Below are 41372 nucleotides of genomic sequence, written 5' to 3'. Positions count from 1 at the left end.
AAGTTTTTATTTTGCGAGACCGATTCACGTTCTCGGTGAATGCGTGTCCGCATCCACCTCAAACGATCAGGCACTAAGGCTCGTAGCCCTCGAAAATGGGGGCGTCGGCGTAGCGGGCGGCGCGGTGGCGCTGCGCTTCGGTGCGGACGGTCCAGGTGAGGAGCGGCCATCTCCGAATCTTGTGTGCGAAGCGCGTGGCGAGCGTCGGGAGCGCATCTACCTCGTAGGCGATGAAGTCCGGTGCGGCGGCGCCCAAGTCCATCAGGTTGGCGAGCTTCCAGCTTCGATAGGCGCCGAGCGCCGGCCACCAGGGGGTGCCGTCCGCATCCCGGTAGCGGCCCGAGACGATGCCGCGCGGTATACGAGGCGCCAGCTCCTTCAGCACCGCCATGACATTCGGGTCGAACGACATGAGCGCGATGGGGCCGGGATGGTTCGCCGCGAGGTGTGCGATCTCGGAGAGGAAGGCGCGGTCGGGCGCGGACCAGTCGCTCTTCACCTCGACGACGAGGGGCACGCGCGCGCTGCAAAGCTCGAGAAATTCGGTGAAGGTCAGGATGCCGGGGGCATCGCAATCGCGGTAGCGGATCTGCTTGAGTTCATCCGGCCTGAGTGTGGCGATGGGGCCGGAGTGGAGCGTCAGCCGCTCCAAGGTGGCGTCGTGGAAGACGACCGGCAGACCGCCGGCCGCCGCTTCGACGTCGCACTCGATGGCATAGCCTTTGGCGATGGCGGCCTCGAACGCCCGAGGCGTGTTCTCGACCACGCCGTTCGCTGCGTCGTGGAGGCCGCGGTGGGCGATCGGACGCAGGAAGGCGGGATCGAGCATCGAGGCTACTCTGCGATGGCGATGATGGCGTCGACCTCGACGGCAGAGTTCAGCGGCAGGCAGGCGACGCCGACGGCAGCGCGCGTGTGGCGGCCCTTATCGCCCAGAACCTCGACCATCAGATCGGAGGCGCCGTTGATGATCGTCGGATGATCCGTGAAGGTGGGTGCGGAGTTGACGAAGCCGGTGAGGCGCAGAACCTGTGCAACGCGGTCGAGGCTGCCGAGCGCGGCGTTGGCCTGAGCCAGAATGTTGAGGGCGCACAGGCGGGCGGCTTCCCGGCCGGCCTCGACGTCGATGTCCTGGCCGAGGGTCCCGGCCACCAGCTTGCCGTCTGCACCCTTGGAGATCTGCCCAGAGATGAACAGAAGATTACCAGAAATGGCATAGGGAACGTAGTTGGCAACCGCAGTCGGCGCTGCGGGGAGGGTGATGCCGAGCGCGTTGAGACGAGCCTCGATGGTGCCGGTCATGCTGGGTGGTTCTCCTCAAGGTTGATGGTGTGGATTTGGATGAAGGGTGTCCCGCGGCCGCAGAAAGGCCGGGGTTCCTTGATAACCGCTCGATCGGGCTTTGCAATGGGCAGCCTCTCCCTTAGATTCGGGGGCGGGACATGTTAAGCCGTGGCGAGACCGCCCGACCGTGCCCGCCTTTGCGAGAGGATCGAGCCGCGTGAAATGTGCTCCAGGTTTTTGGTCAAGAGGCTCTTTCTCGCTCTCGATGCGGGCCGTCCGATCCGTGCTTTCCTTTAGCAAGGCGGCTCACATCGCAGACGATCAGCCCTTAGAGTCGCTCGGTAGCAGGATGACGGGAATGCGCAGGCGAACCTATGGACCGATGAGTGTGGTGGTCGCAGCGGCGGCGCTGGGCCTGCTGGTGCCGTCGGTTTTGTCTTGGCCCGAAGGGCCCGCCCGCGCGACGCCGGCGCTCAAGGATGTCGTCTTCGTGCCGCATCGGGCCGTCTACGATCTCTCGCTCGATAATGCGCAGTCGGGGTCGGGCGTGGCCAGCGTCAATGGGCGCATCGTCTATGAGCTGAGCGGCAATGCCTGCGAAGGCTATGCACAAAGCATGCGGTTCGTCACGCAGACCCTCAACCAGGAGGGCGACATGCAGACGACCGATCTCAGAACGTCCAGCTGGGAGGAGGTGCCGGCACGGCGGCTGCGGTTCAGCACCAGCACCTACCAGAACGAGCAGCAGGCGGAGCAGACCCAGGGCGTCGCTAAGCGCGCACAGGGGAAGGGTGCGATCACCGTCGATCTCGCGCGGCCGGACAAGCGGGAGGTGAAGCTTTCCGGCGACATCTATTTCCCCATTCAGCACTCGATGGCCATCATCCAGGCGGCGCGGGCCGGGCGTACGATCTTTGCGGCGGACCTCTACGACGGTTCCGAGACCGGCGACAAAATCTATGCCACGTCGACGGCTATCGGGCGGCAGATGAAACCCGGAACCGGGGCAGTGGTCTCACTCGCCAAAGGCAAGGCCGATCTCGATCGCGTGCCGTCGTGGCCGATCTCGGTCAGCTATTTTCCGGTGGACCAGCAACGCGGCGATACCGTGCCGCTCTACGAGATGTCGTACCGCTTCCACGACAATGGCGTCACGAGCAGCCTGCGCATCAATCACGGAGACTTTGCCATCGTGGGCGAGCTTAAGGAGCTGACCTACTTCGAGCCGTCGCCCTGCAAGAATCCGACGCCCTAGAGCCGTTCCGCTTTGGATGGATCGGGGAACGGCTCTAAGTTTTTGTTTGAGTGACTGAGACACGCTCTTTTGCGGGGTGCGCGTCCGCGCCCACCTCAAACGATCAGGCCCTACCCGCTGAAGCCGTCACTCATTCCAGAGCCACGCGGCGCCGCGGACGCCGCTGGCATCGCCCCACTTGGGCGGCCGGATGATCAGGTTCTTCACGTCTGAGAAGACGAACGGTGCCGCGAGGCGGGGGAGCGCTTCGTAGAGATGAGGCAGCTGCGATAGGCCGCCGCCGAGCACGATGATTTCGGGATCGATGATGTTGACCACGTGGGCGAGACCACGCGCGAGGCGCGAGGCATGCCGCTCGAGACTCGTCTGCGCGAGCGGATCGCCCGCTTCGGCACGCTCTACAACCTCGTGGCCGGCGATGCGCTCGCCGGAGCGGCGTTGATAATCGTCCCTGAGGCCGGTGCCGGACGCCCACATTTCCATGCAGCCTGTTCGGCCGCACCAGCAAACGGGGCCCGGATGCTCGTCCGGCTCGGCCCATGGCAGCGGGTTGTGGCCCCATTCGCCGCCGATGCCGCGCGCGCCCTCGAGAACGCGCCCGTCGATCACGATACCGCCTCCGCAGCCGGTGCCGATGATGATGCCGAACACGCTTTTGGCGCCTGCGCCTGCACCGTCAACGGCCTCGGAAAGGGCGAAGCAGTTGGCGTCGTTGGCCATGCGCACGGGACGGCCGAGCGCCGCCTCGAGATCCTGGTGCAGGGGGCGTCCGTTCAGCCAGGTGGAATTGGCATTGCGCACGAGGCCCGTGGCCGGCGACAGCGACCCCGGCATGCCGATGCCGATGCTCGCGCTGGCCCCTGCGGCAGCCTCGAGTTCGTGAATGAGCCCCGTGAGCGCGGCGACGGTGTCCGCATAGCATCCCTGGGGTGCGGGGATGCGATGGCGGGCAAGCTCCTCGCCGCGCGGTCCGAGGATGCGTCCCTCAATCTTGGTGCCGCCGAGATCGATGCCCATGCGGAGGCGGTCGGCCGAACGCTCAGCCATCGGCGGCCTCGGCGCCGAGCGTGCGCGCGAGTACGGCGCGTGCGGGGGCGATGGCTTCAGGCGGAGTCGGAGCGGAGGAGGAAAATACGAGAAGCAGAGATTCGTCGGCTAAAAGATAGTCCAGCACCGCAACGAGCGTTTCCGGCGCGTCGGCGGCGGCGCGGAGCTGGTCCGGGCCGATGCCGGTGAGCGCCAGGAAGCGGCCCAGCCGGGATTCGTCGCCGGCCAGGAATGCGAGCCCGGAAAGGGCCAGGGCGGCGGCTTCGTCGGCCGAAGGTACGGTCTGTCTTTTCAGCATGTGCGAAAACCTCCTTTTCCCCAGCATATCCGGGCCTTGCGGGCAAACCTGCAGCAGAATGCCCAGCTTTCAACAGTTGCTTAAGCTAAGCTGTGCACACTCCCGCCATATGCCCGTAGAATCGGTGCAGTAAGGATGGGCAACCGCAAGACCTTCGACGATGACCTACCAGGAGATCAGAATGGCCGTCGAGGGCCAGAAAAAAAGTGTGCCGTCGCACGCGCAGAAAACCGTGCTGATCGTGGAGGATAACGAGCTCAATATGAAGCTCTTCCATGATCTTTTGGACGCATACGGCTACCTCACCGTGCAAACGCGCAACGGCCTCGATGCCCTGTCGCTGGCGCGCACGCACCGGCCTGATCTCATTCTCATGGACATCCAGCTTCCGGAAGTGTCCGGGCTCGAAGTGACACGCTGGCTCAAGGAGGACGACGAGCTGCGTGACATCCCTGTCGTCGCGGTGACAGCCTTCGCGATGAAGGGTGATGAGGAGCGCATTCGCTCTGGCGGGTGCGAAGCCTACGTGTCGAAGCCGATCTCGGTCGCCGTGTTTCTCGATACGGTGAGGCGCTTTGTGGGGGATGCCTGACCCACGCGAACATCGCGTCGGATCAGGCATATGTGCGTTTGAGAGTTTGTCATGACTGCGCGCGTTCTTGTCGTCGACGACATCCTGGCTAATATCAAGCTTCTGCAAGCGCGCCTCGAGCTCGAGTACTTCGAGGTGCTTACGGCTACCAACGGACAAGACGCGCTCGACATCTGCCACCGCGAACGGGTGGATGTGGTGCTGCTCGACGTCATGATGCCGGGCATCGACGGCTTCGAGGTGTGCCGCAGGCTCAAGTCATCGCCCGAAACGCTGCACATCCCGGTGGTGATGGTGACGGCGCTCGACCAGGCCTCCGACAAGATCCAGGGTCTCGACAGCGGCGCGGATGATTTCCTGACCAAGCCGGTCGACGACATCGCGCTCGTGACGCGCGTGAAAAGCCTGGCCAGGCTCAAGATGCTGAACGACGAGATGCTGATGCGCGTCTCGACGAGCCGTCAGCTCGGAATCGGCGACAATGACATGCTGGCGCGCATTCTCGCCGACGAGCCGGCCCGCATTCTCGTCGTCGACGATCATCCGCGCTCGTCGTCGCGCGTCATGTCGGCACTCTCCAAGACACACGAAGCGTATCTGGAGCCCAATCCGCAGACGGCGCTGATGTATGTGGCGGAACAGCCGTTCGATCTGCTCATCGTCGCCCTCAACCTCGAGCAGTCGGATGGATTGAGGCTCTGCTCGCAGGTTCGCTCCCTCGACCGCACGCGCCACTTGCCGATTCTCATCATGGCGGATGCCGGCGATGAGGCGCGCCTGCTGCGCGGTCTCGAGCTCGGCGTCAACGATTACCTGATGCGCCCGATCGACCGGCCGGAGCTGCTCGCGCGCGTGAAGACCCAGGTGCGCCGCAAGCGGTTCTCGGACTACCTGCGCAACCAGATTCGTGAGAGCGTTGAACTCTCCATCACGGATCCGCTGACCGGGCTCTACAATCGCCGCTATATGGAGCGCCATCTCAAGACGCTGATCGCGGATGCGGAGCGCACGGGGCGCGCCCTTTCGGTGCTGATCGCCGATATCGATCATTTCAAGAACGTCAACGACACCTTCGGGCACGATGTGGGCGACATGGTGCTGAAGGAATTCGCCGAACGCTTCCGGCGCTATACGCGCGGCGTCGATCTCGCCTGCCGTCTCGGCGGTGAGGAATTCCTGATCATCATGCAGGATACCGACAAGGGTCTCGCCCGCCAGATCGGCGAGAGGGTGCGGGAGTGCATCGCCGTGCATCCGTTCACCATCGGGCCTGAGACGGAGACCTGGGTTACGGCCAGCATCGGGCTCGCAACCTGGGAGGGGGAGGGTGATACATCCGAAGCCCTTTTCAAACGGGCGGATACGGCTCTCTATCTGGCCAAACGACAGGGACGGAACCAGGTCGTGGCCGCGGCAGCATAAGCTGCGTCAGTGCAATCTATTGAATCCGCATAAGAAAATTTATCGTCCTTCCTCGAAGGCCGATGGACGGTGCTGGCCCATACAACCGCTATTAACGATGGACTCATTCGACAGAGTGATCGCCACGCAATGGTCAAGCTCTAAACTTGCAATTGCCGATCTCTTCTGTCAGACTTTCATCGGTGGAGGGAAGTTCATCCTGCACGTTCGTGCGCACGGAGACCGTTCGGCTGCCCGCTAACGGGATTAAGCCGACGTTCCGGTGAGATTCGGTTTCCGCGGCTGTTGGGTCCGCCGCATCTCCTGACGGCGCGGGAAAATTCGTAGTGCGGGCTGGTCGGGTGGAGTTACTCCGCAGTTTTCCGCTTCTGCTCCACTACGACACCAGGTGGGTCGTCAACGCCCTCTTTGACACCATCTGGTCACCAGGCCAGGGTCCGTGGCTATCTCGGAATGCTTTACCCCGCTGCCGAGCCGGTTACGGACCCTGGTTGAGGGCCGCCTCTCTCGATATTCCGAACTGCAGCTCCGCTATGGGGGCGCCGCGGATTTTTTTGCGTGATTTCAGGGTGCGCGAAAAGGAAGCAGGCTGCGCCGCCTATTTGATTTTGGCTTCCTTGAACTCGACGTGCTTGCGCACGACCGGATCGTAGCGCCGGAAAACGAGCTTCTCGGTCTGCGTGCGTGGATTCTTCTTCGTCACATAGAAGTAGCCGGTGTCTGCCGTCGAGAGCAGCTTGATCTTCTGGGTAATCTGCTTGGCCATTGGGCGTTGGACCTTAGTCTAGAACGTCGCTCGAATTCGGATTGGGCACCATACTGGCAGCGCTATAGCTGTCAAGCTGGACATACGGACCGAGGCAACAAAGCGCGCTCGAAACGCCCGTGGCGATGGAAATAGAACGGCACGGCGTCTGCTGCCTTGCGGGAACGTTCCTGGTTGAGGCGGGCCGAAATGTCATCGAGCACACAGCGGGTGATGGACGGCAGCTTCAGCTTGCGTGCGGCCTCGATCGTGAACCAGTCGATGTCGAGCAGCTCGCCGTCGAGGCCGTCGGCGCGATGGCCGATTTCGGCGGCATCGACCATGAAGAAGCGCGTGTCGTAACGCCGCGGCGGGCCGGGCGGCGTGATGGCACGAGCGAGGAACGAAAGTCCGGAGAGGCTTGGCTGGAAGCCGGCGGCGAGAAAGCCGCTCCATCCGCCGCTCGCGGCCTGCGGCACGCTACCGAGCGGCGTGCCCACGATGAAGCCCGTTTCTTCGAACGTCTCCCGTATGGCGGCCAGCGCCAGCGCCGCGGCCCTGAGATCGGTCGGCCGTCCGCGCATCAAAGCCTTCACATATTCGGCTTCGGTCGCCGGGAGGGCATGGCGGCGCGCAAGAGACCTGTCTGCGGCTTCCACGCGGCCGCCAGGGAACACGAAGGTATCGGGCAGGAACACTTGGTCCGGACGGCGGCGGCCCATCAGAATGCGCGGGCTTCGTCGCGCGTGGTCGATGATGACGAGGGTTGCAGCGTCGCGCGGCCTCAGAATAGTGCGTGACTGCGCTGGGAAAGCCGGGGAGCCGGGCTCGCGTGCCTTCTGCATGGCGGGGCCTCGGCGTCAGCGTGCGCTGGGATCGGGCATCGGCGCATCCGGCACGCCGCTGAAGCCATGCATGCGCAGCGCCCATTGCAGCCCGATGAGCGCGCCTTTGACGCGTGGCAGCAGGATGAGGCTCATGATCACGGTCAGCGGCAGCCACATCACGAGATGCACCCAGCTCGGCGGCGCGAACGCTTTTTCGACCATGAGGATGCCGCCGATGACGACATGGCCCACAATGACCATGGTGAAGTAAGGCGGGGCGTCGTCGGCGCGGTGGTGGTACAGCTCCTCGCGGCACGTGGGGCAGGTATCGGCGACCTTGAGGTACTTGCGGAACAGCGTACCCTCGCCGCATGCGGGACAGGATTGTCGCCAGCCGCGGAGCATGGCCTCTTTGATGTCGCGCGGCGGCGCCGACGCCACTGACGATGGTGCTGCGTCATACTCGATCATGCGGACGCCCCATGTTCTTTCGCTCTAGATAGACATAACGGCTGGCCAGTACAAATCTCATGGGAAGCACTCTTGTGTATCGTGCTTCTTATCGGGCACTTTCACTTGCATGGCTGCGCCATGACCGGGTTCCTACTTTTCCGGATGCACTTTTAACGGCGCTTGCCGAAACGATTGCGAAGGCGAGTCGCGCCTTTCAAATGCTTCAGCGAGCCGGTCTTGCCCGGCGTCAGCATCTCGAACCGGATGGCGCCGGCGGCGGGGATGACCTCGACCAAGCGTACGCTGACCGCGTCGCCGAGCTGATAAGTTTCGCCGGTGCGGTTGCCGACGAGGGCGTGTGCCTCCTCGATATGGGCAAAGAAATCCTGCGTCAGCGTCGAGACGGGCACGAAGCCGTCGGCGCCGGTTTCGCGGAGTCGCACGAAAAGCCCGGACCGGGAAACGCCGGCGATGCGCCCCTCAAAGGTGGCGTCCACGCGGTCCGCGAGATGGGCCGCGATCAGGCGATCGATCGTCTCTCGCTCCGCCGCCATGGCGCGCCGTTCGGCGGCGGAGATATCGGCCGCCGTCTCGCCGAGGCTTGCGATCTCGCGGTCCTCGAGGCCGCCCGCGCCAAACTTCAAAGCGCGGATTAGAGAGCGATGCACGAGGAGGTCGGCGTAGCGGCGGATAGGAGAGGTGAAGTGTGCGTATTTCGCGAGATTAAGGCCGAAGTGGCCGATGTTCGCTGGCGCATATTCGGCTTGCGCCTGTGCGCGCAGGATCACCTCGTTGACGAGCTCCGGCACGGGGAGAGACTTGGCCTGAGCGAGGATGCGATTGAAGGTCTCTGGTTTGATCCCGGTGCCGAGGGCGAGCTTGATGTCGAGCGTGTCGAGGAAGTCGCGCAGCGCCTTCAGCTTCTCCTTCGAGGGCTCGTCGTGGGTGCGGTAGACGAGTGGCGACTTTGCGTGCTCGAGCGTTTCTGCGGCTGCGACGTTGGCCTGGATCATGAACTCCTCGATCAGGCGATGCGCGTCGAGCCGCTCGGGGATGACGATGCGGGACACACGCCCTTCGGCGTCGAGGAGGATCTTGCGCTCGGGGAGATCGAGGTCGAGCGGCTGGCGTGCATCGCGCGCGCGAGAGAGGGCCTCATAAGCCTGCCATAGCGGCAGCAAGGCGCGCTCCATCACAGGCGCGCACGTCTCGTTGACGCTGCCGTCGATGGCGGCCTGGGCCTCCTGGTAGTTGAGCTTGGCGGCGCTTCTCATGACGGCGCGCTGGAACGTGTGGCGGCGCTTCTTTCCGTTCGCGTCGAACACCATGCGAACCGCGAGGCAGGGCCGATCCTCGTGCTCACGCAGCGAGCAGAGATTGTTCGAGATGCGCTCGGGCAGCATGGGCACGACGCGGTCGGGGAAGTAGACGGAGTTGCCGCGCAGGCGGGCTTCGTTGTCGAGCCGCGTGCCGGGGCGCACATAATGGGCGACGTCGGCGATCGCGACTGTGACGATGAAGCCGCCGCGGTTCTTCGGATCCGGATCGGGCTCGGCTGCGACGGCGTCATCGTGATCGCGCGCGTCGATGGGATCGATGGTGACGAGCGGCAGATCGCGTAGGTCAGTGCGGCCTTCGGCATCGAAGGGCGTCAGCGCCTCGCTCTCGGCGATCACGGAGGCGGGGAAGTCGTCCGGCAGTCCGTGGGCGTGAATGGCGATGAGGCTGATCTTGCGCTGGTCGTCGGGATTGCCGAGGCTTTCGAGAACACGCGCTTCCGTGACCGACTGGCGGTGGCGAGCCGAAAGATCGAAGCGGACGAGGTCTCCATCCTTGGCGCTAGCATCGTTTCCGGGGCGCACCTGCCAGGCGCGCAGCTCCTTGCGGTCTATGGGCTCGATCGTGCCGCCGCCGCCCTTGCGCGTGCGGAAGATGCCGAGCAGCCGGCGGCGCTCGCGTGGTAGGATGCGGATTGCCTCGGCCTCATAGGACAGGCCCTCGACGTCCGGTCCTTCGAGCGCTGTGACGCGCGCCAGGATGCGGTCGCCGATGCCGATGGCCGCGTCGCGTTCCTCTCCCCGCGCGCGGTGGGTGAGCAGGAGGACAGCGGGCGGCGCGCCATCCGCTGGCTTCCATACGGCAGGGCGGGCGACGAGATCGCCGTCCTCATCGCGGCCCGTGACCTCGAGCACCGTGACCGGCGGCAGACGTCCGGGTTCCTGCAGACCTTTGCGCGTTCCGGACAGCGTGCCCTCGGCGTTCATCTCGGCGAGGAGACGCTTCAGCGCTGTGCGCGCTTCGCCCTTGATATTGAACGCGCGGGCGATCTCGCGCTTGCCGGCCTTGCCGTCCTGTTCGCGCAGGAAGGTGAGGATCTCCTCGCGCGAGGGGAGCGCATCGTCGCCGCGCGGCCGCCGCTGTGTCGGGGCCGTGCGGAAGCCTTTCCGCGCTCCCTTCGGCATGGGACGTTTCACGGGCGCCTTCCTGGCCATCTGATGCTCCGCGCGATGCGCATGTCACGGGTGGATGGGGCCACGCTGCGTCTTCACCACAAAAACCGCCCGGAAGCGAGAGCATGGATCGCTTCCGGGCGAAAGGATAATAGAGGCCAGGTTATCGGCGCAGATCTGCGAAGCGTTCCCATCCGCTCAGCTATCGGCGGCGGCCTTGGCCGTGCTCTTCTTCGCCTTGGCAGCGGGCTTCTTCGCAGCGGCCTTCGGCTTCGCCTTGGCTTTTGCCGCGGCCTTGACCTTGCCGTTGGCGGGCTCGGACGGCTCTTTCGCTGCGGCCTTCGGCTTTGCGGCCGCCTTGCGCGCCGGCTTTTTGCCGCCGCTCTTCGCCATACGCTCCTGCAGAAGGCGCACCGCCTCGTCGAGCGTCAAGCTGGCCGGTTCCGTACCTTTGGGAATGGTGGCGTTGGTCTTGCCGTGATTCACGTAAGGACCGTAGCGGCCTTCGAGCACCTGGATCTTGCCGCCGCCGCCTGGATGCTCGCCGAGATCCTTGATCACCGTCTTGGCCGCCGCCGCACGGCCGAAGCGGCCGCCCTTGCCCGCGCGCTTTTCGGCAAGCAGCGTGACGGCGCGGTTCAGGCCGATGGTGAAGACATCCTCTATGCTCTCGACGTTGGCATAGGTTCCGTCGTGTTGAATGAAGGGGCCATAGCGGCCGAGGCCGGCGGTGATCGGCGTGCCCGTTTCCGGATGGATGCCCACCTCGCGCGGCAGCGAGAGAAGCTGCATCGCTTTCTCGAAGTCGATCGTGCCCGCGTCGACGCCCTTGGGGATCGAGGAGCGCTTCGGCTTCTCGTCGCCTTCGCCCTCGCCAAGCTGCAGATAGGGGCCGAAGCGGCCGCTCTTGACCAGGATGGGAAGCCCGGTCTCGGGGTCGAAGCCGAGCTCGCGGTCGCCGGCGACATCGTTCGCCTCACCGGTGAGCTGGCGCGTGTATTTGCACTCCGGATAGTTGCCGCAGCCGATGAAGGCACCCGACTTGCCGGAGATCTTGAGCGAGAGACGGCCGGTGCCGCATTTCGGGCACTGGCGCGGATCGGAGCCGTCGGCCTTAGGCGGGAAGATGTGCGGACCGAGAAGCTCGTTCAGCGCCTCCAGCACGTCGCCGACGCGGAGGTCCTTGATATCGTCCACCGCGGCGGTGAAGTCACGCCAGAAGTCGCGCAGCACTTCCTTGTACTCCAGCTCTCCGGCGGAGATTAGGTCGAGCCTCTCCTCGAGGTCGGCCGTGAAGTCGAACTCGACGTATTTCCGGAAGAAGCTCTCCAGGAACGCGATGACGAGGCGGCCCTTGTCCTCGGGGATCATCCGCCGCTTGTCGATGCGGACGTAGCCGCGATCCTGCAGAACGGCGAGGGTTGACGCGTAGGTCGAGGGCCGGCCGATGCCGAGCTCTTCCATCCTCTTGACGAGGGTCGCTTCCGAATAGCGCGGCGGCGGCTGCGTGAAATGCTGCGCCGGCTCGACGGCGCGGTCCGCCAGCCGGTCGCCGCTGGCGAGCGCCGGCAAGCGGCGGCTCGTATCCTCCTCGTCGGAGGTGTCGTCCTTGCCTTTATCGAGAGTGCGAACGCGATCGTCGCGGCCTTCTTCGTAGACCTTGAGGAAGCCGTCGAACTGGATCACGGAGCCTGTCGCGCGTAGCGTGTAGGCCTTGCCGTCGCGGCCCTTGACCTCGATGTCCGCCGTCGTCTGCTCGAGCTCGGCCGAGGCCATCTGGCTGGCGACGGCGCGCTTCCAGATCAGCTCATAGAGACGCGCCTGATCCCGATCCAGGTGGCGGGCGACGGAGGCGGGCGTGCGGGTGACATCGGTTGGACGGATGGCCTCGTGCGCTTCCTGGGCGTTCTTGGCCTTGGTCTTGTACTCGCGCACAAAGGGGGCGACGTAGCGCTGGGCGTAGTCGCGCGCGATGAGGCCGCGGATGGCGCTGATCGCTTCCGGAATGATGGTGACGCCGTCGGTTCGCATGTAGGTGATGAGGCCGACCGTCTCTCCGCCCACGTCGACGCCTTCATAGAGGCGCTGAGCGATTTGCATCGTCTGCTTGGCGGAAAAGCCGAGCTTGCGGGAGGCGTCCATCTGCAGCGTCGAGGTTGCGAAGGGCGCGTAGGGGTTGCGCTTCACAGCCCGGCGCTCGACGGAGGTAACGCGGAACTCACCCTTCTCGATGGCGCGCTTGATGGCGTGGGCGGTCGCCTCGTCTTTGATGTCGAGCTTTTTCAGCGTCGTGGCGTCGATGGCGTGGAGGCGGGCGGGGAACTCGTCGCCGGCCGGTGTCGCGAGCGTCGCCTCAATGGTCCAATATTCATCGGTCCGGAAGGCTTCGATCTCGGCCTCGCGGTCGCAGATGAGGCGCAGGGCAACCGATTGCACGCGACCAGCCGAGCGTGCGCCCGGCAGCTTGCGCCAGAGCACGGGGGAGAGTGTGAAGCCCACCAGGTAGTCAAGCGCGCGGCGGGCGAGATAGGCGTCGACGAGAGGCTCATCGATTTGGCGCGGCGCCGCAATGGCAGCCAGAATGGCCTGCTTGGTGATGGCGTTGAAGGCCACCCGCTCGATGGCGAGGCCTTTCTTCAGGGCTTTCTTCTGGCCGAGGATCTCGAGGAGATGCCAGGAGATCGCCTCGCCCTCGCGATCGGGGTCGGTGGCGAGAATCAGCTTGTCGGCCTTCTTTACCGCCTCGGCGATCTCGCGGATGATCTTCTGGGAGCCGCTGTCGATCTCCCAGGTCATGGCAAAATCGTTGTCGGGCGCTACCGAACCGTCCTTTGACGGCAAGTCGCGCACGTGGCCGAAGGAGGCCAGAACTTTATAGTTGCCGCCCAAGTACTTGTTGATGGTTTTGGCCTTGGCGGCGGATTCGACGATGACAACGTTCATGTGCGCTTTCTTTGGCCTCGAACGGGTCAGGCGTCCGGCACCTCCGCCATTGCGCTCTACCTAGGATTGCTCGAAGCGACGCGATGCGCGCAATGGTTCAGTGTCCGGAGCCAGGGCCGGGAACATGGGAGAGGAACGGCCGTCTGTCAAACGGCCTCCTGGCCCAAGATCCGCGGCCTCTTGGGGCCGGGTGCCGGTCCGACTGCCGCCCCACGGGCTACAAACCTACCATGCGAGCTTAATGGCTTCCCGTGGCAGGGGTGCCGACCAAAAGGGTGCGGAGAGCCGCATCCAGCTCTGAATAATGAGAGATTACGACGTCGGGCTTCAGCGTTTCGATCGGCGCATCCGAATAGCCGAAATCGCAGCCGACGACGGGGATTGCAGCCGCGCGGGCGGCGGCGATGTCGATGCTCGTATCGCCGATCATCACGGCCCGCGCCAGATTGCCGCCTGCCATGCGGACTGCGCCGCGGATGTGATCGGGGTGCGGCTTGGAGACCGGGAAGCTATCCCGGCCGGCGACGGCCGCGAAAAGGCCGTCGAGAGACAGCTCCTCGAGCAGGCGCTCGGCCAGAGACAAACGCTTGTTGGTGCAGACGGCGAGACGCGCGCCGGCCTCTCGGAAGCCCTCTAGGGCCGTCACCACCCCCTCGTAAGGGCGGGAGAGGCGCGCAATGTTGGGTTCGTAATAGGCGAGGAAGCGGGTGAGAAGGCGGTCAATCTCTGCGTCGGGCAACGTGAGGCCGCCGAGATTGAGCCCCTCGACGATCATGCGCCGGGCGCCGAACCCTACTGTTCTGCGCAGCGTTTCCGCCGGAATGGCGGGCAGCGACAGATCGGACAGTGCATGGTTTGTTGCGGCGGCGAGATCAGGGAGCGAATCGACGAGCGTGCCGTCGAGATCGAAGACGAGGGTCGCGTTCTGCATGGCTTCGTGTAAGCGCAACGCAGGTGCGAAGCAAGGCGGGCTCTTGCCGCGGACGCGCGCCTCCGTGCCGGATACTGCCGTTTGACGCTTGCCCTCGCGCCCGACGGCTGGCAGAGAGGACACCGTGGGAAGGACGCTGAATGTCGATCGAGAACTACAAGCTGGCCGCGGCGCGGCATGCCCTCGAGTTCGTCGAGCCGCGGATGCGATTGGGGCTCGGCACGGGCTCGACCGCAGCGCTGTTCGTCAGGCTCTTGGGCGAAAAGGTGCGTGAGGGGCTCGAGGTCTGCTGCGTGCCGACGTCGGAGGAAACGCGGGCCCTAGCGGCCAGCGCTAGCATTCCCTTGACGACGCTCGACGAGACGCCGCTTCTGGATCTCACCATCGACGGCGCCGACGAGATCGACGGCGAACTCAGGCTGATCAAGGGCGGCGGCGGCGCACTGCTCCGTGAGAAGATCGTCGCGACGGCGTCGGACCGGATGATCGTCATCGCCGATGCGTCGAAGCGGGTCGACAAGCTCGGGGCTTTTCCGCTCCCGGTCGAGGCGGTGCCGTTCGGAATCACTGCGACGCGCAACATGATCGAGATGCTGGCTGCCGACTCGGGATGCCACGGCGAGATCACGTTGCGGTACGGCGGCGACGGCAAGCCCTTCGTAACCGATGGTGGCAACTACATCTTCGATTGCGCCTTCGGCCGGCTCGACGATCCGGAATCGCTCGACGAGGCGCTGAAGTTCATTCCCGGTGTGGTGGAGAACGGCCTGTTCCTCGGCATCGCAGATGCGGCCATCATCGCGGGGCCTGACGGTGTCACGGTGATCGAGGCCAGCTACGGCGAAAGCCAGGAAGCGGTTTAGAGTGTAACGCCACCATGCTTGCGCTTTCGCGGGGGTTGCGCCGTGCAGCCCGCTCCGGCAGGCTTCAGGTATCCTATCCTCCCGGGCCTTTTCCTCCATGACAACACCAGACTACGACCTCTTCGTTATCGGCGGCGGATCGGGCGGCGTGCGCGCGGCGCGCATCGCGGCCGGATATGGGGCCAAGGTGGCGATCGCGGAAGGCGACCGCTTCGGCGGCACGTGCGTGATCCGCGGCTGCGTGCCGAAGAAGCTGTTCGTCTATGCGTCGCGGTTCGCGGATGACTTTGAGGATGCGCGCGGCTTCGGTTGGACGAGCGGGGAGGCGCGCTTCGACTGGGCGGTGCTGATCGCCAACAAGAACCGCGAGATCGCTCGGCTCGAGCGGATCTACGAGGATAATCTCAAGGCGCGGGGCGTCACGACGCTCAACACGCGTGCGCGCCTCGACGGGTCGGGCGCCGTCAGGCTTGCCGACGGACGGCGGGTGACGGCGCGCACGATCCTGATTGCAACAGGCGGGCGACCCACGCGCTATCACGGCGACATTCCGGGTGCGGACCATATCGTCACGTCGGACGAGATCTTCGAGCTCGAGACGCTGCCGAAGCGGATCGCCGTCTGCGGCGGCGGCTATATCGCCGTGGAGTTCGCCTCGATCTTCGCGGGCCTCGGCGTCGAGACAACGCTCATCCATCGGCGAGAGAAAGTGCTGCGCGGCTTCGATGAGGATCTGCGCGACGGATTGATGGAGGCGCTTGCGGCGCGCGGCATCCGGCTCGTGATGAACGATGTGCTCACGGGTGTTGTCGAGCGCGCTGGCGGGCTCGAGGTGGCGCTCCGCTCGGGCGGGACGATCGAACCCGATCTCGTGCTCTCGGCGATCGGACGCGAGCCCGCGACGCACGATCTCGGGCTCGAGACCGCCGGGGTGCGGACAGGTACGCGCGGGGAGATCGTCGTCGACAGCTTTTCCGAGACGACGGCACCCGGGATTTATGCGGTCGGCGACGTTACGGACCGGGTGAACCTGACGCCGGTTGCCATCCGCGAGGGCCATGCCTTCGCCGATACCGTCTTCGGCGACAAGCCCGTCCGTGTCGATCATACGCTGGTTCCGACGGCCGTGTTCACGACGCCGGAGCTGGCCACCGTCGGACTGAGCGAAGAGGCGGCGCACGAGATGGGGCACGAGATCGATCTCTACAAGTCGCGCTTCCGGCCGCTCAAGAATACCGTGTCGGGGCGCAACGAGCGCATGCTGATGAAGCTGGTCGTGGATCGGGCGACGGACCGCGTGCTCGGCTGCCATGTGCTGGGGCCGGATGCGGCCGAGATCGTGCAGATGGCAGGCGTCGCCCTGCAACTGGGCGCGCGCAAGGCGGATTTCGACGCGACGGTGGCGCTGCATCCGTCCGCCGCCGAGGAGCTGGTCACGATGCGCGAGAAGTGGGTTCCGGCTTAGAGCAACTCAGCAATCGCGCAGATTGTTCTGAAAACTTGCGTCCTCCTGCGCCTCACAAGATGAGGAGCGCCGTTGGCCGTCACACTGCAGGGGTCTCGCGTATGGACAGATTGAAAGACAAAGTTGCCATCGTGACAGGGGCGGGCGCTGGCATCGGACGCGCCATCGCCTCTCTGTTCGCGGCCGAGGGCGCGCATGTGTTCGTCACCGACGTCAACGGTGACAGCGCTGGCGAGACGGCCGAAGCGCTCCGGGTCGAGGGGCGCGGCGCCACGGCGATGACGGTCGATGTCTCGCGCGGGCAGGACGTCTCGGCGCTCTTCCGCGAGGTGGAGCGCGCGTTCGGACGCGCCGACGTGGTGGTCAACAACGCCGGGCTCAACGTACGCAGCGACTTCCGCCATCTCACGGACGCCGACTGGGTGAAGATCCGCGAGGTGAACCTCGACGGCGTGGTGCGCATTGCGCGCGATGCGTTTCCCTTGCTCAAGGTTTCGGACGCGGGCTCCCTGATCAACGTCTCGTCGATCATGGGACAGCGCGGGCTGCGGCAGCTCGCTGGCTATTCCGCGACCAAGGGCGCCGTCACGGCGCTGACCAAGGCGCTCGCCGTCGAGTACGCGCCCTACAACATTCGCGTCAATTCCCTGGCGCCGGGCTACATCGATACGGCTTTGACGGAACGCTTCCTCAAGAACCCGCTGGTCAGCAAGGCGCTGCTCGACAAGACGCCGATGCGCCGCTTCGGGACGCCGGAGGAGATCGCGCGGGCGGCGCTGTTCTTCGCGAGCGCGGATTCGCTCTACGTCACGGGCGCGGAGCTCGCCGTCGATGGCGGTATGACGGCGGGACTGTAACGGGTTGGCGCGTTTCCTACGCTGCGCAGAAGGAGCCCTCTAGCCCTCCCAAACGGCTGGCATTTTGCGCAGGTCTGGCGCTATGCTCGGGGCGCAAGAACCGAGCATAGGTGGCGTGATGCGCTACGATGACAGCGACCGCGAGAGCAAGAACGTGGAAGACCGGCGCGGCCAGCGCGGCGGCGGTTTCCGGTTTCCGGGCGGAGGCGACGGCCCCGGCATCCAGATTCCGATCGGTGGCCGGGGCGGCATGAGCTTCACGACGCTGCTGATCCTCGGCGCCATCATGCTCTTCTTCGGCATCAATCCGCTCGAAGTGCTTCTCGGCGGCGGACAGGGTTTCCCGGATATCCAGCTGCCGCAGCAGACCGAGGCGCCACGCCGCCACGCCGAGCGCAATCCCTACGACATCCCAGGGCTTCCGGGCTCGAAGCAGGAGGCGCCACAGCAGGAGGCCCCGCAGCGGACTGGCCAGCAGGCGACCGACGAGATGAAGGTATTCATCTCCCGTGTACTCGCCGATACGGAAGATGTCTGGCACCGGGTGTTCGAAAGTGTCGGGCGCACGTACAAGGAGCCGCAGCTCGTCCTCTTCAGCGGGGGCACGCAGACGGCCTGCGGCGTCGGCATGTCGGCGATGGGGCCGTTCTACTGTCCGCTCGATCAGAAGGTCTATGTGGATCTCGCCTTCTACGACGAGCTCAAACGGCGCTTCAATGCGCCTGGCGATTTTGCGCAGGCCTATGTCATCGCGCACGAGGTCGGCCACCACGTGCAGACGCTGCTCGGCATCTCGGATCAAGTGCAGCGGGCGAAGGCGCGCGTCAGCGAGCGCGACGGCAACCGGATCCAGGTCATGATGGAGCTGCAGGCGGATTGCCTGGCGGGCGTGTGGGCGAACCTCAACGATCAGCTCAAGAGCCGCCTCGAGGATGGCGACATCGACGAAGCGCTTAACGCCGCGAGCCAGATCGGCGACGACATGATCCAGCGGCGCACACAAGGCCGCATCGTGCCGGATGCCTTCACGCACGGGACGTCGGCGCAGCGGCAAGCCTGGTTCAAGCGCGGCTTCGAGACCGGGCAGATGAAGGCGTGCGATACGTTCAATGCCGACGAGCTTTAAGCTGATGAGGCCTGTTCGCACTTTGTGTGCACGCGGGCCGCGCGTCTATATTCGCACATAGGTGGGGTGCATCACGGGGCAGCGCGCCATGCCGGTCCCCATGTGCCCGCATGTGCGGCGTGGACCACGGGCGCGCTGCCGTCCCGCTCAATCAATCTTCGCGGTAGACGCGCTCACGGCGTTCGTGGCGTTCTTGAGCTTCCAGCGAGAGCGTGGCGATGGGGCGGGCGTCGAGGCGTTTCAGGCCGATCGGCTCGCCGGTTTCCTCGCAGTAGCCATAGGTGCCGTCCTCGATGCGGGCGAGTGCCGCGTCGATCTTGGCGATGAGCTTGCGCTGGCGATCGCGCGCGCGCAGCTCGAGCGCCCGGTCCGTCTCCGAGGTTGCGCGGTCGGCCAGGTCGGCGTGCTGCGTCGAATCCTCATGCAGGCCGGCGAGGGTCTCGCGCGTCTGACGGATGATCTCTTCCTTCCACGTCGTGAGCTTCTGGCGGAAATAGATCCGATGCCGCTCGTTCATGAACGGCTCGTCCTCGGACGGTCGATAGTCCGGGGGGAGAACGATGGCGGACGTGCCGGCTGCGGCAGTCAGCTTGGTGTCCTTAACCTTGTTGATGGCCCGGGTCCTCGGTTTGCTCTTGCCCGCAGCTGCTGCTGCCTTCGGTGCAGGCTTGACGGCTGCACGGGCGGGTTTCTTCGGTGTAACGGCTTTCGACTTGACTGCTTTTGCTTTGGCAGGCACGGACTTTGCCGCCGATTTTGGTGCAGCCTTTTTAACGGCTGTTCTCGGCTTCGCAGCTTTCGACGTGGACGTGGCTCGCTTGCTCATAGGGGCCTCCATCATCGGCCTTCCCAAGCTCACTTATGTGCCCCTCGCACCCACGCAAATTCAGGGTGCGTCAGGCCCAAAGCGTCCGGCGACGCTCTATTGACGGCAGGGGCCCCTTATGTCAAGAAATTCCGCCGTTTAACTCTAAAAAGCTGTGCGGGAGCGCGCTTCCGGCGCGGGCGGTTTACGCACGGCCACTGCGGCGGCGCGGGGCGCTGCCAAGGGAGGCGTTTGGGCCCCAGATCTTTGAGATCCGGCGACACAAACGCTCTCCGCCCTTAAACCGAATGGACAATTTTCTGAAACTTCGTAGCTAGCCGGCCATGGGCTTGCCGGGAACCGCCCGTCCATCCGGTTCTGATAAATTGCGGCACGCTTCGGTTCTGGCCTCCCGAGCTTCGGCGATCACTTTTTCGCAATCTCGGCGCGATGAGGCCGGAGCAGAAAAATATCGAAAGGATCGCGCGGCAGATGAAAGATCAGGCTGACGCTGGTGCGACGCGCTTCGAGGGCACCGCAAGCTATGTCGCAACCCGGGATCTGACGGTTGCCGTCAACGCGGCCGTGGCGCTCGAGCGGCCCTTGCTCGTTAAAGGCGAGCCGGGCACCGGCAAGACGGTGCTCGCACTCGAGGTGGCGCGTGCGCTCGATGCGCCGCTCATCGAATGGCACATCAAGTCTACGACCAAGGCCCAGCAGGGTCTCTACGAGTACGACGCCGTCTCGCGCCTGCGCGACGGGCAACTCGGCGACGAGCGCGTCAAGGACATCCGCAACTACATCAAGCGCGGCAAGCTCTGGGATGCCTTCGTGGCGGAGAGGCGGCCGGTGCTCCTCATCGATGAGATCGACAAGGCGGACATCGAATTTCCGAACGATCTCCTGCAGGAGCTCGATCGCATGGAGTTCTTCGTCTACGAGACGGGCGAAACCGTGCGTGCCGTGCGTCGGCCGATCGTCATCATCACGTCGAACAACGAGAAGGAGCTGCCGGATGCATTCCTGCGCCGCTGCTTCTTCCACTACATCAAATTCCCCGACCCCGAGACCATGGCCGAGATCGTCGAGGTTCATTTTCCTGACCTCAAGGGAAGGCTGGTGTCGGAGGCGCTGCGGGTCTTCTACGGGCTGCGCGAGCTGCCGGGCCTCAAGAAGAAGCCGTCAACGTCGGAGCTGCTCGACTGGCTCAAGCTTCTGCTCAACGAGGACATCGATCCCCAGGTGCTGCGCGAGACGGACAGCCGCAAGATCATTCCGCCTCTCGCCGGTGCTCTGATCAAGAACGAGCAGGATCTCCATCTTTTCGAGCGAATCGCCTTCATGAGCCGCCGCAAGGGGGAATGAGCGCTGCTCGGCTCTTCATGCGCGGTTCATCGGGCATGGGCCAGGATCTCCAGACCTCGGGAGATAAACGCAAGATCAGACGAGAATGGCCGAATTCCTGCGCAGTGCGACGCTTGTTCTGATGGCTCTGGCGGTCCTGGGTGCGGGCGTGCTCGTCGCGTTTTACGGCTGAAGCTTGGGCCGTGCGGTTTAAGCCATTGGCTCGGTGGGCGTTTCTCCAGTGACAGAGTTGAGCACCGCGCCTTTTGGAACCGGCGCGGCAATGCGTCCGTTGACCCTAGGCGGGGCACTCCCTATCTGCCCCGTCCTAACCCCTTCCTCCCGCGCTAGGTGATGTTCCTAGGTGCCAGGGCGCCGGCGGACTCTGATAGGTTCCGGCCGGCTCGGGGACATTCAACAGAACGTTTGATAGAGATCATGCGCACATCCTCGCGCGGCAGCGCGCGCCTTGAACGCCTCGCAAATAGCCTGCGGTGCTTCTTTCTGCGTCTCGTCTACGGAAAGGGCTGGGCCTGCGCACATTATCAGCGCCGGCACGAGCGGCTCGCCGGCCCGCGGCCGGGAGCCCGGCTGCACTAGAGCCGTTCCCGTTTAAGTGGAAACGGGAAACGGCTCTAAGTATTTATTTCTTCGTGCTTCTTGTCGGAAACCGGTTCCCACTTTTCCGGAAGCACTCTAATCGGAATCGCGGATCAAGATCCGCCGAGGCCTTCACGCCAATTCAACGCGCGGCGCGTCCGGCGACAAGCGGCGCGATGACCTGGATGCGATTGGTCCAGATCCCCCCGGCATAGCCCGTGGGAAGTTGCGCGACGTCCACAGCCGTGTCGATGCCGGTGGTGAAGGGGCGCCCCGGTTCATAGGGTCCGAGAAGGTAGACCTCGCTCCCGACCTTTTGCATGCGCTGCATGAAGCGACCGGGCCAGCCCCAGAGGGCCCAGGCGTAGTTTGACGGCACCAGAAGCATCGTGTGCCGGCAGTCGTCCGGCACGTAGCCGCTCCACCCCACCGCCAGATATGAAAGCACGCAGCGGCGGAGGGATCGCCGTCCCATCGTGCGGACGTCGGGGAGGGCGGCACGCAGCACGTCGATGGGCTCATCGTCGCCATAGACGGAAAGGAGCGCGCGAGCTTCGGGCGCGAGCTTCGCGAGACGGGCTGCGAGGCGGCGGCCTTCCTCTGCGTCTCGGCTCTTGACGTTGATGAGCAGGCGCTTGCCGGGGAACGCCGCCAGCACCTCGTCGAGCGACGGCATGAGGCCGGCGCCGAGGCCGCGGAAGGGAAACGTCTTGCCACCGTCGGCCGTATAGCCATAGCCGATATCAAGCCGCTTCAGGTCTGCGAGCGTTTTCTCGCGCGTGACGCCGTGGCCGTCCGTGCGGCAGTCGAGTGTCCAGTCGTGGAAGACGGCAAACGCGCCGTCCGTCGTCGGGTGGATATCGAGTTCGACCACATCCGCGCCGGCCGCGAATGCGGCCCGCATGGACGGGATCGTGTTCTCGAGAAGGTCATGCTCCGGTGCGCGGATGCGGGTTGCGGTGCAGGTCTCGCTGTCCAGCCCGTCGTAAGGATAGGTTTGCGCCACGCCGCGATGGGCAAGCAGCGTCGGGCTGCCATCCATGTCAGGCGCCAGCATGTTGGTGTTGGCGATGAAGACGCCCACGGCGAAGAGCACCATGGCGGCGAGCAGCAAGCGGGCAATGCGCAAGATCCGTATCTCCGGTGGGCGGCGAGGCCTGTCATGACCGGAGCCCAGGAATCCGGCGATCGGAAGGCCGTGCGCGGCCTGCTTACAAAGCCGTCCGCGCCCCGATGCCTGCCGCGCGCTGCTGCATCAGGACGGGGTGGCCATCGCCGCCTTGAGGTTCTCGTCGATCTTGTCGAGGAAGCCAGAGGTCGAGAGCCAGCCCTGATGGGGTCCGACGAGCAACGCCAGATCCTTGGTCATGAAGCCCGCCTCGACGGTATCGACACAGACCGTCTCCAGCGTGGATGCGAAGCGGGCGAGCGCCTCATTGCCGTCGAGCTTGGCGCGGTGGGCGAGCCCGCGCGACCAGGCGAAGATCGAGGCGATGGAGTTGGTGGACGTCTCCTTGCCCTTCTGGTGCTCACGGTAGTGGCGCGTCACCGTGCCGTGGGCGGCCTCGGCCTCCACGGTGCGCCCATCGGGTGTCATCAGCACGCTCGTCATGAGGCCGAGCGAGCCGAACCCCTGGGCCACCGTATCCGACTGCACGTCGCCATCGTAATTCTTGCACGCCCACACGTAGCCGCCGGACCACTTGAGCGCCGAGGCCACCATGTCGTCGATCAGGCGGTGCTCGTAGGTGATGCTCTTCTTCTCGAACGCATTCTTGAACTCGGCGTCGAATACCTCCTGGAAGAGGTCCTTGAAGCGGCCGTCGTAGGCCTTGAGGATGGTGTTCTTGGTCGAGAGATAGACCGGGAAGCCGCGGTTGAGGCCGTAGTTGAAGGAGGCGCGCGCGAAGTCGCGGATGCTGTCGTCGAGATTGTACATGGCGAGCGTAACGCCCGAGCCCGGCGCCTGGAACACCTCGCGCTCGATGGTCTGGCCGTCCTCGCCCTCGAAGCGGATCGTGAGCCGGCCCTTGCCGGGGAAGCGGAAGTCGGTGGCGCGATACTGATCGCCGAATGCATGGCGGCCGATTACGATCGGCTGCGTCCAGCCCGGCACGAGGCGCGGGACGTTCTTGGCGATGATGGGCTCGCGGAAGATGACGCCGCCCAGGATGTTGCGGATGGTGCCGTTGGGGCTCTTCCACATCTCCTTGAGATTGAACTCTTTGACCCGCGCCTCGTCGGGAGTGATGGTGGCGCATTTGACGCCGACGCCATGCTTCTTGATCGCGTTGGCGGCGTCCACGGTCACCTGATCGCTCGTCTTGTCGCGGCTTTCGATGCCGAGATCGTAGTACTCGAGGTTCACGTCGAGATACGGGTGGATCAGCTTGTCCTTGATGAGCTTCCAGATGATACGAGTCATCTCGTCGCCGTCGAGCTCGACGACCGTGCCTGTCACCTTGATCTTCTGCATGAAAGCGCCTTCGCGTGGGGTGGAAAATTCGGCCCGACCTTAGCCGCGGGCGTGCGCTGCAACAAGCGCCCGCCCGCAAGAGGCGTTGCCAAGGCATCGTTCAGCCGGCGAAACCGCCTTCGTCGAGGAAGCGTTGCTCTTCCGGCGTCGTCTCGCGTCCGAGGATGGCATTGCGATGCGGAAACCGCCCGAAGCGCCGGATGATTGCCCGGTGGTCCTCCGCGTAGGCGAGAAGCTCCTCGCCGAGCGGCGTGATGAGCGCGACCGAGCGGTCCTGATCGGCGAGACTCTCGGAGTGCTCGAACGGCAGATAGAGGAAGAGGCGCAGGCTAGGATCGATGGCGCGGTCGTGGCCGGCTGCGACAGCGGCACTCGCCGCGGCGAGGGCTGCCGCGTCGGTTGCGAACATGCGGGGCGTGCCTCGGAAGCAGTTTCGCGGAAACTGGTCCAGGAGCAGGATGAGAGCGAGCGCCCCTTCAGGATCGGCGAGCCAGGAGTCGAGCTCCCCGCGCGCGGCTTTCTCGTAGAGGGCGCTGCAATGGCTGCGGAAGCGCTTGTCGAAAATGTCGTCCTTGACGAACCAGCGCTCAGGGCCGGCCTCGCGCCAGAATGCGATGACGGCCGCGGCATCGGAAGCGGGCGGAGATGGGTCCTGATTCTGCATCGGATCGCTCATGTCTTGCTCGTGCCAAGGGTTTTACCGCTCGGATGAGGTGGAAGCGTCGCGCAATCAACGATCGGTTTTGCTTCGCCTGACCCGGGACAGGAGCCGGCAACGGTGGTAAGGCGTGGCCCATGGCCCACGCTACTACATCCGCCAGAGACATCGAAATCGCCGACGATGCCGGCATGCGCGTGCCAATGGCGGCTGGCCTTGGCGTGCCCGTCGCGAGGCTCGTCCACGCGTGTCACGAGAAGACCATTGCCACGGGGCTCGAGGCTCTCGGGGCGTCCGATTTCGATCGTGGGGCTCTGGACCGCATCCTGACCTACTGCGCGGAGCTGTCTTGCGAAGGGGACGCAGCGACCTGCCCCGGCTGCAAGCGGCGGACGGAAGCGCAGGGCATCGCTTCGCTCGACGAGTTCATTGCCCGGCATCGCGAGATCGTGGTCGGAGAGGGTGGCGTGCGCCTGCTTGGCCAGGGCACCGAGACTGCGCGTACGCCGTCGCTCGCCGTGCTCGAGAAAACCTGGTCGGGCGAAAATTACTGGTTCTGGGCGCGGCGCGTACTGCGCAAGCTGCGCCACGGCATCCGGCGTGCGCACATTGCGGGAGAGGCAGCGGCGCCATCCGGCGAAACCCCGTCCGTGATCCTCGTCGAGCCGCAGCTCGCCGACAACATCGGCATGGTTGCGCGCGCCATGGCCAACTTCGGGCTCGACGACTTGCGTCTCGTCGCTCCGCGTGATGGATGGCCGAACGAGAAGGCCCGCATCGCGGCCTCGGGCGCCAACTATGTCATCGATGACGCGGCGGCCTATCCGTCGCTCGCCGCATCCCTCGGGGATCTGACGTACGTGGTTGCCACGACGGCCCGGCAGCGTCCGCTGAGGAAGCCCGTCCTCACGCCGGAGGAGGCAATCGCTGCGATGCGTGAGCGGATCGCCCGGGGCGAGCGTTGCGGCATCCTGTTCGGGCGCGAGCGCAACGGGCTCGAATCGAGCGAGCTCGCTAATGCGGATGCGCTCGTCATGATTCCCGTCAACTCGCGCTTCGCGTCCCTCAACCTGGCGCAGGCGGTCCTTCTCCTCGGGTATGCCTGGATGCGCGAAAGCGGCAGAGCCACGCTCGGCCGTGTCACAACCTATGAAAAACCCGTCGCGAGCGGCCTCAATCTTGTGGGAGATCAGCCCGCGGATAAGACGGAGCTACTAGGGTTTTTCGATCACCTCGAGAGTGAGCTGGATCGGCTTGGTTTCTTCATTCCGGCGGAGAAGCGCCCTTCTACGGTCCAAAACTTGAGGACAATGTTCACCCGCATGGTGCCGACCCGGAAAGAAGTGCGTACGCTCCGTGGTATTGTTGCCACTCTCGCGAGAGGCAAAGGAGCGGGCCGCAAGCCGCCCACATAGGCCGCCATGATCTTGCCGGGTTTTGAGCCGAGCCATGCCTGAATTCCAGGTTTGATGGGTGCCGATCGGCGGCCGAGCTTCGATCGAGGCTGACACAAGTGGATATAGGAGCGCAGCAGCGTCAATGGTTCGGACGATGATCATGGCAAAACGGGCTTTCATGGGCGGCGTCGTCGCAGCCGCAACGATGATGCTCGCTCCGCTGGCCTGGGCAGTTGAGGGCGGACTTAGCGACAGGTCCGTACAGGTCATCATGGAATACGCTTGGTCGATGACGCCCGCACAGTTCTCGAAGAAGGACGGGACCGTCATCATCGTCGATAAGAACAAGCGCGAGCAGGCGATGGTCCCGCTCGACGTGGCGCGCGAGGTGGTGCGTGTCGGACGCCTGTCGGCGCATGCGCAAGTTTGCAACCTGCCGGAGGAGCAGACCCTCAATCACCGCTCGCTGATGCGCCGCGAAGTCGAGAAGAAGAAGTGGAGCGACCAGCAGGAGCTCTACATCAACCAGCTCCATCTCACGACCGTGATGCTGCTCACCGGCAAGATCAAGCTGGTGGAGAAGGACGGCGACAAGGAAGTCGTGATCGATGAGAAGCAGGCACCGCAGCAGACCTGCACCGAGGAGCAGAAGCAGAAGGTCCGGGATCTTATTGCAGCCTACGTGAAGACCGGCCCGGCGCTCGCCTCCAACGAGAAGGGTGCGGATCCCGCCGCCACCGGAGCGACCGCGCCCGTCGAGCAGAAGTAGCAACCGGCCTGCTGGGCCGCCAGCATTCCGCGCCCGCGGCCTCGCGGAGGGCGCGTTTGGCCTCTGAAGGCCTGATCCGGCCGGGTAAGCATTGACGCCGCCGGCGCTCTCGACTAAGGAAGCCCTTCGCACGGGCCGGTTCGGCCCGTGTTCCATTCGCGCACCCGTGGCTCGTCCGGAATTCCGGGCTGGCCTGTCAGTCGGGCCCTATGAAGGGGCCGGCAGAGGAGGGGGCGCTCCAAATCTGAATCAACTCTTGGAGTGCCGTTACCATGACGAAGCGCATTCGCGCCAAGCACAAGATCGACCGCCGCCTCAGCGAGAATATCTGGGGCCGTCCGAAGAGCCCGCTCAACAAGCGCCAGAGCCGCCCCGGCCAGCACGGCGAGCGCCGCGTTTCGAAGCTTTCGGATTTCGGCCAGCAGCTCCGCGCCAAGCAGAAGCTCAAGGGCCATTACGCAAACCTTAACGAGCGCCAGTTCCACCGCCTCTATGTCGAGTCCACCCGCGCCAAGGGCTCGACCTCCGAGCACCTGATCGGCCTTCTGGAGCGCCGGCTCGACGCGCTCGTCTATCGCGCCAAGTTCGTGCCGACGGTGTTCGCTGCGCGCCAGTTCGTCTCGCACGGCCACGTGACGGTGAACGGCCGCCGCGTGACCATTCCGAGCTACCGCCTGCGTGTCGACGATGTGGTCGAGGTGCGTGAGAAGGCGCGTCAGTTCCCGCTCGTGCTCGAGGCCCTTAAGAGTGCCGAGCGCGACGTCCCTGATTACATCGAGGTCGATCAGACCAAGCTCTCGGCCAAGCTGACCCGCGTGCCGGGCCTGTCGGATGTGCCGTATCCGGTGACGATGGAGCCCAACCTCGTGGTCGAGTTCTACTCGCGCTGACGAGCTTCGGTTGATTACAAATTCAAAAAGGCCGGTCCGTTATGGACCGGCCTTTTTCGCATTCTTATGATGAAGTGGATGAGCGAGCGGCGGCGCGCTTGAAGCGACTGTGCGGCGCCGTTCTCATCAGCTCGCAGGGAGGACCGAGACGCGGGGTGGGCGGCTCGTGCCGAACCCATGCATCCGGAGGCCCCATTGCAGCGCCACGATGGTTCCCTTGACCGGCTGCAGCAAGCTGAGCGTCAGGATCACGGTGAGCGGCAGCCATAGTGACAGATGCAGCCAGACGGGCCATCCGAAGCGGAACTCGACCCACAGCAGCAAGCCTACGACGACGTGGCCCACGATCGACATCACGATATAGGCAGGCATATCGTCGGCGCGATGGTGGTGAAGCGGCTCGTCGCAGGCCGGGCAAGTATCGACAACTTTGAGAAACTTGCGAAACAGCCGGCCCTCTCCGCAGGCGGGGCACTTGCAGCGTGCGCCTCGCGAGACGGCGACGGACATGGCCGGTTCGGAGCTGGGCGTCGGGACCTTTTGTTGCATGCGTTCTGCTCCCTTGATGCGCACTCTGGATAATGCGAATTGTATGGGCCGGCAACGCGCGTTGTGACCCACTTGTATGGATTGGACACCGACAATCCGGAACCGGGCGGAGCTGGCGAGGGCGCTTGCCATTCTCTCCGACGCCCTCGCGGAGCGCAGGAGCGAGGGCGCCGCCGTCTGAGGGCTGGCGATCCGCCGAAGCGGTTATCGCTGCGCCGGTAAAACGCCCTGCCGCGCGTCTGGCGGGAGGCGCCTCAGGCCAGCTCCTGCTCGAGCACGGCCAAGGCGTCGCTGGCGCTTTCGTGGATTTCCGTCTCAAGGCCACGGCGGCGGAGCGCGTCCTGCAGCTTGCGGCGCGTGAGATTGCTCGTCGCGTAGCGTGCCATCTTCTCGTAATAGTGCTTGTTCACGTGGGCGACCATGTCGGCGTACGCGTCGTAAAGATCCTCGGCGATGCGGCAGCCGTCCTGATTGACCACCGCATTGACCCGGCGGCCGGCTGCCTTGCAAGCCTCCGCAATGGCGTCCTGAAGATCGCTGACGTCGCTCTTCTTGCGCACGCTCCAGGCCTCGAGGTTGACCGTCAGCACGTTGCGCGCGGCGTCGTAGCTGATGCGCTCCCTGAGGTTTTCGTTGAGCAGGTCCGCCAGTAGGCCCATCGGCGCGTCGCGGAAGATGAGGGGGTTCATCGTCACCGGCTTTTGGATGTGCGGCTTGAAGCCCATGTGCGGAAGGATATCGCGCTCGATGTCGATGCCGGGCGCAACCTCGATCAGCTCGAGGCCATGACCGGTGAGCAGGAAGACGCAGCGCTCCGTAACGTAGATCACCGGCTGCCCGCGCTCGGCGGCATACTGGCCCGAGAACGTCACCTGCTCGACCTGCTTCACGAACTTCCGTGCGCGCCCTTCCTTGAGGATGCGGAGCTTACCGTCTTCGATCGCGACCTCGAGGCCGCCTGCGGTGAAGGTGCCCGCAAATACCACGGCGCGCGCGTTCTGCGAGATATCGATGAAGCCGCCGCAACCGTTCAGGCGGCCACCGAACTTGCTCGTGTTGACGTTGCCGAGACTGTCGCATTCGGCCATGCCGAGGCAGGTGAGATCGAGCCCGCCGCCGTGATAGAAATCGAACATCTGGTTCTGGTCGATAATCGCGTGCGCGTTGGCCGACGAGCCGAAGCTCGAGCCGCCCGCAAGCACGCCGCCGACGGCGCCCGCTTCCGTGGTCATGACGAGATAGGGAGTGACCTTCTCCTCGTTGGCGACGTTGGCGACGCCGTCCGGGGCGCCGACACCGAGATTGATGACGCCGTTCGGCGGCAGCTCGAAGGCTGCGCGGCGTGCGATGATCTTGCGCTCGTCGAGCTTCATGCACGGCAGGCTGTCGACCGTTATGCGCACCTCGCCTGCGAGTGCCGGATCGTACATCACGCCATAGTTCATGCGGTGCATCTCAGGAGGCTCGGCGACGACCACGCAATCGACGAGGATCCCCGGCACCTTCACGTCCTTGGGCTTGATCGAGCCTTCCGCAACGAGCCGCTCGACCTGGGCGATGACGATGCCGCCGTTGTTGTGGGCCGCCATGGCTTGCGCCATCACGTCGAGCGTCAGACACTCCTTCTCCATGCTGAGGTTGCCGTGTGGGTCGGCGCTGGTGGCGCGGATCAGCGCCACGTCGATGGGTGTTGCTTTGTAGAACAGCCACTCCTTGCCTTCGACCTCAACCAGCTTGACCAGATCCTCCTTGGTGGCGGCGTTGACTTTGCCGCCGCCGAGGCGCGGGTCGACGTAGGTATGGAGGCCGACCTTGGAAAAGAGCCCGGGGCTGCCCGAGGCGCAGGTGCGATATAGCTTCGAGATGATGCCTTGGGGCAGGTTGTAACCCTGGATCTTGTTGCCCTGCGCCGCCTCGGCGACCTTCGGCATCCGCCCAAAGTTGGCGGCGATGACGCGCTTCAGAAGGCCGTCATGATGCAGGCGGCCGGTGCCGAGACCTTTGCTGTCGCCCGCGCCCGCGCACATGATGAGCGTGAGATCGCGAGGGGTTCCCGTCTCGACGAATCGCTTCTCAAGCGCCGCGTGCAGCATTTCCGGGATGCAGCTCTGGACGAAGCCGGTGGTGGCGATCACGGCGCCATTGCCGATGCGAGCCACGGCTTCGTCAGCCGGGAAAACCTTGGTGCTGCGCATGGACGTCGCTCCCCCGGGATGGCCTCCACGCATTGTGGCCGGCGGGAAGGTCCCTGAATGCCGCTCGGTGGAGTGCTCGGATCGGTCTGTAAAGATGATATGGGAGCGGAGCACCGCCCGGCAATGGTGCCTGGACGCTGCCAATCGTCCTACTCGACGGGGTGATCGCGGCCTACCCAGCACGGGGGCCTCGATTCCCCGATGCCCCATCGCGGCAAAGCCGGGCGCCGTTACTCCGACGCACACCCGTGCGGGCTGGAGCTACCGGCTATGCAATTGACTCGCACTCGTGCGACGCCATAGTTAACGCCTCTTCTGCGGCGCGAGGATGACATGATGCGGATGCTGCTGGCCGTCGCCCTCCTGCTGGCGCTGGTGCCTGCATGGCCGCATCTGGCGTCGGCTCAGCAATCTGGTGGTTTCTCCACAACGGCGCGCAATGCGATCCTGATGGATTACGATTCCGGCTCGATCATCTATCAGAAGGCGGCCGACCAACTGGTTCCCCCTGCCAGCATGAGCAAGCTGATGACGCTCGCCGTGCTGTTCAAGGCGCTGAAGGACGGCACGCTCAAGCCCGACGATGAGTTCCAGACCAGCGAGTATGCGTGGCGAACGGGTGGCGCGCCCTCGGGCACCGCCGCCATGTTCATCCCGATCCACAATAAGACGCCGATCAGCGAGCTGATCCAGGGCATTGCGGTGCAATCGGGGAACGACGCGGCCATCACGGTCGCCGAGGGCATGGCCGGCTCCGTCGAAGCGTTCGCCAAGATGATGGAGGCGGAGGCGCGGCGGATCGGTTTGGAGAAATCGACATTCCGCAATTCAACGGGGCTGCCGCATCCCGAGCATCTGATGACGGCACGCGAGCTTGCCGAACTCGCACGCTACATCATCAAGACCTATCCCGACCGATACAAGGTCTTCAGCCAGCGCGAGTTCCCGTACCGCAAGCACAAGTTCTACAACCGCAACCCGCTGCTTTCCGCAGACATCGGCGTCGACGGCATGAAGACCGGACATACGCGGGAGGCGGGCTACGGCATGGTCGTCTCGGCCATTGGGAACGGCCGCCGGCTGATCGGCGTCGTCATGGGATTCGAGACCGAGAAGGAGCGCCAGTCGGAGACGCGGCGGATGCTCGAGTGGGGTGCCAAGAGCGTGGTCAGCGCCAAGCTGTTTGATGCCGGCGAGCCGGTCGGCTATGCCCGCGTGTGGGGGGGAACGGACGTGTACGTTCCCCTCGCTGGCAACGGCGACCTCCAGGTCATTTTGCCGAAATATCCTGTAAACCAGAAGATCCGCGGTGAGATCGTCTATGAGGGGCCGCTAAAGCCGCCGGTGAGGAAGGGTGAGCAGGTCGCCATGTTCCGCGTTACCAGCACGGCGCCGGGGAGTAGCGAGCCGATTGCAGTGAGCGAAACGCCGCTCTATGCGGAGCGCGACGTGAACGAAGCGAGCTTCGTGTGGCGGGGCGTGGATTCGCTTCTGCACCTCGGCTTAGGACTCATGCCGGACGTTCGCAGCCTGCTCCGTCGCTAGGGATGCCTTCGTGAGGATGCTCGCGCGGCTGTTGGTCGCCGGGTTCGTCGGGGGATGCTTCCATCAAGCGTCGAAGTAAGCGGATCGTTGCGTGGGTCCCGGCCTTCGCCGGGATGACGTCCCGAGGGGAGGGGGGCGGCCTGCATATCCCTACGTGCGTCGCGGCTGACCTCCATGAGGCACGGCTTTGTCGCGACGACGGCGATTGTATCGGAAGGAGATAGGCGGCTTCCTTCGCACAGCATGGCTTCCGGCCGTCTATTTGAAGCGTGACACGGCCGCTGCCGGGATGACGTTTTGTGTGTGAAAATCGTCTGTCTCCCTCAACGTCATCCCGACGTAGGTCGGGATCCACGCCAGTAGCCGCGACGCCTGCAGGCTTCTCGCGCCGCATGCCCCATGCTCCCTTAGGATCAGGTGGCGGCGCGCCGCGCTTCCATGTGAAAGGGAAAGATCTTAGTCTCCGCCGCCATGAGACGCGGAAAGCTCATTACATTCGAGGGCGGCGAAGGCGCGGGCAAGTCCACACAGGTGGCGCTGCTCGCCGAGCGCTTGCGCGCGGCCGGCATCGAAGCCGTCCTCACGCGCGAGCCGGGGGGTACGCCGCTGGCAGAAGCCATTCGCGGCCTCGTGCTGGAGGCGGAGCCGGAACCCGTCACCGAGCTGCTCCTGTTCGCCGCCGCGCGCGCCGAGCACGTGACCAAGGTGATCCGGCCCGCGCTCGAGCGGGGGCGCTGGGTCGTGTCTGACCGTTTCATCGATTCGACGCGCGTATATCAAGGCGTGCTCGGCGGCGTGCCGCACGCGCTGATCAGCGCCATCGAGGAGGGAAGCGTGGCGCCGACGTTTCCGGATCTCACGGTAATCCTCGATCTGCCGCCGGCCGAGGGACGCAAGCGGACGCAGGCGCGAGGGGCACTCACCCGCTTCGATGCCGCGGACGATGCCTATCATGAGAACCTGCGCCGGGCCTTCCGCGATTTTGCGCAGAGCGAGCCTGAGCGCTGCGTCGTCATTGACGGCGCCCGTGCGCCTGACGAGATCGCGGACGACGTCTGGTCTCTGGTCGAAGCTCGCCTGCTCGCGGGAGCGCACTGATGTTCGGGGCAGCTTCCACGATGTACGACGTATCTCTCTCCCCCCTGTGGGAAAGAAGCGTGCGGGAGGCAGGCTGACCATGGCGCGCGCACCCGCCGTACAGGAGATCGAGGAGTTGCCTGAGGCCGACCGCCTCGATGGCTTTCCGCATCCTCGTGCGACGGAAAACCTCTACGGGCACGAAGCGGCCGAGCGCGAGCTCTCGGAGGCGTTTGCCTCCGGGCGCATGCATCACGGCTGGCTGATCTCGGGCGCGGAGGGAATCGGCAAGGCGACGCTGGCCTATCGTGTGGCGCGCCATGTTCTGGCCGCCCCCTCGGAGCGCCATGACGCGACGCTTGCGGTGGCGCCCGAGACGCGGGCGGCCCGACAGGTGCTGGCGCTCTCTCATCCGGGCCTCCTCGTCATCCGCCGTGCCTGGGACCAGAAGACCAAGCGGTTCCCGGCTACGATCCCTGTCGACGAAGTGCGCCGGCTGAAGGCGTTTCTCGGGCGCACTGCCGAGGCAGATGCCTGGCGCGTCGTCATCGTCGACCGGGCGGAGGAGATGAACGTCTCGGCCGCCAACGCGCTTCTGAAATCGCTCGAAGAGCCGCCGCCGCGTACCGTCTTCCTGCTTGTCACCTCGGCGCCGGGGCGGCTCCTGGTCACCATCCGCTCGCGCGTGCGCACGCTTCCTCTCGCGCCTCTCGGGGCCGAGGCGCTGCGCTCCGCGGTCAGGCAGGCCTATGCGGCGAGCTCGGACGACGTGGCGGGCGGGGCCCCGGCCGCTTCCGACTGGGATCGCCTCGTGCCCTTGGCCGGCGGGAGCGTGCGTCGCCTCCTTTCGCTCCACGCTGCGCGCGGGCTTCTGCTCCACGATCGCATTTCCGCGCTGCTGAATGGGCTCCCGGCCGTCGACTGGGCCGCCGTGCACGCGCTGGGCGACGAGCTGTCCGGACAGGCCGCTGACCAGCGCTACGAGCTGTTCTTCGAGCTCTTGATGGATGCTATCGCGCGCCTTGTCGATGCGGAGGCCCGTGGCGCGGGCGACGCCGCCGATGTGGCGCTTGCCGCCCGGCTGATCGGTCGCGCCCGGCTTGCCACCTGGGCCGGCTTGTGGGAAAGAGTGGCCGCGGACAAGGCCGAGACCGCGGCGCTCAACCTCGACCGCAAGGCCTTGATCCTCGATGTCTTCTCCCGGCTCGAAGAGGCGTCGCGCGCCTGAGCCGCATGCCGGGAAAACCCGCCCGACCCGGATGTGACGCTTATCCCTGCGTCCTTTCGGGGCTCGAGAATGATCGGTCGGTCGCAGGGTCGGGGGGACAGGTTCCGAGAGGTCGCATGAGCGGGCGAGAGAAGTTCTACATCACGACGGCGATCTCCTATCCCAACGGGGTGCCGCATATCGGACATGCTTACGAGGCGATCGCTACCGATGCGATCGCCCGCTTCGAGCGCCTGGACGGAAAGGACGTATTCTTTCTGACCGGCACCGACGAGCATGGCCTCAAGATGAAGCAGACGGCGGTGAAGGAGGGGCTCAACCCACGCGCGCTCGCCGACCGCAACGCGGCGCGCTTCGTCGAGATGGCGCAGGCGCTCGGCCTTTCGAACGACGACTTCATCCGCACCACGGAGCCGCGCCATTACGAGGCCTGCTCGGAGATCTGGCGGCGCATGGAGGCCGCCGGCGATATCTTCAAAAAGAAGTACGGCGGCTGGTACTCGGTGCGCGACGAGACCTATTACAAGGAATCCGAGACCGAGGTGCGCGACGATGGCGTGCGCTATGCCACGCCGACCGGGACGCCCGTCGAGTGGGCCGAGGAGGAGACCTTCTTCTTCCGCCTCTCCGCCTACGAGGAGCGCCTGCTCGCGCACTATGAGGCGAACCCGAACTTCATCCTGCCGATCGAGCGGCGCAACGAGGTCGTGAGCTTCGTCAAGAGCGGGCTCGAGGATCTCTCGATCTCGCGCTCGACGCTGGACTGGGGCATCCCGGTCCCCGGCGCGCCGGGGCACGTCATGTACGTCTGGGTCGATGCCCTCACCAACTATGTGACGGCGACCGGCCTGCTCAACACGCCGCAGGGGATACACACGGATTTCTGGCCGGCCGACGTGCACGTGATCGGCAAGGACATCGTGCGCTTCCACGCCGTCTACTGGCCGGCGTTCCTGATGTCGGCGGGCATTGCGCTGCCGAAGCGGATCTTCTCGCACGGCTTCGTGCTCAACAAGGGCGAGAAGATGTCGAAATCGGTCGGCAACGTGGTCGATCCGTTCGACCTCGTCAAAGCCTATGGCCGCGATCAGGTGCGCTATTTCTTCCTGCGCGAGGTGATGTTCGGCCACGACGGAAACTACTCCGCCGAGGCGATCGCCAACCGCATCAACGCCGACCTCGCCAACAATCTCGGTAACCTGGCGCAGCGCTCGCTGTCGATGATCTACAAGAATTGCGACGGCAAGATCCCCGAGCCCGGCGACTTCACGGTCGAGGACACCGCTGTTCTCGCGGCGGCGGATGCGCTCCATGGCGAGGCGCGCACGGCGATGGATAAGCAGGCCGTGACGCGCTACCTCGACGCTGTCTGGGCGGTGGTGGCCGAGGCGAACCGGTACTTCGCGGCGGAAGAACCTTGGGCGAAGAAGAAGACGGACCCGAAGCGCATGGAGACCATTCTCTATGTGGCGGCGGAGGCCGTGCGGCAGTTTGGGATCCTGGCCCAGCCGGTGATGCCGGAGCTTGCCGGCAAGCTGCTTGACCTGCTCGCGCTTTCGGACGAGGACCGCGCGTTCGCCAAGCTCGGCGCAGGAGGCCGGCTGGTGCCCGGCACGCCGATCCCGGAGCCGCAGGGCGTTTTCCCGCGCTATGTGGACCCGGAGGAGCAGGCGAAGCCCGTGCTCCAGCCGAAACAGAAGAAAGTCAAGGCTGAGAAGGGCTGAGGCTCGCCCGAATCGAGAGCTGCTCCGCTTTAAGTGGAATCTGGGAACGGCTCTCGGTTTTTGTTTCCTCGTGCTTCTTCTCGGACACCTTAAGTGCACGGCTTCGCCATGGCCGGTCCCCACTTCTCCGGAAGCACTCTAGGGATCAGCGCGAACGATAGGAGCAGGACGCAAAGGGATGCTGGTCGATCACCATTGCCATCTAGATTTTCCCGAGTTCGCCGCCGACCTCGACGGCGTGGTGGGGCGTGCGAAAGCGGCGAGCGTGGGCACGCTGGTCACCATCTCGACGCGCATCCGGAAGTTCGATCTGATCCGCGCCATCGCCGAGCGTTTTCCAGATGTCTATTGCTCGGTCGGCACCCATCCGCATAACGCAGATGAGGAGCTCGACATCCCAGTAAGCGAGATCGTTCGTCTCGCGCAGCACCCGAAGGTGGTCGCGATCGGCGAGGCCGGGCTCGACTACCACTACAAGCATTCCTCGCCCGAGGGACAGGCGCAGGGCTTCCGCAACCATATCGCAGCGGCGCGCGAGACCGGGCTGCCGCTCGAGATCCACACGCGGGATGCGGACGCCGATACGCTCGCCATTCTTGAGGACGAGCACGCGAAGGGCGCCTTCCCGGCCGTGCTCCACTGCTATACGGGCGGGCGCGAGCTCGCCCTGCGCGCTGTCGATCTCGGGCTCTACGTGTCCTTCTCCGGTGTGATCAGCTTCAAGAAGACCGAGGCGTTGCAAGCCATTGCGCGCGAGGTGCCGATCGAGCGGATCCTGGTCGAGACGGATGCCCCGTTCCTGGCGCCGGTGCCGCACCGGGGCAAGACCAACGAGCCGGCCTATGTCGTCCACACGGCGGCGGCGCTGGCGCGCATCCGCGATGTTCCGGAAGCCGAGATCGCGCGCGCCACGACGGAGAACTTCTTCCGGCTCTACGGCAAGGCGCGCTATCCCGCCGCCGGGGACACGGCGCGCCCATGAGCCTCCGCCTGACGATCCTCGGTTGCGGCTCCTCAGGCGGCGTGCCGCGCATTGGCGCCATGTGGGGCAAGTGCGATCCCGAGAACCCGAGAAACCGTCGCCGCCGCTGCGCGCTCCTCGTCGAGCGGCGCGGGCCGGGGGGCACCACGAGCGTGCTCGTCGATACGCCGCCGGACCTGCGCGAGCAGCTGCTCTCCGTGCGCGCCAACGCACTCGACGCGGTGCTCTTCACGCACGACCACGCTGACCATACGCACGGCATCGATGATCTGCGCATGGTGGCCTATGGCATGAAGCGGCGCGTGCCGTGCTACTTCGACGCCATGACGCAGTCGAGCATCGTCGGCCGTTTTGCCTACTGTTTCGTCCAACCGGAGGGCTCGACGTATCCGCCCATCCTGAGCGCCGAGCTTCTGAGGCCGGGAGAGCCGGTGCGCATCGAGGGCGCGGGTGGCCCGATCGAGGCGATTCCGATCAAGCAGCTCCACGGTGATATCGAGACCTTAGGATTCCGGTTCGGCTCGGTGGCCTATTCGCCCGACATCTCGGCGCTGCCGCCGGATTCCGTTCCCTTGCTCGAGAACCTGGACGTGTGGATCGTCGATGCGCTGCGCTACACGCCGCATCCGAGCCATTTCTCGGTCAAGCAGGCGCTGGAGCACATCGAGAGGCTTGGGGCGAGGCGCGCGGTGCTGACCCACATGACTGGCGATCTCGATTACGCGACGCTGAAGCGGGAGCTTCCTGCCCACGTCGAGCCGGCCTACGACAACATGGTCATCGAGGTGTGAGCCGGCGGGGCTCGAGCCACGGGCAGGTTTAACTATCGCTGCTTGCCGCAAGAGCCGTATCGGCCGGCGCGCCATCTCCGCAAAAGCGCACCACTCGGCCGCTGTCGGTGGTGGCGGGCATCAGCAGCGGCAGCGCAAACGCAGCGACGGCGGACGGATCGGCGAGCTTGCTTCTGTCCTCGCCGGGAAATGCTTTCGCGCGCAGAGCGGTCCGCATGGCGCCGGGATCGAGAAGGTTGACGCGGACGTTCGTGTTGACAAGCTCGCGCGCATAGCTCTTCACCAACGCTTCGAGCCCTGCCTTCGAAACCGCATAGGGTCCCCAATAGGCGAGATCGGCAGCCGCCGCGCCGGCCGTGACGAACAGGGCACGCGCCGCGTCAGAGCGCTTGAACAGCGGGTCGAGCGTGCGGATAAGGCGCCAGTTGGCAGAGAGATTGATGTCGAGCACGCTCTGCCAGGCATCGGCGCTCGTATGCGGCAGCGGCGAGAGGGAGCCGAGAATGCCCCCGGCCGCGACCAGGATGTCGAGCTTGCCCCAGCGTTGATAGATCACGGGGCCGAGCTGATCGATGCGGTCGTGCGCGCGCAGGTCGAGCTTGAGGATGGTGGCGCGCGCGCCCGTGGTGGCGTGGATTTCGTCGTCCAGCTCTTCGAGCGCGCCGACGGAGCGGGCGCAGACGATCACGTGGGCGCCTTCGCGTGCCAGCGCCAGCGCCATGGCCCGCCCGAGGCCGCGGGAGGCTCCGGTGACGAGCGCAATTCGATCCTTGAAGCGGGGAGAGGCTGACATGAGGGCTTTTCGGGCTTTTCTCGTTTACGGGAACAAATGTGGTTGTTAGCCCGGATAGGCGCCCGGGAGAAGGGCGCGTGCGCCGTTCCCGCTTTTCGACAAGAAGAACAATCTCGTCAAAGCTTAGAGCTGTTCCTCGATTCCACCTGAGCGGGAGTGGCTTTAGCCGACTTCCGCCAGAAGCGAGAGCTGGCGGGTGCCTGCCTGGCCGTTCTGGTCGGTGAGCTCGGTCGGGTATTCGCCGGTGAAGCAATGATCGGTGAACTGCGGGGCAACGTCGTCGCGCCGCTCATAGCCCACCGCGCGGTAGATGCCATCCACCGAGAGGAAGGCCAGACTATCGGCGCCCATGAAGGCGCGCATGCCTTCGAGATCGTAGTTGGCGGCCAGCAGCGCCGCCTTGCTCGGCGTGTCGATGCCATAGAAATCCGAATGCGTGATCGGCGGCGAGGAGATGCGCATGTGCACCTCGCGCGCGCCCGCCTCGTACATGAGCTGCACGATCTTCTTCGACGTGGTGCCGCGCACCACGCTGTCGTCGATCAGCACGATGCGCTTGCCGCGGATGACGCCGGCGTTGGCGGAATGTTTGAGCTTGACGCCGAGCTGGCGGATGCGCTGCTCGGGCTCGATGAAGGTGCGGCCCACATAGTGGTTGCGGATGATGCCGAGTTCGAAGGGCAGGCCCGATTCCCGCGCATAGCCAATAGCGGCGGGGACGCCCGAGTCGGGAATGGGAACCACGACGTCGGCGTCGGCCGGGGCCTCGCGGGCGAGCTGGGCGCCCATCTGTTGGCGCACGTCGTAGACGGAGCGGCCGCCGACGATGCTGTCGGGCCGGGCGAAGTAGATGTATTCGAAGATGCAGGGGCGCGCGGGGCGGCGCGGGAACGGGCGATGGCTCTCGAGGCCCTCGGCGGTGATGACCACCACCTCGCCGTTCTCCACCTCGCGCACGAACTCCGCACCGACGATGTCGAGGGCGCACGTTTCGGAGGCGAGCACGTAGCCATCCTCCAGGCGGCCGATCACGAGCGGGCGGATGCCAATGGGATCGCGGGCGCCGATCAGCATGTCATTGGTGAGCGCCACTAGGGCCCAGGCGCCTTCGATCTGGCGGATGGCGTCGATGAAGCGCTCAACCGTGCGCCGCTTCTTGGAGCGGGAAACGAGATGGAGGACAACTTCGGTGTCGGACGTGGAGGGGAAGATGGCGCCGGAGTTGATCAGCTCCTGGCGTAGGGTTCGCCCGTTGGTGAGATTGCCGTTGTGGGCGACGGCGAAGCCGCCGGTGTCGATGTCTGCGTAAAGGGGCTGGACGTTCTTGAGTGCGGGCTCGCCGGTGGTGGAGTAGCGGTTGTGGCCGATGGCCATGGAGCCCTTGAGGCGGTGGATGATCTCGGCTTTGTTGAAGTTGTCGCCGACGAGGCCGAGGCGGCGCTCGGAGTGGAACTGTTTGCCGTCGTACGAGACGATGCCTGCAGCTTCCTGGCCGCGGTGCTGGAGGGCGTGGAGCCCGAGAGCGGTGAGCGCCGCGGCGTCGGGATTCCCGAAAACACCGAAGACCCCGCATTCCTCACGGAGCCGGTCGTCTCCCATCCTGGACAAGCCGAAATCCGGAAAAGGATCGCCCCCCGCACCGGGTGCGTGATCGAGCGTCATGGGCTGCCTCCCGCAAAAGCATCCGCCGAACATCGACTTAGATCATCCGCCGCAACGGCAGCGCGCGCCATGTCTGCCGCTCGCTTAGCCGCGACGCCTAACGTCGCATGCGCGGAATATATGATAATACCGGGACCGTTAAAGAGCTTTATTGTCCCCGTTACCGATCTGTCGCGGGAGTGTCGCCAAAGGCTCATATCCTGGCCACCCCGTCCTTGCTTTATTGCGCCGGAGGCTCGACGTCGGCCGAGGGCGGCGGCTGCGAAAGCGTCGTCGGCATGTAGGTCTCGAGCAGGCCCCGGATCACGTGGCCCGTATCCCGAATGTAGGGCGTCGAAAGGCCGTCGCGGACCCAGGGCAGATGGTTCTGCTCGTCCGGGACAAAAGACGCGTAAAACATATATGGGATGACAACGAGCAGAAAACCGCGGGCGAGGCCGAACAGGAAGCCCAGGATGCGGTCGATCATGCCGACGCTGCTGTCCAGGATGACGTCCGAAAGACGCGCCGTGATCAGATGCACGATGATCAGCACGATCAGGAAAATGACGGCCCCGATCGCAATCTGCGCCAGCGCCACCTGGGTGCCGAGCTGGGCGGCCATGTCCTCGGCCACCTTCTTGTAGTTGAGCACGAAATAGAGCGTGGCGCCGGCGGCCGCGATCCACGACAGAATGGACAGCAGCTCGCGCGTGAGGCCGCGGTACATGGCGAGCAGCGCCGAGATGAAGCAGACCGCGATCACAGCGGCATCGAGATAGGTCAGCGGCCCGATCATGGCCTCGGCTCCTCAGGTCCAGGAAACGCTCTGAGCGCGTTCGCTCTTGTCGGTATCGGCGGTCGCCGGGTGTTCAGTCGCATGCGGTGAGGCTCGCGGCAAGTTCCTTGAGGTGCGATATGCGCCGCAGCGAAAGGCGGCTGCCTTCGGCACCCGCTTCGCCGCCAGCGGGCATCACGGCGCTCGTGAAGCCCAGCTTGGCGGCCTCTTTCAGCCGCAGGCCCATGTGAGGCGAGGCGCGCACGGCGCCGGATAACGAGATTTCACCGAAATGGATCTCCTTCGGATCGAGCGCCCGATTGGCGAGCGAGGCGAGGAGGGCCGCGGCCGCGGCGAGATCCGCTGCCGGCTCGATGATGCGCAAGCCGCCCGCGACGTTGAGGTAGACGTCATGGTGGGCGAAGGAGACGCCGCACCTCGCTTCCAGCACGGCGATCAGCATGGCGAGGCGGCTCGGCTCCCAGCCAACGGCGGCGCGCCGCGGCGTGCCGAGGCCGGACGGCGCAACGAGGGCCTGGATCTCGACGAGGATCGGGCGCGTGCCCTCCATG

38 protein-coding genes (1 of these 38 only partly in view) are annotated in these 41372 nt (G+C 65.0%); 18 read left to right on the top strand and 20 right to left on the bottom strand.

The annotated features are described in order from the left end of the window. Positions 1-73: 73 nt before the first annotated feature. Together V7P99_RS06815 and V7P99_RS06810 are read right to left on the bottom strand one after the other, a co-directional pair. Positions 74-829 (bottom strand): glycerophosphodiester phosphodiesterase family protein, encoded by a 756-nt coding sequence (locus V7P99_RS06815; RefSeq protein ID WP_333794043.1) that lies wholly within the window; start codon positions 827-829, stop codon positions 74-76. A 5-nt stretch (positions 830-834) separates the two neighbouring features. Further along, complete coding sequence (locus V7P99_RS06810; RefSeq protein ID WP_333794042.1) at positions 835-1302, bottom strand: RidA family protein; 468 nt, start codon at positions 1300-1302, stop codon at positions 835-837. A 340-nt stretch (positions 1303-1642) separates the two neighbouring features. On the opposite strand from V7P99_RS06810, the gene V7P99_RS06805 reads away from it, so the two are divergent. Beyond that, positions 1643-2539 (top strand): cell envelope integrity EipB family protein, encoded by an 897-nt coding sequence (locus V7P99_RS06805; RefSeq protein ID WP_333794041.1) that lies wholly within the window; start codon positions 1643-1645, stop codon positions 2537-2539. A 126-nt stretch (positions 2540-2665) separates the two neighbouring features. Here the strand turns inward: V7P99_RS06805 and V7P99_RS06800 are convergent, their stop codons facing one another. Next, the gene (locus V7P99_RS06800; protein WP_333794040.1) at positions 2666-3586 is read right to left on the bottom strand and encodes an ROK family protein; all 921 of its coding nucleotides are present in this window, start codon (positions 3584-3586) and stop codon (positions 2666-2668) included. Then, on the bottom strand, positions 3579-3884 hold the full coding sequence (locus tag V7P99_RS06795; protein WP_333794039.1) for a DUF3572 domain-containing protein: 306 nt from the start codon (positions 3882-3884) through the stop codon (positions 3579-3581). The genes V7P99_RS06800 and V7P99_RS06795 overlap by 8 nt, the downstream gene beginning before the upstream one ends. Before the next feature lie 181 nt (positions 3885-4065). Here V7P99_RS06795 and V7P99_RS06790 point away from each other — a divergent pair, with 181 nt between their 5' ends. Together V7P99_RS06790 and V7P99_RS06785 are read left to right on the top strand one after the other, a co-directional pair. After that, positions 4066-4476: a response regulator gene (locus tag V7P99_RS06790; protein ID WP_333794038.1), complete on the top strand. Its 411-nt coding sequence runs from the start codon at positions 4066-4068 to the stop codon at positions 4474-4476. Between the two features lie 51 nt (positions 4477-4527). After that, positions 4528-5898: a PleD family two-component system response regulator gene (locus V7P99_RS06785; protein WP_333794037.1), complete on the top strand. Its 1371-nt coding sequence runs from the start codon at positions 4528-4530 to the stop codon at positions 5896-5898. 598 nt (positions 5899-6496) lie between these two features. On the opposite strand, the gene rpmG is transcribed toward V7P99_RS06785, so the two are convergent. From rpmG to V7P99_RS06755, 6 genes are all read right to left on the bottom strand, one after another. Then, the gene (gene rpmG / locus V7P99_RS06780) at positions 6497-6664 is read right to left on the bottom strand and encodes a 50S ribosomal protein L33 (protein WP_333794036.1); all 168 of its coding nucleotides are present in this window, start codon (positions 6662-6664) and stop codon (positions 6497-6499) included. A 71-nt stretch (positions 6665-6735) separates the two neighbouring features. After that, positions 6736-7488: an NUDIX hydrolase gene (locus V7P99_RS06775; protein WP_333794035.1), complete on the bottom strand. Its 753-nt coding sequence runs from the start codon at positions 7486-7488 to the stop codon at positions 6736-6738. A 15-nt stretch (positions 7489-7503) separates the two neighbouring features. Beyond that, complete coding sequence (locus tag V7P99_RS06770; RefSeq protein WP_333794034.1) at positions 7504-7941, bottom strand: DUF983 domain-containing protein; 438 nt, start codon at positions 7939-7941, stop codon at positions 7504-7506. Positions 7942-8093: 152 nt separating this feature from the next. Continuing rightward, the gene (rnr, locus tag V7P99_RS06765) at positions 8094-10415 is read right to left on the bottom strand and encodes a ribonuclease R (protein WP_333794033.1); all 2322 of its coding nucleotides are present in this window, start codon (positions 10413-10415) and stop codon (positions 8094-8096) included. 156 nt (positions 10416-10571) lie between these two features. Continuing rightward, complete coding sequence (gene topA / locus V7P99_RS06760; RefSeq protein WP_333794032.1) at positions 10572-13316, bottom strand: type I DNA topoisomerase; 2745 nt, start codon at positions 13314-13316, stop codon at positions 10572-10574. 238 nt (positions 13317-13554) lie between these two features. After that, entirely contained in the window at positions 13555-14247 is a 693-nt protein-coding gene (locus V7P99_RS06755) for an HAD-IA family hydrolase (protein WP_333794031.1), read from the bottom strand. A 140-nt stretch (positions 14248-14387) separates the two neighbouring features. On the opposite strand from V7P99_RS06755, the gene rpiA reads away from it, so the two are divergent. The 4 genes from rpiA to ypfJ all read left to right on the top strand — a co-directional run bounded on the left by rpiA (position 14388) and on the right by ypfJ (position 18558). Further along, on the top strand, positions 14388-15110 hold the full coding sequence (gene rpiA, locus V7P99_RS06750; protein ID WP_333794030.1) for a ribose-5-phosphate isomerase RpiA: 723 nt from the start codon (positions 14388-14390) through the stop codon (positions 15108-15110). A gap of 97 nt (positions 15111-15207) precedes the next feature. Then, positions 15208-16575 (top strand): glutathione-disulfide reductase, encoded by a 1368-nt coding sequence (gene gor / locus V7P99_RS06745; protein ID WP_333794029.1) that lies wholly within the window; start codon positions 15208-15210, stop codon positions 16573-16575. A gap of 101 nt (positions 16576-16676) precedes the next feature. Beyond that, positions 16677-17432: an SDR family NAD(P)-dependent oxidoreductase gene (locus tag V7P99_RS06740; protein WP_333794028.1), complete on the top strand. Its 756-nt coding sequence runs from the start codon at positions 16677-16679 to the stop codon at positions 17430-17432. A 118-nt stretch (positions 17433-17550) separates the two neighbouring features. Next, positions 17551-18558 carry a KPN_02809 family neutral zinc metallopeptidase gene (ypfJ, locus tag V7P99_RS06735; RefSeq protein WP_333794046.1) on the top strand — a complete coding sequence of 336 codons (1008 nt, stop codon included), beginning with the start codon at positions 17551-17553 and terminating at the stop codon, positions 18556-18558. A gap of 151 nt (positions 18559-18709) precedes the next feature. On the opposite strand, the gene dksA is transcribed toward ypfJ, so the two are convergent. Continuing rightward, positions 18710-19075, bottom strand: a complete 366-nt coding sequence (dksA, locus tag V7P99_RS06730) for an RNA polymerase-binding protein DksA (RefSeq protein ID WP_333794027.1) — start codon at positions 19073-19075, stop codon at positions 18710-18712. A gap of 43 nt (positions 19076-19118) precedes the next feature. Between dksA and V7P99_RS06725 the strand changes: the two genes are divergently transcribed. Next, positions 19119-19487, top strand: a complete 369-nt coding sequence (locus V7P99_RS06725; RefSeq protein WP_333794026.1) for a hypothetical protein — start codon at positions 19119-19121, stop codon at positions 19485-19487. Positions 19488-19855: 368 nt separating this feature from the next. After that, positions 19856-20728, top strand: coding sequence for an AAA family ATPase (locus V7P99_RS06720; RefSeq protein ID WP_333794025.1), 873 nt, complete (start codon positions 19856-19858; stop codon positions 20726-20728). Between the two features lie 721 nt (positions 20729-21449). Here the strand turns inward: V7P99_RS06720 and V7P99_RS06715 are convergent. The 3 genes from V7P99_RS06715 to V7P99_RS06705 all read right to left on the bottom strand — a co-directional run bounded on the left by V7P99_RS06715 (position 21450) and on the right by V7P99_RS06705 (position 24459). Next, entirely contained in the window at positions 21450-22406 is a 957-nt protein-coding gene (locus tag V7P99_RS06715; protein ID WP_333794045.1) for a glycerophosphodiester phosphodiesterase family protein, read from the bottom strand. A 156-nt stretch (positions 22407-22562) separates the two neighbouring features. Continuing rightward, complete coding sequence (locus V7P99_RS06710; RefSeq protein WP_333794024.1) at positions 22563-23783, bottom strand: NADP-dependent isocitrate dehydrogenase; 1221 nt, start codon at positions 23781-23783, stop codon at positions 22563-22565. 100 nt (positions 23784-23883) lie between these two features. After that, on the bottom strand, positions 23884-24459 hold the full coding sequence (locus V7P99_RS06705; RefSeq protein WP_333794023.1) for a DUF924 family protein: 576 nt from the start codon (positions 24457-24459) through the stop codon (positions 23884-23886). Positions 24460-24578: 119 nt separating this feature from the next. On the opposite strand from V7P99_RS06705, the gene V7P99_RS06700 reads away from it, so the two are divergent. The 3 genes from V7P99_RS06700 (at position 24579) to rpsD (ending at position 27497) form a co-directional block, all read left to right on the top strand. Next, positions 24579-25856: an RNA methyltransferase gene (locus V7P99_RS06700; protein ID WP_333794022.1), complete on the top strand. Its 1278-nt coding sequence runs from the start codon at positions 24579-24581 to the stop codon at positions 25854-25856. A gap of 142 nt (positions 25857-25998) precedes the next feature. Further along, entirely contained in the window at positions 25999-26607 is a 609-nt protein-coding gene (locus V7P99_RS06695) for a hypothetical protein (RefSeq protein WP_333794021.1), read from the top strand. Positions 26608-26879: 272 nt separating this feature from the next. Further along, on the top strand, positions 26880-27497 hold the full coding sequence (gene rpsD / locus V7P99_RS06690) for a 30S ribosomal protein S4 (RefSeq protein ID WP_333794020.1): 618 nt from the start codon (positions 26880-26882) through the stop codon (positions 27495-27497). A 126-nt stretch (positions 27498-27623) separates the two neighbouring features. Here the strand turns inward: rpsD and V7P99_RS06685 are convergent, their stop codons facing one another. Next, complete coding sequence (locus V7P99_RS06685; protein ID WP_333794019.1) at positions 27624-28046, bottom strand: DUF983 domain-containing protein; 423 nt, start codon at positions 28044-28046, stop codon at positions 27624-27626. A 254-nt stretch (positions 28047-28300) separates the two neighbouring features. Next, complete coding sequence (locus V7P99_RS06680; protein ID WP_333794018.1) at positions 28301-30241, bottom strand: acyl CoA:acetate/3-ketoacid CoA transferase; 1941 nt, start codon at positions 30239-30241, stop codon at positions 28301-28303. Between the two features lie 333 nt (positions 30242-30574). On the opposite strand from V7P99_RS06680, the gene V7P99_RS06675 reads away from it, so the two are divergent. The 6 genes from V7P99_RS06675 (at position 30575) to V7P99_RS06650 (ending at position 37588) form a co-directional block, all read left to right on the top strand. Next, the gene (locus tag V7P99_RS06675) at positions 30575-31786 is read left to right on the top strand and encodes a D-alanyl-D-alanine carboxypeptidase family protein (protein ID WP_333794017.1); all 1212 of its coding nucleotides are present in this window, start codon (positions 30575-30577) and stop codon (positions 31784-31786) included. 471 nt (positions 31787-32257) lie between these two features. After that, the gene (tmk, locus tag V7P99_RS06670; RefSeq protein WP_333794016.1) at positions 32258-32884 is read left to right on the top strand and encodes a dTMP kinase; all 627 of its coding nucleotides are present in this window, start codon (positions 32258-32260) and stop codon (positions 32882-32884) included. A gap of 79 nt (positions 32885-32963) precedes the next feature. Then, positions 32964-34091, top strand: coding sequence for a DNA polymerase III subunit delta' (locus V7P99_RS06665; RefSeq protein ID WP_333794015.1), 1128 nt, complete (start codon positions 32964-32966; stop codon positions 34089-34091). Positions 34092-34207: 116 nt separating this feature from the next. Then, positions 34208-35815, top strand: a complete 1608-nt coding sequence (gene metG / locus V7P99_RS06660; protein WP_333794014.1) for a methionine--tRNA ligase — start codon at positions 34208-34210, stop codon at positions 35813-35815. A gap of 178 nt (positions 35816-35993) precedes the next feature. After that, positions 35994-36797 carry a TatD family hydrolase gene (locus V7P99_RS06655; protein ID WP_333794013.1) on the top strand — a complete coding sequence of 268 codons (804 nt, stop codon included), beginning with the start codon at positions 35994-35996 and terminating at the stop codon, positions 36795-36797. Next, positions 36794-37588: an MBL fold metallo-hydrolase gene (locus V7P99_RS06650; RefSeq protein ID WP_333794012.1), complete on the top strand. Its 795-nt coding sequence runs from the start codon at positions 36794-36796 to the stop codon at positions 37586-37588. Before V7P99_RS06655 ends, V7P99_RS06650 begins: the two co-directional genes overlap by 4 nt. Positions 37589-37616: 28 nt before the next feature. Here the strand turns inward: V7P99_RS06650 and V7P99_RS06645 are convergent, their stop codons facing one another. From V7P99_RS06645 to radA, 4 genes are all read right to left on the bottom strand, one after another. Beyond that, positions 37617-38381: an SDR family NAD(P)-dependent oxidoreductase gene (locus tag V7P99_RS06645; protein WP_333794011.1), complete on the bottom strand. Its 765-nt coding sequence runs from the start codon at positions 38379-38381 to the stop codon at positions 37617-37619. Between the two features lie 162 nt (positions 38382-38543). Then, complete coding sequence (gene purF, locus V7P99_RS06640) at positions 38544-40043, bottom strand: amidophosphoribosyltransferase (protein WP_442909879.1); 1500 nt, start codon at positions 40041-40043, stop codon at positions 38544-38546. A 220-nt stretch (positions 40044-40263) separates the two neighbouring features. Continuing rightward, entirely contained in the window at positions 40264-40821 is a 558-nt protein-coding gene (locus V7P99_RS06635) for a CvpA family protein (protein ID WP_333794010.1), read from the bottom strand. A 73-nt stretch (positions 40822-40894) separates the two neighbouring features. Then, a protein-coding gene (gene radA / locus V7P99_RS06630; RefSeq protein ID WP_333794009.1) for a DNA repair protein RadA crosses the window boundary here: on the bottom strand, positions 40895-41372 show its end. It continues 902 nt past the right edge of the window; the window shows 478 of its 1380 coding nt (coding positions 903-1380); its start codon lies off the right edge, out of view; the stop codon is at positions 40895-40897.

This window comes from Hyphomicrobium sp. (assembly GCF_036780825.1).
Classification (GTDB): Bacteria; Pseudomonadota; Alphaproteobacteria; order Rhizobiales; family Hyphomicrobiaceae; genus Hyphomicrobium_C.
Note: the sequence above shows the minus strand (reverse complement) of the source record. Positions and strands in the feature narration are given on the sequence as shown.

Coding starts and splice junctions, on each gene's coding strand:
- V7P99_RS06770 (WP_333794034.1), bottom strand. CDS start 7,941: ATGATCGAGTATGACGCAGCACCATCGTCAGTGGCGTCGGCGCCGCCG.
- V7P99_RS06665 (WP_333794015.1), top strand. CDS start 32,964: ATGGCGCGCGCACCCGCCGTACAGGAGATCGAGGAGTTGCCTGAGGCC.
- V7P99_RS06785 (WP_333794037.1), top strand. CDS start 4,528: ATGACTGCGCGCGTTCTTGTCGTCGACGACATCCTGGCTAATATCAAG.
- V7P99_RS06695 (WP_333794021.1), top strand. CDS start 25,999: ATGGCAAAACGGGCTTTCATGGGCGGCGTCGTCGCAGCCGCAACGATG.
- V7P99_RS06675 (WP_333794017.1), top strand. CDS start 30,575: ATGATGCGGATGCTGCTGGCCGTCGCCCTCCTGCTGGCGCTGGTGCCT.
- V7P99_RS06685 (WP_333794019.1), bottom strand. CDS start 28,046: ATGCAACAAAAGGTCCCGACGCCCAGCTCCGAACCGGCCATGTCCGTC.
- tmk (WP_333794016.1), top strand. CDS start 32,258: ATGAGACGCGGAAAGCTCATTACATTCGAGGGCGGCGAAGGCGCGGGC.
- rpmG (WP_333794036.1), bottom strand. CDS start 6,664: ATGGCCAAGCAGATTACCCAGAAGATCAAGCTGCTCTCGACGGCAGAC.
- V7P99_RS06700 (WP_333794022.1), top strand. CDS start 24,579: ATGGCCCACGCTACTACATCCGCCAGAGACATCGAAATCGCCGACGAT.
- V7P99_RS06680 (WP_333794018.1), bottom strand. CDS start 30,241: ATGCGCAGCACCAAGGTTTTCCCGGCTGACGAAGCCGTGGCTCGCATC.
- dksA (WP_333794027.1), bottom strand. CDS start 19,075: ATGAACGAGCGGCATCGGATCTATTTCCGCCAGAAGCTCACGACGTGG.
- V7P99_RS06810 (WP_333794042.1), bottom strand. CDS start 1,302: ATGACCGGCACCATCGAGGCTCGTCTCAACGCGCTCGGCATCACCCTC.
- rpsD (WP_333794020.1), top strand. CDS start 26,880: ATGACGAAGCGCATTCGCGCCAAGCACAAGATCGACCGCCGCCTCAGC.
- V7P99_RS06720 (WP_333794025.1), top strand. CDS start 19,856: ATGAAAGATCAGGCTGACGCTGGTGCGACGCGCTTCGAGGGCACCGCA.
- V7P99_RS06800 (WP_333794040.1), bottom strand. CDS start 3,586: ATGGCTGAGCGTTCGGCCGACCGCCTCCGCATGGGCATCGATCTCGGC.
- V7P99_RS06715 (WP_333794045.1), bottom strand. CDS start 22,406: ATGGTGCTCTTCGCCGTGGGCGTCTTCATCGCCAACACCAACATGCTG.
- purF (WP_442909879.1), bottom strand. CDS start 40,043: ATGACGCTCGATCACGCACCCGGTGCGGGGGGCGATCCTTTTCCGGAT.
- V7P99_RS06815 (WP_333794043.1), bottom strand. CDS start 829: ATGCTCGATCCCGCCTTCCTGCGTCCGATCGCCCACCGCGGCCTCCAC.
- rnr (WP_333794033.1), bottom strand. CDS start 10,415: ATGGCCAGGAAGGCGCCCGTGAAACGTCCCATGCCGAAGGGAGCGCGG.
- V7P99_RS06645 (WP_333794011.1), bottom strand. CDS start 38,381: ATGTCAGCCTCTCCCCGCTTCAAGGATCGAATTGCGCTCGTCACCGGA.
- V7P99_RS06740 (WP_333794028.1), top strand. CDS start 16,677: ATGGACAGATTGAAAGACAAAGTTGCCATCGTGACAGGGGCGGGCGCT.
- V7P99_RS06790 (WP_333794038.1), top strand. CDS start 4,066: ATGGCCGTCGAGGGCCAGAAAAAAAGTGTGCCGTCGCACGCGCAGAAA.
- V7P99_RS06725 (WP_333794026.1), top strand. CDS start 19,119: ATGGCGGACGTGCCGGCTGCGGCAGTCAGCTTGGTGTCCTTAACCTTG.
- V7P99_RS06650 (WP_333794012.1), top strand. CDS start 36,794: ATGAGCCTCCGCCTGACGATCCTCGGTTGCGGCTCCTCAGGCGGCGTG.
- rpiA (WP_333794030.1), top strand. CDS start 14,388: ATGTCGATCGAGAACTACAAGCTGGCCGCGGCGCGGCATGCCCTCGAG.
- metG (WP_333794014.1), top strand. CDS start 34,208: ATGAGCGGGCGAGAGAAGTTCTACATCACGACGGCGATCTCCTATCCC.
- V7P99_RS06775 (WP_333794035.1), bottom strand. CDS start 7,488: ATGCAGAAGGCACGCGAGCCCGGCTCCCCGGCTTTCCCAGCGCAGTCA.
- V7P99_RS06710 (WP_333794024.1), bottom strand. CDS start 23,783: ATGCAGAAGATCAAGGTGACAGGCACGGTCGTCGAGCTCGACGGCGAC.
- V7P99_RS06635 (WP_333794010.1), bottom strand. CDS start 40,821: ATGATCGGGCCGCTGACCTATCTCGATGCCGCTGTGATCGCGGTCTGC.
- ypfJ (WP_333794046.1), top strand. CDS start 17,551: ATGCGCTACGATGACAGCGACCGCGAGAGCAAGAACGTGGAAGACCGG.
- gor (WP_333794029.1), top strand. CDS start 15,208: ATGACAACACCAGACTACGACCTCTTCGTTATCGGCGGCGGATCGGGC.
- V7P99_RS06795 (WP_333794039.1), bottom strand. CDS start 3,884: ATGCTGAAAAGACAGACCGTACCTTCGGCCGACGAAGCCGCCGCCCTG.
- topA (WP_333794032.1), bottom strand. CDS start 13,316: ATGAACGTTGTCATCGTCGAATCCGCCGCCAAGGCCAAAACCATCAAC.
- V7P99_RS06805 (WP_333794041.1), top strand. CDS start 1,643: ATGCGCAGGCGAACCTATGGACCGATGAGTGTGGTGGTCGCAGCGGCG.
- V7P99_RS06755 (WP_333794031.1), bottom strand. CDS start 14,247: ATGCAGAACGCGACCCTCGTCTTCGATCTCGACGGCACGCTCGTCGAT.
- V7P99_RS06705 (WP_333794023.1), bottom strand. CDS start 24,459: ATGAGCGATCCGATGCAGAATCAGGACCCATCTCCGCCCGCTTCCGAT.
- V7P99_RS06655 (WP_333794013.1), top strand. CDS start 35,994: ATGCTGGTCGATCACCATTGCCATCTAGATTTTCCCGAGTTCGCCGCC.